We start from the raw sequence: 56158 nt of genomic DNA, 5'->3' as shown, positions 1-56158 counted from the left end.
GCCGACCTTGCGGGCCAGCCGGACCGTATGCCACAACGCCGATCCGTACTCCCGCAGGTAGCCGGCCGGCCCTCCGGTGGCCGCGCGCAACGGGTAGCGGTGGATCCGCACCCCGTCGATCACCGTCTCCGGCTCCCTGTCCCGCTTCACCCCCCGGGGACAGATGACGTGCACCTCCCAGCCCGCGTCGCGCAGCGTCGTGCACTCCTGCCACACCCGCCGGTCGAACGGCACCGACAGGTTCTCCACCAGAATCAGCGCGCGCCGGTCCGGCCGGTCACCACTGGTCGCTTCACCAAGCAAGGCCCACGTACCCCGGTTCGGCCCGGCGCGCCTCGGCGTCGGGAAGGCGGATGAGGTCGACGATCACCGGTCCGCCGCCATGGGGCAGCGCCGAAAGGACGGCCGGATCCCTGGTCCCGACCAGGCACACCTCGGCGTGCTCGAGCACCTCGTCGACGGAGTCCGCGAGCAGCTGCGCGAGGTGCGGCAGCCGGGTCTCGATGTACTCGCGGTTCGCGCCGATCAGCCGGGAGAGGCTCACGTTGGCGTCGTAGATCTTCAGGTCGTAACCCTTGCCGAAGAGCCTCTCCGCCAGCTCGACGAGCGGGCTCTCTCGGAGGTCGTCGGTGCCGGGTTTGAAGGACAGCCCGAACAGGCCCACCCGGCGCTTGCCGGTCCGCTCGACCAGCTCCACCGCGCGCTGCAGATGGTCGGAGTTGGAGGGCAGCACGTGGGCGAGGATGGGCACCGAGACGTCGGCCCGCTGCGCCGCGTGGACCAGGCTGCGCAGGTCCTTGGGCAGGCAGGAGCCACCGAAGGCGAAGCCGGGCCGCAGATAGGCGGGACTGATGTTCAGCTTGCGGTCGGCAAGGAACACGTCCATCACCTGGTGCGAGTCCACCCCGAGCGCCTGGTACACCGCGCCCAGCTCGTTCGCGAAGCCGATCTTGAGGCCGTGGAACGCGTTGTCCGCATATTTGATTGCCTCGGCCGTCGGGACCGGCACCCGGAACACCTCGCCGGGCAATCCGTCGTACAGCGCCGCTACCGCGTCGCCGCTTGCCGGGTCGAGCTCGCCGATGACGGTCTTGGGCGGGTCGAAGAAGTCCCGCACGCTCGTGCCCTCGCGCAGGAACTCCGGGTTGACCGCGACCCCGATGTCCACCCCGGCCGTGCCGCCGACGTACTTCTCCAGGATCGGTACCAGCAGGTTCAGGCAGGTGCCCGGGAGCATGGTGCTGCGGAACACGACGGTGTGCCGCCCGCCCCGTTCGGCCAGCGCGGCGCCGATCTGCTCGGTGACCCGCTCCAAGTACGTGGTGCACAGGCTGCCGTTGGGCTCCGACGGTGTGCCCACGCAGACCAGCGACACCTCACTGTCCATGATCGCCTCGCGGACATCGCCGGTGGCGCGTAGTGCTCCGGCCCGCACGACCTCGGCGATGAGCTCGCCGATCCGCTCCTCGACCACCGGGGCCTTGCCGTCGTTGACCAGGTCGACCTTCGCCTGGTTCACGTCCACCCCGATGACCTCGTGGCCAAGGCTCGCCAGGCACGCGGCCGACACGCAGCCCACGTAGCCAAGCCCGAAAACGCTGACTCTCATGACCCGTTCCTCCCCCCAGGCAGGCCCTTTTGGCCTGCGGTCCGTGCGCCGACCGGACGGCGCCCCCCGCGCATCAGTAGGCCCCCTGCCCGTAGAGCACCGCACGCAGCGTCTTCCACAAGATCACTGCATCGAGGGCGAGCGACCAGTCCTCCACGTACCGCAGGTCAAGGCGGACGGCCTCCTCCCACGGCAGGTCGCTGCGCCCGCTGATCTGCCACAGGCCGGTGAGCCCGGGCTTGACGAGCAGCCGCCGCCGGATGTCCGGGCCGTACGCAGCGGACTCCTCCGGTAACGGAGGCCGCGGACCGACGAGCGACATCGATCCGGTGAGCACGTTGAACAGCTGTGGAAGCTCGTCGATCGAGTACCGGCGCAGCACTGCTCCCACCCGGGTCACCCGCGGATCCCGGCGGAGCTTGAACAGCAGGCCGGCACCCTCGTTGAGGTCGGCCAGCTCGGCACGTGCCCTGTCAGCCCCGGCGACCATGGTGCGGAACTTGAGAATGGTGAACTCGCGGCCGTCCTTGCCGACCCTGCGCTGGCGGTAGAACGCCCCACCCCGGCTGTCCACCAGCACGAGCAGCCCGACGAACACCATCAGCGGCGCGAACAGCATCAGCAGGATCGCCGCGCCCATCCGATCGACGACATCTTTGACCGCCCGGCGACCCCCGGTGAAGGTCGGCATGCTGACCCGCAGCAGCGGGATCCCGAGCACCGCATCGACATGCAGCCGCGGGCCGGCCACCTCCATCAGCACGGGGGCCACGATCATCTCGGCATCGCTGCCTTCGAGGTTCCAGGCCAGCCGCTGCAGCCGGTTCGGTGACCAGTGCGGGTCCGGTGTGACCGCGACGACACGGTAGCCGTCGCGGCGGACGTGGCTCGCGACGTCCGCCAGTCGGCCGACGACCGGCACTCCGTCCAGTTGGTCACCGTCGAGCCCGAGACCGTCCGTCGTGCACACCGCATCCACCCGCCAGCCGAGGTGCGGGAACTTGCGGGTGCGGGTGATCAGGTCGCGCACGGTGGCCGGGCTCCCGGCAGCGAGCACCGGTATCAGGCAGCGTCCTTCCTTCCGCCGTTTGTGCAGCGAGAGGCGGAGCAGATACCGCTGGGTCATGGTGGTGAGCGCGATCGCGGGGATCGCGACGAAGATCCAGAGCTTGATGTTGCGCGAGGTGAGGGCGATCCCGCCGAGCGCCAGTACGACGGTCGCCGCGAACAGTGAACGTCCGAGCCGGCGGAATTCCTCGGCGCCCTGGCCGAGCACGGCCGGAGCCCACGACCGGCTCACCGCAAGCGCTCCCAGCACCAGCAGCTCGGTGCCGAATGCGAGAATTCCCCACTTCTCGTGCCAGTTGGCCGCGTCCCGGGCCCCGAAGAAGTTGCCGATCGCCGCCACCACCAAGGCGGTGGCCACGGTATCGCTGATGATCACGGTACGGCGGTACCGCTGCTCCCAGTCGTTCGCCGGCTGGCTGATTGCCCCGTTCGCCAGACGCTCGCGCGCCGACGGAAACGGGCCGACTAGTCCCCCTTGCCGCACAGAACCCCCCCGGTCCCCAGTGGTACGACGTGGTCGCCCAACACTGTTCCTCCCCCCGGGAGGCCCCCGCCCCCCGCACAGTTCCTCCCGTCGGGAGGCCCCCGCCCCCCCGCGCCGCGCTGTTCATCCCCCCGGGAGGCCCCCGCCCCCCGCGCCGCGCTGTTCCTCCCCCCGGGAGGCCCTCGCCCCCGCGCATGACATCCCGGCTATTTCAGCGCTACTTGAACAACCCACCCTGGCGGCAGCAGACTTGCATGTCCTGCCAGACTCTCGAGGTGCGCGGGAACCCGTCGAAACCTCGGGTGCTCCCCGCACCCAAGGCCCCCTCTCGGGCTCCAAGAATTGATCACCCCCACGTCTGGCGGCGGAGACGCAGCTGCTGGCTGTCCGCAGCGTCTGGCCAATAGATCATGATTTGTCGCCTCGTGTCCCCGCATGTGAAGCACGGTCAATCTAGACCATCGGGGCCCGCCTGAAGAGAGGGATGTGTGTAATTTGTGCTCAAGATTTGAAGCCGGATCCAGGGATCGGTGACCGTCCGCGGGTGCCTTGATGACGGACGTGCCTTGTGACCTGTGATGACGGGAATTCTCCGGGCTGCCGGCACCGGCAACCCCGAGGCCTCCTGGCACTGCCAACTAGGCCGCGCCCAGGGCCTGTCCGGCGGATCTTGTCGGTGAGCACGGGGCGGTGGATGCGGGTGTGGGCGATCGACGGCACATGGGTGCCGCGTCCCCCTTGGCACCGCACACCAAGATCCGGACCAGACGCGGACCAACTCGGTTTCACAGTGGGCGATTCTGCCCATTTCCGCAGGTCGGGAGCGAGTGAGGCCGTGTACCACAAGCAGACGAAGAAACTGCTGGGACGAACCTACGTCACGGAGGTCCCACCAGCCCCAACAGCACAGGGAAGCCGCTGCGGACTGATCGGCGAACCGGTGTGGTGGGCTACGGGATCTGGAGCGCAAAGGCGGTCACCCTCAGAGCTTCGCCCGATCAGCCGCACAGGCAGCAGTTCGACGCTGCGTAGTCAGCACCAAGTCCGCACGGGAGAGGTGAAGACGGGTGATGACGTGGGCTCTTAGTCAGCACCGAACCAGCACGGGGGCCAGCACCGTGCCGTCAAATCACCCCGGAACGCGCATCCTTGTCACCGCCTGTTCCGCCGCCCGTGAAACCCCTGGTTCGGGTTTCACGGGGTAGACGTGGAGGCCACGCTTACACTCCGGCCCCGAACTATGTTGTCCCACCACATGTGCGCCTGACCTGCAGATTCCTACGGTGTTCCGACACATACCCGTCCCCACCGCACACGAGGAAGTGGCGCACATGGCCTCCGCAGCAACCGCTCCACCGACGCCGAACAACCTCAGGCGCATCGTCGCCGCCAGCCTCATCGGCACCACCATCGAGTGGTACGACTTCTTTCTGTACGGTTCGGCCGCCGCGCTCGTCTTCAACAAGCTGTTCTTCCCGGACTCCGATCCGCTCGTCGGCACGCTGCTGTCGTTCCTGACGTATGCCGTCGGTTTCGCGGCCCGGCCGCTGGGCGCGCTGGTGTTCGGGCACTACGGGGACCGGATCGGCCGCAAGAAGCTGCTGGTGCTGAGCCTGCTGCTGATGGGCGGGGCGACCTTCGCGATCGGTCTGCTGCCCACGCACGCGACCGTCGGAGCTGCGGCGCCCGTGCTGCTGACCGCCCTGCGCCTCGTCCAGGGATTCGCCCTGGGTGGCGAGTGGGGCGGGGCCGTCCTGCTGGTGTCCGAGCACGGGGACGCGCGCCGGCGCGGGTTCTGGGCCTCGTGGCCGCAGACCGGGGCGCCTGCGGGACAGCTCCTGGCGACCGGCGTGCTGTCGTTCCTCACCGCCGTGCTGTCCGATGCCGCGTTCGGCAGCTGGGGCTGGCGGATCCCGTTCCTGCTCTCCGGCGTCCTGGTCGTCGTCGGTTTGTGGATTCGTCTGTCTGTCGATGAATCGCCGGTCTTCCAGGAGGCGTTGGAGCGCGCCGAGGCACGCAAGGCGGCCAGCGCGGACGACGCCGAGAAGCTGCCGCTCGTCTCCGTGCTGCGCAACCACTGGCGCGATGTGCTCGTGGCGATGGGCGCGCGCATGGCGGAGAACATCAGCTACTACGTGATCACCGCATTCATCCTTGTCTACGCCACCGAGGCGGCCGGCGTCTCCAAGCAGACGGCGCTGAACGCCGTGCTCATCGGCTCCGCCGTGCACTTCGCCGTGATCCCGGCCTGGGGCGCGCTCTCGGACCGCATCGGACGTCGCCCGGTCTATCTGTTCGGCGCGGCCGGAATCGGCCTGTGGATGTTCCCGTTCTTCTCGCTCGTCGACACCGCCTCCTTCGGCAACCTGGTGCTGGCCGTGACCGTGGGCCTGGTGCTGCACGGCGCGATGTACGCGCCCCAGGCGGCCTTCTTCTCGGAGATGTTCGCGACCCGGATGCGCTACTCCGGCGCTTCCATCGGCGCCCAGTTCGCGTCCGTCGCGGCCGGTGCCCCCGCACCCCTCATCGCCACCGCGTTGCTCGCCGACTACGACAGCTCGACCCCGATCGCCCTGTACGTGATCGCCGCGGTCGTGGTGACCCTGATCGCCGTGGGAGTGGCCAAGGAGACCCGCCACCGGGACCTCGCCGACGTCACGGCGGACGGCGTCGCCGGTGCGGAGAAGAAGGCCACGGCACAGGCGGCGGACGCCCGGACCGCTTGACCGCTTGACCGCCGCACCCCGAACCGACCTCCGTACGGATTCGTCCGTACGGAGGTCAGTGCCGTATCGGCGCTGCCAACTTGTGCAGGCGCAGAGCGAGTTGGATCTCCAGGGCGCGGGCCGGCCCCTGCCAGTCGTCACCGAGGAGGCGGGCGACGCGCTCCAGCCGCTGGGCGACCGTGTTCACATGGACATGGAGCTCGTCCTTGGTGCGGGCCGGGCTCATACCGCAGGCGAAGTACGCGTCGAGGGTGCGCAGCAGGTCCGTACCGCGCCGCTCGTCGTACGCCACGACCGGGCCGATGGTGCGGTCGACGAACCCGGCGACGTCCCGCTCGCCGGCCAGCAGCAGCCCGAGGAAGCCGAAGTCCTCGGCCGCGGCTCCGTCCCCGCCGCGGCCCAGGAGTCGTAGCGCGTCGAGGCAGCGGCGGCCCTCGGCGTAGGCGGCGGCCAGGGTGTCGGGGTGCGCGAGCAGACCGGAGACGGGAGCGGAGGCCCCCACCGTGACCTGTTCGTGCACGGCCGTGCCGAGTTGGCGTGCGGTGCGGCGGGCCACGTCTGTGGCGGTGTCACCGGGGGCGACGGGCAGCAGCAGTACCGTGCCGCCGTCCCGGGCCGCGGCCAGGCCCTGCCGGGTGGCGGCGACGTGGGACGCGGCGGCCCACAGCCGACGGCGGGCGGCGGCCTCCTGTTCGGCGTCAGCTGCGGGGCCGTCGAGGCGGGCCGCCAACACGGTGTGGGTGGCGTCGAGGTCGGCGTGCAGCCGTGAGGCGCGTTCGCGTAGCAGGCGCGGGTCGCGGTCGCGGGCGTCCAGCAGGTCGTCGAGCAGCTCGCCGCGCACGCGCTGCTCGGCCTCGGCGGCGGAGCGGCGGGCGAGCAGGAGCAGCGAGGTGACCATCGCGGCCCGCTCCAGGGTGCGCTGGTCGACGGGGTCGAGGCCCGGGTGGCCGCGCAGCACCAGCGCCCCGAGGAGTTCGCCGCCCGCGGCGACCGCGGCGATCCAGTCCTCCCCGTGCAGCACCGCGTGGCCCTCGGCCCGGGATGCCTCCAGCGCCTGGGGCGGCGCGGTGTCCGCCTCCGCGAACTCGACCGTGCCGTCCAGGACTTCGGAGACCGCCGCGGCCACGTCGTGGACTCCGCCGCCGCGCAGGACGAGTTCGGCGAGCCGGTCGTGGACGTCCGAGGCGCGCTCGATGACCCCGCTGCGGTCGCGGATGATCTCGTTGGCGCGCTCCAGGCCGGCCAGGGCCGAGCGGGTCTCGGTGAGCAGGTTCGCGGTGTCGATCGCGGCCGCGGCGAGCGCGGCGAAGGAGCCGAGCAGGGCGATCTGCTCCCGCTCGAAGACGCGCGCCCGCCGGTCCGCCGCGAACAGCACGCCGATCACGTGCGGACCCAGCATCAGCGGCACGCCGAGGATGGCGACGAGGCCCTCGTCGCGTACGCCGGAGTCGATGGTGAGCGTGTGCTGGAAGCGGGCGTCCTTGAAGTAGTCGTCGGTGACGTACGGCCGGGCCGTCTGGGCGACGAGTCCGCCGAGCCCCTCCCCCATGCCGAGCCGCAGCTGCTGGAAGCGGGCCGCGACCGAGCCCTCGGTCACGCGCATGTACGTGTCGCCCCGGGCCGGGTCGTTGAGGCTGAGGTAGGCGACGTCCGTGCCGAGCAGGGAGCGGGCGCGCTGCACGATCGCCTGCAGGACGGCGTCCAGGTCCCTGAGGCCGGCCAGGTCGTGCGCGGTCTCGAAGAGCGCGGAGAGCTCCGCCTCACGCCTGCGTCGTCCCTCCAGCTCCGCGCGCACGCGCAGCGCGACCTGCATGGCCTGCTCCAGTGCGGCGATCCGGGCGGCCGGGCGGCCCTCCGCGCGGGCGAGCAGCACCGGTTGTTCGTACGCCTCGGCCGGGGCGCCGCGGGCCAGCAGCGCGAGGAACGGCGCCTCGACGCCGTCGTCCGGCGTGCGGGCAGGGCCGACCGGCACCGCGGCGTCGGTGGCGGTGCGTCCGTCGGACTGCAGGTGATCGCGGGACATGCTCACAGGATTACGCATCGCCGGTCCGTCCGGTCAGGCCTGTGGAAAACTCCGGGGCCCATCGGGTCAGGCCCGCTCAGTGGGCCGTCCACCCGCCGTCGAGCACCAGTGAGGTGCCGGTGACGAAGGAGGCCTGCGGGCCGCACAGGTACGCCATGGCCTCGGCGACCTCCTCGGGTTCGATGAGCCGTTTGACGGCGCTGTCCTTGAGGAGGACCTCGGCCGGCACGCGTTCCTCGGGGATGCCGTGCGCCCGTGCCTGGTCGGCGATCTGCTTCTCGACCAGTGGGGTGCGCACATAGGCGGGACTCACACAGTTCGAGGTGACCCCATGGGGCGCGCCCTCCAGCGCGGCGGTCTTGGACAGCCCCTCCAGACCATGTTTGGCGGCCACATAGGCCGACTTATAGGCGGAGGCGCGCAGACCATGGACGGAGGACACATTGACGATGCGGCCCCATCCCTGCCCGTACATGTGCGGGAGGGCGCCCCGGATGAGCCGGAACGGGGCCTCCAGCATGACGGTGAGCACCGTGTGGAAGACGTCCGGCGGGAACTCCTCGATGGGGCGCACCAGTTGCAGTCCGGCGTTGTTGACCAGGACGTCGGTGCCCGCGGCGGCGAGTTCGGCGGCGTCCAGGTCGGTGAGGTTGAGGACGTGCGGTTCGACCGTGCCGGCCAGGTTCCGGGCCCGCTCGGCGAGCTCGTCCAGGCCCGCGGCGTCCCGGTCCACGGCTCTCACCTTGGCCCCGGCGGCGGCGAGGCGCAGCGCGCAGGCACGGCCGATGCCGCCGGCGGCGCCGGTGACGAGGGCGGTGCGGCCGCCGAGGTCGAGCGAGGGGGCGTGGGAGCCGGGCAGGGCGCTGGGCGAGGTCATGGTCCGACCCTAAGCAGCGCCCCCACCAGGCCACATGTGCTCGCACCCCATACTTCATCCAAGACTCGTGGGTTCAAACCATGTGGGTTCATCGGACAGGGCCTGCTTGAGCCGGACCAGCTGGTGCTCGTCCATCTTGGGCAGGGCGTCGACCTCGAACCAGCCGACCTGGAGGGATTCGTCGTCGTTGACGCGTGCCTCGCCACCGACGGCCCGGCAGCGGAAGGTGATGTCCATGAACTGGCAGATGTCGCCGTTGCCGTAGGTGATCTGCTTCCCGGCCCTCACCATGACGACCCGCTCGGCGACACACCGTACGGCGGACTCCTCGTACACCTCCCGCTCGGCGCAGGCGGCGGGCTGCTCTCCAGGGTCGGGGATGCCGGAGAGCAGCGCCCACTTGTGGTTGTCCGCGCGCTGTCCCAGCAACACTCTGCCCCGGTCGTCGAAGACGACGGCGCTGACGCCGGGAAGCCACAGCAACTGGTGGCCCGCCGAGGCCCGGACGGTGCGGATGAAGTCAGGAGTAGCCATGTGCTCGACCCTAACGGGCCGGTCGGATCACACCACTGGAGCGCCCGGGGCGCAGGTGGCGTGCTCGGTCACGCGTCGGCGTTGCGCCGGCCGCGCAGGCCCGCCCCGATCGCCCAGCCGAGGCCGCCCGCGGCGACCAGCACGAGGGCCATCTCGGGCAGGATCCCCAGCTCGGTGGCGGGGGTCTCGGAGGAGCGCAGCGGGATCTTCTGGACGAGGTAGGCGGGCACGAACATGCCGGTCTTCTGCGTGATCTTCCCGTCCGGCATGATCACCGCGCTGACACCGCTGGTCACCGGCACGGTCACGGTCCGGCTGTGCTCGACGGCGCGGATGCGGGACATGGCGAGCTGCTGGTAGGTCATCTCGCTGCGGTCGAAGGTCGCGTTGTTGCTCGGCACCGAGATCATCTGGGCGCCGTGGGTGACGGTGTCCCGCACGGCCCAGTCGAAGGCGGCCTCATAGCAGGTGGCGAGGCCGACCTTGGCGCCGTCGATGTCGAAGACGCCCGGCTGGGTACCCCTGCTGAAGTCCTGGCGCACCATGCTGGTCCAGTCCTTGTTGATCGCCCCGAGGAGCGGGCGCAGCGGGAGGTACTCGCCGAACGGCTGGACCTGACGCTTGTCGTACGTCTGCGTGGCTCCCTTGACCGGGTCCCACAGGATCTGCTCGTTGAGCAGCTTGCCGTCCTTCTCGACGACGCCGCCGACCGAGATGGGCACGCCGATCGCCCTGGCCGCTTCGTCGATGACCACGGCCGCGTCGGCGTTGGCGAAGGGATCGACGTCGGAGGAGTTCTCCGGCCACAGCACGAAATCGGGCTTGGGGACCTTGCCCGCCTTGACGTCGGCGGCCAGCTTCAGCGTCTCGCGCACGTGGTAGTCGAGCACGGCGCGCCGCTGCGCGTTGAACTCGAGGCCGGAGCGCGGCACATTGCCCTGGATGACGGCGACCGTCGCCGTGCCGTCCTCGGCCTTGTCGCTCACCAGCCCCCGGGCGGCAACCGCGCCCGCCACCGGGACCGCCACGCTCAGCAGGGCCGCGGCGGCAACTCCCCCGCGGAGGGCCCGGGTACGGCGGCCCTCGGCGGCGAGGCGTCCGGCCTCGTACAGCCCGAATCCGCACAGCACGACCGCGAAGCCGAGCACCGGGGTGCCGCCGACCGCGGCGAGCGGCAGGAAGACGCCGTCCGCCTGACCGAACGCGATCTTGCCCCAGGGGAAGCCATGGAAGGGCACGCGCGCGCGTACGGCCTCTCCTGCAGTCCACACCGCGGCGGCCCAGACCGGCCAGGCGGGCAGCTTCGACAGCGCGGCGACGCCCACGGCGACGAGGGCGATGAAGACCGCCTCCACCGCGACCAGCGCGAGCCAGGGCCCGGAGCCGACCTCGACACCGGTCCACACCAGCAGGGGCAGCAGAAAGCCGAGGCCGAAGAGGTAGCCCAGGCCCAGAGCCGCCTTCCACGTACGCCCGCGCAGCAGCCAGGCGAACCCGGCGAAGGCGGGCAGGGCCAGCCACCACAGGGTGCGCGGCGGGAAGCTGACGTACAGCAGCACGCCGCACAGGACGGAGGCGGCAGCCAGGACCAGGCGCCGGAGCCAGGCCGTGCGCGCGCTGGGCGCGGGCTGGGGCTCGAGTTGATCGGGCTGATCCACGGGAGGTGCGGTGACGGTCACTCGGGGAGTGTAAGGCGGGTGACCTTGCCGCCGACAGCGCGGTCCGCGGGGTGGTACCGGCACCTGCGCCGGCCCGGTGGCCACGCCGTTCCTGCGCGACTCGTCCACAAAAAGGTCATCAGCCGTTACCGTGTCCCGGAGTCCGCGCGGTGGGGCCGGTCACAACCCGCACGCGGCTTCTGCCACAGGTCGGGGGACCAGAGGGGCGACGGGGTGGGGTCGACGGGGATGGCGTCCGCGCTGGGCGCAGATACGGACAGCGACAGACGAAACGTTTCTGACGCGGCGGGCGTCGTCGTGCTCGGGGCCTGTGCCGTGTGGTCCCTCGTCACCGCGGCGGCGCACGACGGCCGCCCCGAGGGCGTCCTGCTCGCGGTGCTCGCGCTGGCCGCCGGCTATGCCTCGGGCCGGATCTCCGGTGCGCTGCTACCGGTCGCGGCGTCCGGCGCGGCAGCACTGGCCGGGCTCGGCCTCGCCGTGGCCATGCCGAAGGTGGCCCCGGGGCCCCAGTTCACCACCCCGCTCGGCCATTCGGGTGCCACCGCCGCGCTGCTGACGCTGGCAACCGGTGCCGCGTGCTGCGCCGCCTGGGCCGCCGCCGCGCCCGCGCTGCGTCTCGCCCTGCGCACGCTGGCCGCGGGGATCGTGGTGACAGCCGCCGCCGTGGGCTCGGCCACCGGATGCGCGCTGGGCGCCGCGGTCCTGCTGTGCTCGCTCGTCGCCGGCCGCATCCGCCGCCGCGGCCTCGGCATCCTCGGCATGGCGCTGACGGCAGCCCTGGTGACAGGCGTGACCTGGGCCGTCGCCGGGAACGTCCTGCCGGACGGCCTCAGCGACTCCTTCGAGGGCCGGCTGACCCCGCGCCGTGTCCAGCTGTGGCACGACGCCCTGCACCTGGCGCGCCAGGACCCGGTCCTCGGCATCGGCCCCGGCCGGTTCGGCGAGCTCAGCGCCGGCGCCCCGCAGACGCTCCTGCCCGACGGCAAGCCGCACTCCGCGCCGCTCCAGCAGGCCGCCGAACAGGGACTCGTCGGCGTGGTCCTGCTCGCGACGGCGTTCTGCTGGGTCCTGTACGCCCTGTGGCGCACGGCACGCCCCACCCCGGTCGCGCTCACCGCGGGTGCGGCCCTGACCGCGCTGGCGGCACTCGCGGCGGTCGGCAACGCGCTGAGCTTCACGACGGTGTCGGTGGGCGCGGGGCTGCTGGCCGGACTGGCCACGGCACGCCCGTTCGTGAGTGACCACCGGCGGGCCGAACCGGAGTGACGAGGCGGTCCCGGAGAGGGTCAGCGTGCGGTACCCGTCGCGGTGCTGCGCAGCCGGTCCTTGATCACGCGTACCGCCGACTCGGCGTTGTCCACAGTGATGGTGAACGTATGGCCGTCCCAGAGCCGCAGTACGACGCCCTCGCCCTTGCGCACGACGACCGCGGTGCCCTTCTCGGGACGCCAGCGGTACCCCCAGCCGCCCCAGTTGCGCGGATTGACCTGCGGCGCGAACTCGGCACCGACGACCTGGCTGAGCGGAATGCGGCGGCGCGGCACACCAATGTGGCCGCAGCGCACCTCGAGGCACTCCTCGTCGAGCTTCAGGTCCACGTGCACGAACGAGAGGGTGCCGAAGAGGACCAGCAGCCCGGCCGCGATACAGCCGACGACGGACATGACCAGCGCGACGATGCCGGACGTCCAGGCGGAGGCCACGGCGAGCTCGATGCCGAGCGCCATGCAGGCCGCACCGACGAGCGCCAGCAGCCACTGGACCCGATTGGTGGCCCGTCCGGTCCACACCTCGGCGGGCTTGGCGTTCTCGTTCTTGTCAAGGGGGTCATGGGGGTGGTCCCTCATGCTTATGAGACTACTCAGGTTTCGCTGCGCCGGTACCGCGTTGCGGAGGGTAACCGCGTTCGGTGGCCGCGAACCGCACCGCGGGTGTCCGTCCGGCGGCGGGTGGTCAGCGGGCTGGGCTGACGGCGGGCAGCAGCCTGCCCTCGGCGTAATTCAGCGCGGGAACGGGCAGCTCGCCCTCGCGCCCGCTCAGCAGCACCGTCAGGGTGCCCACGACCGGGGCCTCGGGGGCGGGCTGCTCGCCGATGCGGCGCAGTGCCTGCGCGGCCACCGCTCCGGCGGAGCCGTGCAGGACCAGCGGCGGGGCGTCGGGGCACTGCACGGCCGCGCGGATACGTTCCACCACCAGCTCGTAGTGGGTACAGCCGAGGACGACGGTCGTCACTTCATCGGGGGTCAGCTCGGCAGCCGCGGCGACAGCGGCGTCGATGGCCGCCTCGTCCGCGTGTTCCACAGCCTCGGCGAGCCCCCAGCAGGGCACCTCGGTGACGGGCACGCCGTCGGCGAACTGCTCGATGAGTCCGCGCTGGTAGGGACTGCCCGTGGTGGCGGGCGTCGCCCAGATGGCGAAGGGACCGCCGCCGGCCGCGGCCGGCTTGATCGCCGGGACCGTGCCGATCACGGGGACGCCGGGCTCCAGGCGGGCGCGCAGGGCGGGCAGGGCGTGCACGGTCGCCGTGTTGCAGCCGACGATGAGGGCGTCGGGCCGGTACGCCGCCGCGGCCTCGGCGACGGCGAGGGCCCGGCCGGTGAGGTCCTCGGGAGTGCGCGGTCCCCAGGGCATGCCGTCGGGGTCCAGGGAGAGGACGAGATCCGCGTCCGGGCGCAGGCGCCGTACCGCGGCGGTGGCCGCCAGCAGACCGATTCCGGAGTCCATGAGCGCGATCTTCACCCGGCCACGATAGACGATGGCCCTTTGGCGCACCGGCCCGGTGGGGCAGACTGCGCGGGTGAGCGCCATCGTGTGGACCGCCGCCGTATCACTCGCCGCCTGGCTGTGGCTGCTGCTGTGCCAGGGCTACTTCTGGCGCACGGACGTCCGGCTGCCACCGCGCCTGGACCCGGTCGACTGGCCGTCCGTCTGTGTCGTCGTACCGGCGCGCGACGAGGCCGCCGTCCTGCCGGAGAGCCTGCCGTCACTGCTGGCACAGGACTACCCGGGGCGGGCCGAGGTCTTCCTGATCGACGACGGCAGCACGGACGGCACCGGGGAGCTCGCCCGTGAACTGGCGGCACGGCACGGCGGGCTCCCGCTCACCGTGGACTCCCCCGGCGAGCCGCCCGCGGGCTGGGCGGGCAAGCTGTGGGCGGTGCGCCACGGCATCGCGCTGGCACGCGCGCGTGAGCCCGAGTATCTGCTCCTGACGGATGCGGACATCGCCCATGCCCCGGACAGCCTGCGGGAGCTGGTGGCCGCGGCGCGCACCGGGGGCCTCGACCTGGTGTCGCAGATGGCCCGGCTGCGGGTGGAGAGCCTGTGGGAGCGGCTCGTGGTGCCGGCCTTCGTCTATTTCTTCGCCCAGCTGTATCCGTTCCGGTGGATCGGCCGTAAGGAGGCGCGGACGGCGGCGGCGGCGGGCGGTTGTGTGCTGCTGCGCGCCGATACGGCGTACAGGGCGCGGATTCCCGATGCCATCCGGCAGGCCGTCATCGACGATGTGGCGCTCGCCCGGGCCGTGAAGGGCGGCGGGGGTCACATCTGGCTGGGGCTGGCCGAGCGGGTGGACAGCGTGCGTCCGTATCCGCGGCTGCACGACCTGTGGCGGATGGTCTCGCGCAGCGCGTACGCGCAGCTGCGGCACAGTCCGGTGCTGCTCCTCGGCACGGTCGCCGGGCTGGCGCTGGTGTACCTGGTGCCGCCCGCGGCGGTGGTGGCGGGCGCGGTCACGGGAGATCCGGCCGCCGCCGTCACCGGCGCTCTGGCGTGGCTCGTGATGACGGCGACGTACGTCCCGATGCTCCGCCACTACCACCAGCCGCTGTGGCTCGCTCCCCTGCTGCCGTTCACCGCGTTCCTGTATCTCCTCATGACGGTCGACTCGGCGGTGCAGCACTACCGGGGGCGCGGGGCGGCCTGGAAGGGACGTACGTACGCCCGTCCCGACGCCGTGCCCGACGAGGGCTGAGCGTGCGCTACTTGCGGCCGGGGGTCCAGTTCATGCCCCACCCGTAGGCCCGGTCTATCGTGCGCTGCGGACTGACCCCGCGCTCCGGGACCAGATAGCGCGCCTCCCGCTGGACGACAAGGTCCCCGCCGGTGTTGGTGATCAGGGCGAGCGCGCACACGGTCGAGGGGACCGTGCACTCGTCGAGCGAGAAGTCGACGGGGGCGCCGTGCTGGGGCTGGAGGGTGACCGTGGCGTGCAGGTCGGCGAAGGACGTTGCGCCTTCGTAGATGGTCACGAAGACGAGGATGCGCCGGAAGTCCTGCCGGTGGTCGAGGTTGACGGTGAGGTTCTCACCGCTCGCCACGGCGCCGGTGCGGTCGTCGCCGTCGAGGTGGATGTACGGCGGGCGGTGCAGCGATCCGAAGGCGTTGCCGAGGGCCTGTACGACGCCTTTGGCGCCGTCGGCGAGTTCGTAGAGGGCGCACAGGTCGAGGTCGAGGTCCCGGTAGGTCGCGGCCCGTTTGGCACCCCAGCCGGAGAACTGTTTGCGCACTTGCCAGTTGAGGTTCACACGCAGGGCTCCGGACGTTCCCCCCTGTTTGGCCAGCGAGACGGACGGGGCGGCCTTGGTGAGCGTCACTTTGCTGAGGCGGACGGGCTGCGCGGAAGGCGCCTGCGGCGGGGGCAGCGGGACCGGCGGGCCGACCGGGGGCGGCACGGTGACCGGAGGTGAGACCGGCGGCGGCGGTGAGACGGTCACGGGGGGTGAGACGGGCGGCGGGACGAGCGGCGGGGCCGCGTGCTGCGGCTCGTCGACGGTGATCCCGAAGTCCGTGGCCAGGCCCTCCAGTCCGCTGCTGTAACCCTGGCCCACGGCGCGGAACTTCCAGGCGCCCTGGCGGCGGTAGAACTCGCCGAGGACGAACGCCGTCTCCACCGTGGCGCCGGGGTTGTCGAAACGGGCGACCGAGCCGCCGTGCGCCGCGTCCTTGACCTCGACGTACAGGCCGGGGACCTGGCCGAACGACCCGCCGTCCGCCGAGGCTGCGAGGACCACCCGCTCGACGGCGCTCTCGACGCGCGCGAGATCGACGAAAAGGGTGTCGGTCACGCGCCCCTGGGAGTCCCGCTTGCCCTCGTGCCGGACCGCGCCGGAAAGATGCGCCGGCTGGTTGTAGAAGACGAAGTCGCCGTCGGAGCGAACCTTTCCCGCCACCAGGAGCAGCGCCGAAGCGTCCGCGTCCGGGACGCCCGGTCCGGAGCGCCAGCCCAATTCGACGCGCAGGGCCGTCGTCGGCACCGGCGTATTCGATCCTTTCGACATTGACATGTCCGCCCCCATCACGTGTCAGCGCGGCAGGCCGCACACCGGCCGCCGATTGCCGTCCATCCCTACCCGTCCAACCTATTGCCGGGGCGCCCGAACTCCCATGGGCGGCGCAGGAAGATCGCTGGCCAACCCCTGGTAACCCGCCGGGAACTCGCCCTTTACACGATCCGAACGCGCACCGCCGCCCCTTTTTGCCGAGTTCGCTCGGATTGGGGATCCCGCGTCACTGCCGACACGGAAAACAACCCTCTTATCGGTCTCCCCAACCAGCACATCGTGGGCTTAACTTATGTGCCATGACCTCCCCCCGCTCCACTTATGGCGGCGGCTACTACTCCGCCTCCTTCCCGGACACTCCGATCTACGACTCACTCGTGGCCGAGCGGGGCACCCCGCAGATCGCCCCGATCCGGGTCCCCTCCGCGTACGACATGCCGGTCAGCAACCTGCCCGCGCTGCCGTCGGCACTGCCTGCCCTCCCGGCGGGTCCGTCCCACCACGCTCCCTCCTACGGCTACCCGCAGGTCCCGCAGCCCGCTCCGCTGCAGCAGGCGCCCACCGCCTACATCCCGCAGCAGGCCGCCGCCCCGCGCGGCTACGCCGCTCCGCAGCAGATGCAGCAGCCCCAGCGGCCGATGCCTCAGGGCACCGGCTACGAGGCGATGCGCCCCGCGGCTCCCCGGCCCGCTCCGGCTCCCTACCAGGACCCGTACAACAACCAGCAGTACCGCGGCTACTGAGCGGCCTCCCCTGATGTCGGTGCCACCTGGCACGATGACGTCATGGGGAATGCCGTACTGCAGTCGATCCACGTCCATCCGGTCAAGGCGTTCCGTGGTGTCTCGCCGCGGGAAGCCGTGGTGGAGCCCTGGGGGCTGGCCGGAGACCGGCGCTGGGTGCTGATCGACGACGGGGGAAAGGTCGTCACACAGCGTGAACAGCCACGCCTCGCGCTGGCCGCCGCCGAGCTCGTGCCCGGCGGCGGCATCCGGCTGTCCACACCCGGGCGGGATCCCGTGACGGTGCCGGTTCCGGAACCGTCGTGCACAGTGACGGTGAACATCTTCGGCACCAAGGTGGAGGCGGTTCCCGCCCCGGATGCGGCGCACGCCTGGTGCGGTGACCATCTCGGTCTCGACGTCCGCCTCGTCCACATGGACGACCCTGCCACCCGCCGCCCGGTCGATCCGGACTACGCGCTGCCCGGCGAGACGGTGAACTTCGCCGACGGCTACCCGCTGCTCGTCGCCACGACCGCGTCCTTGGACTCCCTGAACTCGCTGCTGGCCCAGGGCGATCACGCCGCCGAGGGCCCGCTGCCCATGAACCGCTTCCGGCCGAACGTGGTCGTGGCCGGCACGGACGCCTGGGCCGAGGACGACTGGTCCCGCATCTCGATCGGCGACGTCGAGTTCCGGGTCGCCAAGATGTGCGGGCGATGCGTCGTGACCACGACCGACCAGGCCACCGCCGAGCGCGGCAAGGAGCCCCTGCGCACGCTGGCGCGGCACCGCAGGTTCGGCAGCCAACTGGTCTTCGGCCAGAACCTGGTGCCCCGGTCCACCGGCACGATCCGGGTGGGCGACCCGGTGCGCGTCCTCGAGTAGCGCTTCGGTCCGTGACCGCGTCCTGTGCGCCGGGGAGGGAACTTCCGTGAGCGGGGGAACCGGACGTGAGGGCCCGGTCGTTGGGATGTCGTGCGGAGTTCATGAGAGGACCCGGTCAGAGGTGCGGAGGTGATTTCGCTCTCTCTTCGGCCCGACTCCCGCGTGAACGGCACGGCCCGGGGATATCACGGATCCGGAAGGGGGGTGTGGGACGGTGCGAGCAATCGGCGGTCTGTGGCGCTGGCGGCGCAACCCCCTGCGCCGTACGACCGATCTGGCCGAGTCCTGGGTCGCACTCGTGGCGCTGCTGCTGATCGTGGTGGTCGCGCCCGTGATCGGCTCGCTCGTCGGTTCCGCGGCGCAGGACTTCTTCCAACGGTCCGTGCGCGAACAGCGGCACACCCGTCACCTCGTCACGGCGACGGTGGTGCGCAAGCTGGACGGCGGCGTGCTGGACCCGGACCCCGACTCGACCGCCTCGCACGACACCCGCAGCCGCGTCCTCGCCGACTGGACCACTCCGGACGGCACCCGGCAGCACGGCCCGGTACTGACCAACCTCAAGTCCCCGCACCAGGGCGACCACTTCAGACTCTGGACGGACCCGCACGGCCGCATGGTCAGCCGCCCGCTGGACTCCGAGACGGCGACGACGCACGCCGTGCTCGCCGGATTCGGCGTGGCGGCACTGACGGCCGGCCTGGTCGAAGGCACCAGACGGATGATCGTCTGGCGCATGGTCCGCCGCCGGTACGCCCGTTGGGACCAGGCCTGGGACAAGGCGGGCCCGGACTGGGGCAAGGCAGGCACCGGCAGCTGACGGCCTTACGGCTCTGGTCAACCCACCGCCCGCGCGCACGCTACGGTGGACCGGCCGAGGGCATTCGGCATCGACCCGCGTACCACGAGGTGGGGGCACAGCAGCGCCATGGCACAGGGCACGGTCCAGGTGACGCACACCGGTACATCGCGGTGGCGGCGCCGCACGGGTGAGTACGCGTCGCTGGCCGCCGCTCTGGAGGCCGCGGCCGACGGCGACGTCCTCACCGTCGCTCCCGGTACCTACCGGGAGAACCTCGTCGTCCAGCGGGCGGTGACCCTGCGCGGCCCCGAGGGCTCGCCCGGCTCGGTGCGCATCGCACCCGTGGACGGGGTGCCGCTGACCGTGCGTGCCTCCGCGGTGGTGCAGGACCTGCATGTGGAGGGCCAGGACGCGGCCGCGCCCGCACTGCTCGTCGAAGAGGGCGCGCCGGAGCTGACGGACCTGCGCGTCGTCACCCGGTCCGCCGCAGGCATAGAGGTGCGCGGCGGCGCACGCCCGACCGTGCGGCGCTGCACCGTGGACAACCCTGCCGGCATCGGCATCGCCGTAATCGACGGCGGCGGTGGGGTGTTCGAGGACTGCGAGGTCATGGCGGCTGGCCAGTCGGGTGTCGCCGTGCGCGGCGGCGGGCATCCGCGTCTGAACCGCTGCCGGGTGCATCACGCCTCGGGCGCGGGTCTGATGGTGACGGGCGAGAACTCCGCGCTGGAAGCGGTGGGTTGCGAGGTCTACGAGGTGCGGGGCTCCGGCGCCCAGGTCACCGCGCGGGCCACGGCGCATCTCACCGACTGCGATGTGCACCGTACGACCGCGGACGGCGTCACGCTCGACACGGACGCCGTGGTCACCCTGGCCGACTGCCGCATCCACGACATCCCGGAGAACGCGGTCGATCTGCGGTCCCGTTCGGTGCTCACGCTGACCCGGACGACGGTGCGTCAGTTCGGGCGCAACGGCCTGTCGGTGTGGGACCCGGGGACCCGGGTGGACGCCAACCAGTGCGAGATCTTCGACAGCACCGGTGACTATCCGGCGGTGTGGGTGAGCGACGGCGCCACCGCGGTGCTCGACTCCTGCCGGGTGCACGACGTGCCGGACGCGCTGTTCGTGCTGGACCGCGGCTCCCGCGCGGACGTCGTCGACAGTGATCTGTCCCAGGTGCGCAACACCGCCGTGTCGGTCAGCGACGGCGCCACGGCACAGCTCGACGACTGCCGGATCCGGGACGCGGCCACGGGTGCCTGGTTCCGCGACCACGGCAGCGGCGGCACGCTCAACAACTGCACGGTGGACGGCACCCAGACCGGCGTGATCGTCACCAAGGGCGCCGACCCCACGATCGAGCGCTGCACCGTGCAGTCCCCCGCGGAGGCGGGCTTCTATGTGTCGGCGGGCGGCCGGGGCAGCTTCCTGGACTGCCGGGTGACGGGCAGCGGCGGCTACGGCTTCCATGTGATCGACGGCTGCCGTACGACGCTGAAGAAGTGCCGTACGGAGCGGTGCGCGCGCGGGGGTTACGAGTTCGCGGACGGCGGCGCGGATTCCGAATCCGGCACGGGGCCGATCGTGGAGGACTGCACCAGCGACGAGAGCGGTGGTGTCCGGCCGGCCGCGGCACGGGAGACGGCCGTGCAGGCGACGCCCCCCGCGGGCGGGCTGCTGGGCGCGATCCCCGGGCAGCGCAGCACCGAGCAGGAACCGATCGTCACCGCCGCCGTGCCGGAGAAGCCCGTACGGACCTCGACGGCCGTGCTGGGTGAACTCGACGCGCTGGTCGGCCTGGAGAGCGTCAAGCGCGAGGTCCGTGCGCTGACCGACATGATCGAGGTGGGCCGGCGCCGTCAGCAGGCGGGTCTGAAGGCGGCGTCGGTCAAGCGGCATCTGGTCTTCACGGGCTCGCCCGGCACCGGCAAGACGACGGTCGCCCGGCTCTACGGCGAGATCCTCGCCTCCCTCGGGGTCCTTGAGAAGGGGCATCTCGTCGAGGTCTCCCGGGTCGACCTGGTCGGCGAGCACATCGGCTCCACCGCGATCCGCACCCAGGAGGCCTTCGAACGGGCGCGTGGCGGTGTGCTGTTCATCGACGAAGCGTATGCGCTCTCGCCGGAGGACGCCGGGCGCGACTTCGGCAAGGAGGCCATCGACACGCTGGTGAAGCTGATGGAGGACCAGCGGGACGCGGTGGTGGTGATCGTCGCGGGCTACACGGCCGAGATGGAGCGCTTCCTGTCCATCAACCCGGGTGTGGCGTCCCGCTTCTCACGGACCATCACCTTCGGCGACTACGCCCCGGACGAACTGCTGCGGATCGTGGAACAGCAGGCCGACGAGCACGAGTACCGGCTGGCGCCGGGCGCGTCCGAGGCGCTGCTGAAGTACTTCACGGCGATCCCCAAGGGCCCCGCCTTCGGCAACGGCCGCACCGCCCGGCAGACCTTCGAGGCGATGGTGGAGCGGCACGCCGGCCGGGTCGCCCAGGTCACCGAGCCGACCACGGACGATCTGACCCTGCTGTTCCCGGAGGACCTGCCGGACCTGCCCTGACCCGACTGCCCGGGTCTAGGACGCCGGTTCCGGCCGCTGCCCCGGCACCTCCGGGCGCAGTCGCTCCAGCAGGTGCTCGCGTTCCCGGGCGAAGACCGGGTCCGCCTGGTAGTCGGAGTGGCCCAGGATCGGTGCGGGCAGCGGATGCCGGGCGGTGCGGCCGTAGGCGAGGGGATCCTTGAGGGGCTCGTGGTCCACTTCCGGGCCGCAGTCGCCGGGGAGGCGGACCGGGCCGCCGATCGGGTCGGTCAGGCGGTACAGATTGCGCCAGCACGCGACCTCGCGGTGCAGGGAGCTGAGCGCGACGGGTCCGAAGTGGGCCGGGAACCAGCGGCCGTACAGGCGCTCCAGCGGCGAGCCGTAGGTGAGCAGGGCGACCCGCCCCCGCACGGAGGGTTTCAGCTGCCAGGCCGCCGCCGCGGCGAGCACGCTGCCCTGGGAGTGCCCGGAGATCACCAGACGGCCGCCGGTGCGCCGCGTCCAGGTGGCCATACGCCAGGTCAGGTCGGGCACCGCGCGTTCTGCGTAGCAGGGCGGGGCGAAGGGGTGGGCGGCGCGCGGCCAGAAGGTGCCGACGTCCCAGAGGATGCCGATGGTGCGCCGCGCGGAGGCGTCCTTGTAGGCGCGCCGGCCCCAGGTGACGAACAGGATGAAGCCGAGGCCCACCAGCCAGGAACCGAGCGCCTGGGCGGTCTGGGCGGCGCCGTGTACGACGGGGTACGTGTCCTTGGCCGCGTCGTCGGGGGTCCTGCCGCTGGTCAGGCCGCCGACCAGCGCTCCGGCGCCCAGGAGCAGCGTGGCTGCGGAGACGACGGCGACGAGGAGCGGAGCTCGGTCGGTGAGGGCGGCCATCGCCCGAGTGCGTGCGATACGACGGGTGCGTGCCGGGTCCTCGGGCTCCTTCGGGTGGTCGCGTTCCACCGTGGTCCGCTCGGCTCGGCTGAGCTGCCAGGTGCGCCAGGACAGCCAGCCGATCAGGGCCAGCACCGCCACGAGGAGGGGCGGGATCACGGAGGCCTGCCAGGTCAGCAGCACGGGCGGTCCGTCGATGGAGGCACGGGTGCCGTCCAGCCAGTCGGCGACGCGCTGGGCGACGCCGCCCGACATCACGCCGCCCAGCGCGCAGGCGAGCAGGGCGACGGACGGGCCGCCGAAACCGTGCATCGCCGCGCGCGGGTCGCGGTGGGTGCCGTGCAGGAGGTGGGCGACCACACCGAGCGCGACGACCAGCGCGCCCTGGGCCAGCGCGAGGGTGCCGAAGGCGGTGTCCCCCGGCAGCCGGCCGGCCGAGTGCCAGCCGGGCCGCGACCAACCGGCGTACACGAGGGTGAGCAGGAGCAGAACGAGGGAGGCGAGCGGCAGTTGCCGTAGGAGTTGCTCGTCGAGCTGCTCGTCGAGACGGTTCTCGGTGCGGCCCCGGCGGCACACCACCCACACCACGAAGGCCGCCGCGGCGAGCAGCGCCCCGGCCACCAGCCAGCCCAGGACGTCGAGTACGGCCGACCCGCCCGGCCGCCGGTCGAAGTGCGCGGCCGGTGTCACGACCGCCGCCGCGACCGTGAGCAGGCCCGCCGCGGTGTGGGCGGCACGCAGCCGGGCCACCAGGCGGCGCCCGTACCAGAAGCCGGGCCGGCCCAGCGAGGTGCGGACGGTGTCGTCGTCCGGCTCGGACCCGTCGGTCATCGGCGGCTGGGACTCGTACGCGCTCCACGTGCGGTGGGAGAGGTACCAGAGCAGTCCGGTGAGCGCGGCCGGCACCAGCGCGGCCAGGGCGAGCCGGCGTCCGGGCATGCTCCACCAACCGTCGTCGGACACGGCGGGCGAGAGGAAGCCGAGCCAGGAGTGCCGCCGGGCGCAGGCTTCGACGCCGGCGCACTGCCAGGCCGCGAGGTCCAGCGCGACCTCGCAGGCCGCCGCGACGAGCAGCACCGTCAGGGTGAGTCCGGCGAGCCGCACGAGGAGGCCGTACAGGCGCACCGCGCGGCTCTGGTCGCGTGCCGAGGGGCGCATCCAGTGCGCCAGGTTGACCACCATGAAGGGCAGCAGCAACAGCCACAGGGCGCGTGCGGCGTTGCCGGAGGTGAGGTTGCACCAGACGTACGCCTCGGGGACCGGCCGGCCCCGGTAGTCCTGCGGCCTGTCCTCCGCGTCGACGTCCTCGGAGCGCCGGTAGACGGCGGCAGTGTCGTCGCCGGAGATCCGCACGGCGCGCGGATCGTCGAGCATCTCCTCGGGTGTGGTGCCGCCGACTCCGTGGACCAGAAGTTCCAGGTCGGTCTCCCCCTGCTGGGGCGGGGCGGTACGGCTCCCGGTCCCGCTGTCGGCAGCCGGTTCCTGCGCTCGTTCCACTGTTTTGCACTTCCCCCGTGACGCTCTGCGTGACTTGTTCGTGCGCGCATCAGGATCTCCGCTCGGGGCGGGGCGTACACCTCTCGTCACCGAATCTCCCCGTTCCGTGTGACAAACAGTGGGACGGGTGTTGTCCGAATGACATGTGCGCGTCGGTACGGGTGGTGGCGCAACCGGGACCAACCCGTGCGAAGATGGGACGCCCGCGCACCGGAGACGGGCGGAATGTCCTGGTCGGAGCCGGTGCGACGGGCGTGTCGGACGGCTGTGAGGCGAAAGGACCGGAGCGTACGTGAGTGAGAATCAGAACCTCCTCGCGGAGCAGCGCCGCGCCCTGATCGTGGACGAGGTCCGGCGCCGTGGCGGTGTCCGGGTCAACGAACTGACGCGCAAGCTCGGTGTGTCGGACATGACCGTGCGCCGTGATCTGGACGCGCTGGCCCGCCAGGGGGTCCTGGAGAAGGTGCACGGCGGTGCGGTGCCGGTGGTCGAGGCGAGCACGCACGAACCGGGCTTCGAGGCCAAGTCGGGGCTGGAGCTGAGCGCCAAGGAAGACATCGCGCGGGCCGCCGCCCAGTTGGTGACGCCGGGGACGGCGATCGCCCTGTCGGGTGGTACGACGACCTTCGCGCTGGCGCACCAGCTCCTGGAGGTGCCGGATCTGACGGTGGTCACCAACTCGGTGCGGGTCGCGGACGTCTTCCACGCGGCGCAGCGCACCTCGGGGCAGCGGCAGGGCGCGGCGACGGTGGTGCTGACCGGCGGGGTGCGCACGCCGTCCGACTCGCTGGTGGGGCCGGTGGCCGACCGGGCGATCGCGGTGCTCCACTTCGACCTGCTGTTCCTCGGCGTGCACGGCATATCGGTCGAGGCGGGGCTGTCGACGCCGAACCTCGCGGAGGCCGAGACCAACCGGCGGCTGGTGCAGTCGGCGCGGCGGGTCGTGGTGGTGGCCGACCACACCAAGTGGGGGACAGTGGGCCTGAGTTCGTTCGCGACGCTGGAGCAGATCGACACGCTGGTCACCGACGCGGGGATGCCGGAGGAGGCACGGGAGGAGATCTCCGAGCACCTCCGGCTGGTGGTGGCGGGCGAGGGTGCAGACATCTGACGGAACGCTGGCTAGGGTGCCCGGGTCAACCGCCCGGGGTCTCACGAGAGGGTTCGCGTCCATGGCTCAGCGTCTGCGTCCAGTGGGGATCGACTTCGTCGAGACGGCACCCGTACGCCTCGTGTTCGCGCGTGAGATCGGCGCCGCTCCGGACGCCGTGTACCGCGCGCTCGCCGAGGGCACTTCCGACTGGCCGAAGTGGTTCTCGGCGCTGACGTCCGCCCGGGAGAGCGACGGACGGCGCGAGATCAGACTCAGGGGCGGCGCCCGCTTCGAGGAGACGGTCATCGTCGCGAAGGCACCCGACGGGTACGCCTACCGCATCGACGTGACGAACCTGCCGGGCCCCCGCGCCTGGATCGAGGAGTGGCGGCTCACCCCGGCCGGCACGGGCACCCGGGTGCAGATGACGTTCGCCCTCGACGGAACGGGCCCCTTCCTCGCGGCGGTCCGCCTGGCCCGCGCGGGCGTCGGCGGCTCGGTCCGCGGCGCGATCGCGGCGTTGGACCGGCGTCTGGCGGGAAAGGTGAGCTGAGCCGGCGGTCAGTCGGGCCAGGTGCCCGTCTCCAAGAGGGAGTTGATCGCCCTCGTGTACGGCGTGATGTCCAGGCCATGTTCCTCGAGCCAGGTGTCCGAATAGTACTTGTCGAGGTAGCGGTCCCCTGGGTCGCAGAGGAGGGTGACCACGCTGCCTGTGCGGCCCTCCGCGGCCATCTCGGAGACGATCTTGAGGGCGCTCCACAGGCCGGTGCCCGTCGAGCCGCCCGCCTTGCGGCCGATGGCCCGCTCCAGGGCCCGTACGGCGGCGACGCTGGCCGCGTCCGGGACCTTCATCATCCGGTCGATCGCGCCGGGCACGAAGCTCGGTTCCATGCGCGGGCGGCCGATGCCCTCGATGCGGGAGCCGCAGTCGCAGGTGACGTCCGGATCGCCGGTGGTCCAGCCCTCGAAGAAGCACGAGTTCTCGGGGTCGGCGACGCAGATGCGGGTGTCGTACTGCATGTAGTGGACGTAGCGCGCGAGGGTCGCGGAAGTGCCGCCGGTGCCCGCCGTGGCGACGATCCAAGCGGGCTCCGGGAACCGCTCCAACTCCAGCTGGCGGAAGATCGATTCGGCGATGTTGTTGTTGCCACGCCAGTCCGTGGCCCGTTCGGCGTAGGTGAACTGGTCCATGTAGTGGCCGCCGGTCTCCGCCGCGAGGCGGGCCGACTCCTCGTACATCCTCCGAGAGTCGTCCACGAAATGGCACTGCCCGCCGTGGAATTCGATCAGCCGGCACTTCTCGGCACTCGTCGTGCGCGGCATGACGGCGATGAACGGGACGCCGATGAGCTTGGCGAAGTACGCCTCGGAGACGGCCGTCGAACCGCTGGATGCCTCGATCACCGGGCGGCCGGGACGGATCCAGCCGTTGCAGAGGCCGTAGAGGAAGAGGGAGCGGGCGAGCCGGTGTTTGAGGCTGCCGGTCGGGTGCGTGGACTCGTCCTTCAAGTACAGGTCGATGCCCCACCGCTCGGGCAGCGGGAAGCGCAGCAGGTGGGTGTCGGCCGAGCGGTTGGCGTCGGCCTGGACCTTGCGGACGGCCTCTTTCAGCCAGCTCCGGTAGGCGGCGTCGCTGTGGTCGACGTCGAGGGTGGCGCCCGTCCGGATCTGTGGGGTGGTGCTCACGGCGGTGCTCCTTACGCTTGGCGCCGACGTCGCTCCGCGCGGTCGACGCCTCGATCATAAGCACCTTCCGTACGCCTTCCCACCTGCATAAACACACCTTTGAGCCAACCAAAGACACCCCTGGGGAGCCAGGTCACGACGGGTCAGGGGGCGCATTGCGGCGCGCGCTCCCGGGCGCGTCCGGGAGACGTACCGTGCGTACTGGTGCTCCACGCGCACTACGGGCACACTGCACCGGGCGGGACGAACATCCCGAACGCGGACGCACACTGGATCACGACACCAGCCGGACGGCACCGGAGCACGGCCCACGTGAGGTCCCGTTCCGGCGGCCGACGTGCACAAGGGGGCGGGGAAGGATGGCGGAGCCCGAGTTCACGGCCACGGGCGTGCGGATCGGGAAGCGGCTGCGTTCGCTCACCCGAGCCGGACAGGTCCGGATCAGCGACGGCAGGCTGGAGTTGCTGACCAGCTACGGCAGTGAGATCGACAGCGCGCCGGTCCAGGCGGTGCGCGCGTCGAAGCCCTGGTTCGCCCCGGACGACCGGGCCCTGGCCGACCTCAACGGCAACCGGTATCTGCTGACGCTGGGCGACCACGATCCCGCTCCGGGCGAGCCGGGTCCGCCCGCGGCACGCCGGTTCATCGAGGCGGTGCGCAGGGCGGCGCGGCGCGGCGGCTGAATCACGGCGAGTTGCGGGGCGATGTGTCCTGCGTCACTCTGGTCTCACGTCACTCTGGGTTTACCGGCGATAACGCTGCGAACCAGCCCGCCGGGCACGACAGCAGGCGGCCGCCCGGACGAGGGCATCCTGCTGGATCCGTACTCCGTGTTCTTCCGGACCTCACGTCGGGGAGTCGCAGCCGTGATCAGTCACCCAAGCAGACACTGCACGGTGGAGCTCCAAGCTCTGCCGTCGCGGATCGGCCAGGTCCGCAGAATCGTATCTGCGCAGTTGCGCTACTGGCATCTGGAGCCGTTGATTGACCGCGCCGCGCTCGGTGTGACGGAGTTGCTGACCAATGTCCACCGGCACGCCCAGCCCGACAAGTCGTGCACCGTCGAGATGGAGCTGCTGACCGACCGGCTCACGGTCTCGGTGCACGACCACGATCCGCGCCTGCCCGTGCTGGAGGAGGCGGAAGCGCTGGACACCACCGGGCGCGGCCTGGCGATGGTGGCCGCGGTGAGCGAGAGCTGGGGTGCACGGCCGGACGGCGATCAGGGCAAGGTCGTGTGGTTCATTCTGCCCGCCCCCGCGCAGGCGAAGCCGCAGCCCGCCCGGCCCCCGCGCGCAGTCGCCGTGGAACAGACCGCGCCGCCCGCGCACGCAGCGGCCGTGGAGCAGCCCGCACCCCGGTTCACGGAGGCCGAACCGGTGGCCTGTGCCCCGGCCGTGGAACACGCTCCCGCCCGGTCGGCCGTTGCCGGCTGACCGGGCGGTGACCCCCGTCCCCCTTCTGCTCACGTCACTCGGCGGCAATGGCCCGCAGGACGTCCAGGCGGGCCGCCCGCCGGGCCGGGCGCAGGCCCGCGAGGGCACCGGCCGCGAGCCCGACCAGCGCGACCACCACGAGCCGCAGCGGCGGGATCGCGAAGGCGAACGCGCTGTCACTGGCGCCGTCCGAGGCATTCACCAGGACCCAGCCGAGAAAGGCGCCGAGGGCGAGCCCGCCGACCGTGCCGAAGGTCGCGACCAGGACCGACTCCCAGCGGACCATGGCCCGCAGTTGGGGCCGGGTCTGGCCGACCGCCCGCAACAGGCCGAGTTCCCTGGTGCGTTCGTGTACGGCCAGCGTCAGTGTGTTGGCGATGCCGAGCAGGGCGATGAGCACCGCGAGGGCGAGCAGCGCGTAGACGAGCGTGAGCATCATGTCGATGCCGCCGGCCGAGGACTGCGCGTACTCGTCACGGGTCTGCACCTGCGGATTGCCGTACTGGTCGGCCACCTTCTGCACCGCCGCCTTGCCCGCGTCCGTGCTCACGCCGTCCTTGAAGGAGACGGCGACCAGGGTGTCGGAGTCCTGGGTGCGGTGCGGCGTCCAGGCGGCGCGGGTGATGACGTAGTCGCCGGCGAGTTCGGACTGGCCGTAGACGGCGCGGACGGTGAAGTTCTGCTTCTTGCCGTCGGTGAAGGTGAGCCGGGCGGTGTCGCCGGGCGCGAGGCCCTGACGGTCGGCCTCCGTCCGGGTGACGGCGATGCCGTCGGTGCCGAGGTCGCGCAGGGAGCCGCTGACCGTGCCGAGGTCGAAGGTGCGGGCCAGCGCGGCCGGGTCGGTGACGGTCAGCGCCCGTCCCTTGCCGTCGACCTCGGCGACCCCGCGGCCGAGTCCGACGGCGGTCTGAACCTCGGGCAGCCGCTGCACGGCGGGGGCCAGCCGGGGGCTGAGTCCGCTGCCGCCCGCGCCGAACGAGGGGGTGCTGATCGCGACGTCGCCCGCGAAGGACCGTGACACGGTCTGGTCCATGGTGGCCTTCAGCGAGGCGCCGAACACCGTGAAGAGGGAGACCACGGCCACGCCGATCATCAGGGCGCTCGCGGTGGCGGCCGTCCGCTTCGGGCTGCGCAGGGCGTTGCGCCGGGCGAGGGAGCCCGTCACACCGCGCAGCCGGTCGAGGGGGCTGCCGAGGAGGCGTACGGCCGTGGTGGACGCGACGGGGCCGAGGACCACGAAGGCGACCAGCGCCAGCAGTGCACCGAGTCCCGCCAGCCATACGGACGGTGAGACCAGGACCCCGACGAGCGCCACCGTGACGGCGACGACGGCGAGGCCCGTTCCGGTCACCGCACGGAGGCGGGAGGCGCCCGAGGCGTCGACGGCCGTCTCGCGCAGCGCGGCCAGCGGGGCGGTGCGTCCGGCCCGTACGGCGGGCAGCAGCGCGGAGCCCAGGCAGACCACGAAGCCGACCGCGAGCGGCAGGACCAGCGACAGGGTCTTGATGACCAAGTCGCCTTCGGGGAAGGGGAATCCGATGGCCGGGAACAGGGCCTGGAGCCCGGCCGCGATCCCGATGCCGCCGGCAAGTCCGGCGATTGACGCGGTGACGGCGACAACGCTCGCCTCGACGAGGGTCGACGCGGTCACCTGACGGCGGGAGGCGCCGAGAGCGCGCAACAGCGCGTTCTCGCGGGTGCGTTGGGCCACCACGATGGCGAAGGTGTTGTGGATGGAGAAGGTCGCCACCAGCAGGGCGACACCGGAGAACACGAGCAGGAACGTCGTGAAGATCGTCAGGAACTGGCTGGAGATCATGTCAGTGTTCTCCTGCGCCGACTCCTGACCCGTGATGGCTTCATCTCCCCTGGGCAGGACGGGAGTCAGCCGGTCGACGAGTGCGCGCTGGCTCACCCCGGGATCCGCCCGCACCTGGATGCTCGCGGCCTCGCCCGGCCGGGCGGTGAGGTACTTCTCGGCGTCGGCCTGTGTCATGCCGGTGAAGGTCACCTGGGCCATCCCGTCCGCGCCACCGAAGGTCGCGAGGCCGACGACGGTCACCTTGACGGGGTCGGGCGTGCGCAGGGTCGTCGTGTCACCGAGCTTCAGGCCGCCCCTCTTCGCGGCGCCGCGGTTGACGACGACCTCGCCGGACTTCACAGGGGCGCGGCCCTCGGCGAGCCGGTAGGGGTTGAGCTCCGGGTCGGCGATCCAGTTGCCGGCGAGGGTGGGCGGGCCCTGGCCGCCGACGGGTTGGCCGTCGGCGCCGACGAGTTGGCCCGCGCCCTGGATGCTGGGGACGGCGGCCGCGACGCCGGGGACCCGCTCGATCGCCCGCACCAGGTCCGTGTCGACCGGCCGGCGCACGCCCTGCGCCTCGCCGGGCGTGGTGATGGCGTCGGCGCTGCGCACGACGGCGTCCGTGCCGCTGGTCGCCTCGCCGAACATCGAGCCGAAGCTCGCGCGCAGCGTGTCGCCCATGACCAGGGTCCCGGTGAGGAACGCGACGCCGAGGAACACCGCGAAGAACGTCCCGGCGAAGCGGCGCTTGTGGGCGCGCAGCGAGGAGAGACTCAGGCGCAGGGAGGCGTTCATGACCGCACCTCGAAGGCCTTCAAACGGTCCAGGACCAGCTCCGCCGTCGGGGACTCCATACGGTCCACCAGTCGGCCGTCGGCGAGGAAGACGACCTCGTCGGCATGGGCGGCGGCGACCGGGTCGTGGGTGACCATGACGACCGTGCGGTCCATCTGCCGTACGGCACGGCCGAGGAGGCCGAGGACCTCCTGGCCGGAGCGGGAGTCGAGGTTGCCGGTCGGTTCGTCGGCGAAGACGACGTCCGGGCGGCCGGCGAACGCCCGCGCCACGGCGACGCGTTGCTGCTGGCCGCCGGAGAGTTCGGACGGGCGGTGGTGCAGCCGGTCGCGCAGCCCGACGACGTCGACGAGCGCGTCGATCCACTCCGGGTCTCCCCCGCCGCCGGCCAGGTCCAGCGGCAGGGTGATGTTCTCCGCGACGTTCAGCGTCGGGACCAGGTTGAACGCCTGGAAGACGAAGCCGATACGGTCGCGGCGCAGCAGGGTGAGGCGCCGGTCGTCGAGGGAGCCCAGTTCGGTGTCGCCGATGTAGGCGGCGCCCGAGGTGAGCGTGTCGAGGCCGGCCGCGCAGTGCATCAGGGTGGACTTGCCGGAGCCCGAGGGCCCCATGATCGCGGTGAAGTGTCCGGCGGGGAAGTCCACGTCCACGCCGTCCAGGGCGCGTACGGCGGTGTCGCCGGTGCCGTACACCTTGACGGCGCCGACGACGCGTGCGGCGGTGCGTACGGAGGTCGCCTCGGTGGCCGTGGTCATGCCGCACCGCCCTTGCCGGTCCGGCCGAACTGCTCGTCCAGGACGGAGAGCCGGCGCCAGTACTCGTCCTCGTCGATCTCCCCTGTGGCGAAGCGCCGGCCGAGGATCGCGATCGGTGAGTCGCCCGACGGACGTGCCGTGTCGACCGGCCGCCACGGGCCGCCGACGCGACCGCGCCAGACCGTGCGGCGCAGGAGGGTGACGGCGCCGAACACGACGGCCGCCCAGATCAGCGGGAAGAACAGGATCCATGGGCCGGGGCCGCCGTCCCAGTTCGCCAGGGTGTGCATCTCGGGTCATCTCCCTGTGCCGCAGCGTGTTGTGGTGATGGTTCGAGACTGGCTGGTGAGGGGGTCCGCGTCGTCGTACGGCCAGCGGCAGTGGGCGTACCTCCCGGGGAGTACGCGGGTGCCCCGCGGGTCCTCCCGGGGGTGTCCGCCGAACGATGGAATCTGTACCTACTGGTATGTACAGTTGGCGCATGAGCACCTCGGACCGACTGATCGAGTCCACCCGCGAGCTGCTGTGGGAGCGCGGGTACGTGGGCACGAGTCCCAAGGCCATCCTGGAGCGCGCGGGGGCCGGCCAGGGCAGCATGTACCACCACTTCAAGGGGAAGCCGGACCTGGCGCTGGCGGCGATCCGGCGGTCGGCCCAGGAGCTGCGGGCTACCGCGGAGGGAGTACTCGGCGGGCCCGGTACGCCGTACGAGCGCATCGAGGCGTATCTGCTGCGCGAGCGTGACGTGTTGCGCGGGTGCCCGATCGGGCGACTGACGATGGACCCGGAGGTGATCGCCGACGACGCGCTGCGGGCACCGGTCGAGGAGACGCTCGACTGGATCCGGACACGGCTCGCCGGAATCGTCGAAGAGGGCAAGGAGCAGGAGCAGTTCGCGTCCTCGCTGGACTCCGACGAGATCGCCGCGACCGTCCTCGCGACCGTGCAGGGCGGTTACGTCTTGGCCCGCGCCTCGGGGTCCCCGGCGGTCTTCGACGCGGGCGTGCGGGGCCTGCTCGCGCTGCTCTCTCAGGAGGTCGACCCCGCTGTACAGGAAGGCTGGACGCCATGCAGTACGAGCTGCCCCTAGCCGCGTGGACACCCCTGCATAGGGCCTATCAGGGCCTCTGACCTGCACAAACACCAAAGCCCCCACCACATCGGCGCGAGTGGAGGGGACTGTCAGGAGCGAACAGGACCGGGGTTGCCTACCTCACGGTCCCGTTGCCCCACCGCGAGCCAGACGCACACGCACCCGGTCCGCGGGTCTAGGGGGCTGGTACGACGCGGAAGTTCGTCATGGAGACGGTGCGGAACCGGTCGTGCCCCAGGGACGTCTTGGCGTGTTCCGCGGCCCATGCCTGTGGGTCGACGTCTTCGCCCACGTAGAGGTGCTCGATGCACGACACGCACTCGACGAATGAGCCCTCCGGGAGCGCCTTCAGTTGGTCCCACGTCTCCACGATGGGGAACGGATTAGTCGTCACTGCTTCCGCCCCTTCTTCCAGTCGTGAGGGTGCCGGTTGATCTCGACGGCCAAGTCTGTTGCGTGCGACGGGTCGTATGCCGGGGAGCCTGCTTCCATTGACTGTCGCCACTGTTTGGCCAATGCGTTACAGACGTCGCATCCCGGGGCCGGCGTAGGCGGCTCCCTCCTGAGTGGATCCGACAGGTTGACCGGCTTTCTCGGCGTTGTCTTGAGTCCCATTCCTGCACCTCCGCCACGGGCTCTGTACGTCGACCGTAGGCGTGCACGAGATGAGAATTCCACGATGTTCTATGAGGTTCTACGCGGCTTCAGTCGAGGGAGTCAATTGCCGACGAGATGAGCCCCCGAGCGGCAGCGCCGAAGACTGCCAACTCCGCCATTTCCTCGAAGGTGCGGGCATACATCGCAAGTTCGCCAGGGGCCGTGACTGTGATTGCGGCCGTCAGCAACTCGACGGCCACGCGGTCATCGTCGAACATCGTGAACGTCTCCAGCGTCCACATGGCCCGCTCACGTCCCGCGGGGATGATGCCGACGGACACGGCCGGCAGCGCCATGACGGAGAGGAGATAGCCCAGTTGGCCCGCCATGACGGCAGGGTCGCCCACGACGTGACGGAGCACGGACTCCTCCAGGAGCAGCACGAACCTGTGGTCGCCCTCGCGGATGATGTGCGACCGGTCGACGCGGACGGCTGCCGCTTCGTCGACGTCCTCCGGCGTCCCGTGGACGCGGGCGATGTTCGCCAGGAGTGCGGCGGCGTACTCGTAGGTCTGGACGAAGCCTGGGATCACGCTGGAGCTGTAGACGCGGAACGTCCGCGTGCGCTCGTACAGCGGGATGCGGGATTCCTGGAGCCGTCGCAGGCCAGTTCGTTGCACACGGCGCCACTCAACGTACATCGAGTCGGCCGTACGGTTGGCCGCGAGGAGATCCGGGATCTTGTCTTCCGCCCCGCACGCGGCACACCATGCCCGGATGTCCTCGTCGGATGGAGGCGTCGTGGCGCTCTGGAGGCGCGACACCTTCGACGGCTGCCACCCTGCGCGCGCAGCGACCTCCCTACCCGTCAATCCGGCGTCTCGTCGGATCTCTCGGAGCCTCTCCGCGATGGCTCGACGGGCCTCGTCGAGGGCTGCGGACGGGTAGGGAGGTCGTTGCATCGGTGTGCGGCGCTCAGATCCTGTAGTCGTCGTGCGGGATGGCCCGGGACCATACCGCCTCGAACGCCTCCGCGTGGCGCTTCACGACGTCGGGGGCGTCCTCCAAGACGTCCTCGACGAACCGTCCGTCACCTGCGAAGAGACTGAAGCGGATCAACCGGTCATCGAAGATCCAAAGGTCGTTGCCAGGAAGCAGGAGATCCGACGCCAGGCGGCGCGGAAGCCATCGGACGTCTTCGCCGGCCGCGATGTTCTGCGGTGTGCAGGCGTGCTCGTAGCGGATGTACTCGCTTGCGGGCTCCGAGATGACACGGGCACGACGCATGACGACGCCCCGGGCCACGGCGTCGGATACGGCGTCGTGGAAGCTGTTCCACCACGACGCGCGGTCGTCGAGGTTGTACGTCCGCCCTTGGCGCCAGGCGGTGAAGTCCTCGTCTTCCTCGGCGACCCCGTAGACGTCGTGCGTCTCCAGATGAACCGCGGAGCGATGGCAGCCGGCGAGCAGCTCAGTGAACGGCGGTACCTTCTGCGGCATCGCACGCCTCCCTGATCTGCTGGACCATGCGGGCAGGCAGCCGTATGACCGCCTCTGTGTCGGGAATGGTCCCCGTCGCCAGGCACTGCGCCTGAAGAGCCTCGTCCGCCTTCCAGCCCTGGAACACGAACTCTTGCTTCTCCTCGTCGAGCCACACCGTGGGGCAGTGGTCGCCGTTCGTCTCGGGGTCCTTCCCGAACGATCGTAGAGCCATGACGATCTCCCTTGTCACGTGAGTTCCGCAATGTTCTACGAACATCACGCCGACGGGTGCGGACGTCAAGAGGGCCTAGTAGTCGGGTCGCCGGGGGGATTCTCACCCCCGGGCGACCCGACTGCTAACCCGCAACCAAACACAAATCAACGGACCAAACGCTCAGTTACGATGTGGGGTCGCCAGCCATGGGGACGGCCAGGTTGGCGGCGGAGAGCAGCGCGCGGCCGGAGACGACGTAGTCCGCGCCGGCTTGGAGACATGCGCCGAGGTTGACGGCGTTGATACCGCCGTCGACGCCGGCCGGAAGTGCGGGGCGGGTCTGTCCGGCCTTGGCCGCCAGCGCCGGGTCAGCGGCGCCGGTGCTGCCGGGTTCGATCAGCATGATCAGGAGTCCGTCGAGCATCTCGAAGCACGGCCGGACTGCGGCGAGTTCCGTTGCTGGTGCGACCGCGAGCCAGGCGGCGGCACCCGAGGCGCGGATCCGTTCGGCGGTGTCGGCCACGGCCGCGTAGTCCGAGCAGGACTCGAACGGGAAGGTGACGCGGTCGACCTTCTGGGCACAGATCTCGTCGATCAGGCCGTCGAGTTCAGGTGCGATGACATGGATGTCGAGCGGCCCGATCCGGCGCTCGGCGAGCGTGTGCACCAGGGAGAGGTCGACGCCTCGATGCGTACGGTCGTCCATGATGACGTCGGCGTGAATCCACAGGCCGGCGCGTTCCAGCCGCTGGGCGGCGGCAAGCCGGTCCGCCTCGGCGACAGCGTAGATGCTGCCGGCGAGGGTTGCCCCGGGGTGGCGGGCGATCTCGGCGAGGATCTCCGGGTTCAGCTCCCGGTCCTGCGGCGTCACGCTGTCGTCCCTGCGGGCCCGACGCTGTCGGCGTCGAACGCGTCCCAACCTGCCAGCACCGTGTAGGCCGCTTCCCGCGCGCTTCGCGAGCCGGGGCGGGGAATGGCAACCGGCCGGGTCGCCGGCGCCCACTCGCGCAGGACGTCGCGTACCGCCCGGCCCGACGCGATGGCCGCCGCCTGCACGCAGGCGCCGCGCGCCGACGCCTCCGGGGCGTCGGCGACGAGTACCTCACGGCTCGTGAGATCGGCCAGGAGTTGGGTGTAGGCGGCGGAGCGCGCACCGCCGCCAGTAGCGATGAGGCGTCCGCCGGTGGCGACCCCGGCGGCGTTGAGGTGTCGCTCGCCGGAGACAAGGCCGAGGATGACGCCTTCGAAGGCGGCCCGTGCGATGTCCTCGCGGCTCGTCGCGGAGGTCAGTCCGGCGAGGATGCCCTGGGCGCCGGGGCGGTTGGGCTTGCGTTCGCCGTCGAGGTAGGCGACGAGGACCGGTCCTGCGGTGCCGGTGGCGGCGAGTGCCAGTTCGGCGAGGCCTTGGTGGTCGACACCGAGGATGCGGGCGAAGGTGTCGGTGACGCGTGCGGCGTTCAGTGTCGAGACGAGGGGGAGGTAGCCGTCGGTCATGTCGGCGACGCCGTCGACGATGCCGTTGAGATCGAACACGGGGGTCTCGCTGGTGGTGAAGACGACGCCCGAGGTGCCGAACGTGTACACCACGTCGCCGGGGGCGATCCCGAGGCCGAGGGCGGCCGCGTGCTGGTCTCCGCCGCCGGGGCCCACCAGGGTGCCGGCCGGCAGGCCGAGTTCCGCACGGGCTGTATCTGCGACCGTTCCGACGGCCGTCGAGGCGTCCATGACCTCGGGCATGGCGTCCGCCCAGTCCCGGTCGGCATCGATATGGGCCAGAAGTTCGGGGAGGTATCGGGATTGCGCGGCGCTGTAGTAGCCGGTCCCCGATGCCTCGGAGCGATCGGTGGCGTATTGGCCCGAGAGTTTCCAGGTCAGCCAGTCGTGCGGCAGCAGGACGCGGTGCAGTTCCCGATAGTTGGCCGGTTCGTTCTCGGCGAGCCAGGCGATCTTACTGAGGGTGAAGGCGGCGGTCGGCAGGGATCCGACGGCGCGGATCCATTCCGGCGCTCCGATCAGCCGCTTCAGCCGTTCGAGCTGTGGTGCGGAGGTAGTGTCGTTCCACAGCTTCGCCGGCCGTACGACCTGATCAGCGGCGTCCAGGGCGACCAGGCCGTGGCACTGGCCGTCGACCGCGATCGCGACGATGTCTCCCGTGGACACACCCGCGTCGTTCCTGGCGGCCGCGAGCGCGGCTTTGAGCGCTGTCCACCAGGCGGCGGGGTCCTGTTCGCTTCTGGGTGGGAACGCGGGTGGGTGTGGTGCGCTTCCCGAGCCGAGCAGCGAGCCGTCGTGCAGGTCGCGGATCTCGACCTTGCAGGACTGGGTCGAGGAGTCAACTCCAGCGACGACGGGCATGGTGGTTCTCCTAGGCGAAGTGCGATCGCGGTCCCCTCGAGTACGGGCACGCGGTGGCGTCAATGTGTCCGGGGCCCGGCGGGACTCGCCGGGCCCGCCCGGTCAACAGCACTTGTAGACGAACGGCGCGACCTTGGGGTCGTTGATGTTCTGCTGGGTGATGGCGGGCAGAGCGGTGATCTTGGACTTGTCCGCAGTCTCGCCCTGCCGAGGGCAACCGCATGCTGCACACACAGGACACCCATGTCGTACCGGTTCCGCGAGGTGATCGCGTCGATGGTCTCCCCGGCAGGCAGGACCTGCACCTGGATGGGCTGGGCATCGAAAGCGACGATCTTCACCTTGCAGCGCGAGCCGTCGTTGCGCACACCGGCCCGATCTCGGTCAGCACCGTGTTGACACGCCTCCCATCGCGGAAGTTCTTCCCGTGGCGGCCCTCGACCTGGTGCTTGGCGCAGCCCGGGTGCCCGGAGCCACCGCAGCAGCCCGGCGCCGCAGTCGACTGACGAATCAGCTGGTCGTCCGTGGCCACCGCCACGGCAGCCTCGCGGCTTTTCCTCGGCCACAACTGGGGCGGGAGCGATGTCAGTCAACTGGTTCCTTCTCTTGGGGAGTTACACCGTTCACCACACCCTCCCGCGCGTCCGGTGGCCGGTGGCTGCTGGGCCAGGCGAGCTGGCGCAGGTCTCCCGGTGTGACGGTATCCCGGGGGTACTTGATGCCGTCGCACAAGCCGTCCTTGAAGACGCACACCGCGTCCGCGAGCTCGATCAGCTCTTCTTCCTCGGTGGATACCACGATCACGGCCACATCCCCGTCGGCGGCCATCGCACGGATCAGAGCATGGATCTCGGCCTTAGCACCGACGTCGACACCCTTGGTCGGTTCATCGAGCAGAAGCAGTCTGGGCTGCTGTAGGGCAGCCCGGGCGAACAGCACCTTCTGCTGGTTTCCGCCGGACAGACGCGTGATCGGCTGCTCGGTGTCACCGCGGACGGCGACCTTTTTGAGAGCGTCGCGCGTCGCTTGGGTGATCCGCCTGCGCTGGAGCCGCCCGGCACGGCTGAACCTGTGCAGCACGGGCAGCGAAATGTTCTCCTTCGCGCTCATCCCAGGAATGAAACCGTCGGCCTTGCGTTCCTCCGAGAGAAAGGCGATCCCGGACCTGATTGCCTTGGCCGGGCTCTTGGGCCGGTACGGAGAGCCCGTCAGGGTCAGCGAGCCGACCGGCGGGCGCTCAGCTCCGTACAGAGTGCGCAGGAAGCGTGACCGCCCCGAGCCGACCAGCCCGTACAGGCCCAGTACTTCACCGGCCCGGACCTGAAGTGTCACGTCCTTGAGCCGGTCGGTGGACACGTGTACGGCGTTCAGCACGACATCGGATCCCTGCCCCTCACGGTCTGTCCGGTGTTCGGGCGGACTGGCCTCCGACCCGCTCGCTGGCGTCACATACGCGGACGAGGACGCGGACTCGCCGACGATGGCGTGGACCACATCGTCATGACTCACCGTTTCCGCCGAACCGCTCAGCACGACACGGCCGTTGGCCAGCCCGATGATGCGGTCGGCGACAGCGAAGACTTCGTCGAGCTTGTGGTCCACCAGCAGAATCCCCATGTTCCGCTCACGCGAGATGCGCTTGACCGTGGCCAGCAGATGATCGATCTGCTGCGCCTCGAGGGCGGTCGTCGGTTCGTCGAGGAGGAGATACCGCGCGTTGCGGTTGAGCGCGGCGACCACCTCGACCATCTGCCGCTGGGCGACGGACAGTTCGCCCGCGCGGTCGGTGGGAGAGGCCGTGACACCGTACTCCCGACACAGTTCGGCGGTGCGCCGGTTCATCTCCGCCTGCGCGAGACGGCCGCGCCGGCTGGTCTCGTGGCCGAGGAAGACGTTTTGTGCAACGGTGAGTTGGTCCACCAGCCGAAGTTCCTGGTACACGCAGGCCACACCGGCGGCGAGTGAGTCCGCAGGAGTGGAGAAGTGCTGGGGCACGCCGTCGAGGAGTACGGAGCCCTCGTCCGGGCTCTCGGCGCCCGCGAGCATTTTCAGCAGTGTGGACTTGCCCGCGCCGTTGTGACCGACGAGCGCCAGCACCTGACCGGGGATGAGCGTGACCGTCACCCCGTCGAGGGCGCGCGTCTGTCCATAGCGCTTGCTGATCGAGTTGACAGCCAAGTACTCCACAGCGGTTTCAGTCACGCTTGTACACCTCTCTCCGTGTCTGCTGTCGCGATCGTCCGGGTCAGCCGACTTCGCCCGGTCCCGGGGTGCCGCTCGTGAAGATCTTCAACGGCTGGAGGATCTGCGCCGGCACCTTGGCCCCGCCGACGTACTTCTTGACGTTCTCCACGACGATCCGCGCGTAGTCGGCCGGTTCCTGGGCGGCGCACGCCTTGTAGGTGGCGTTCAAAGCCGTGTCGGCGGCGCAGAATCCGTAGAGCGCGACCTTGCCGGTCTTGCCGAGTTGGCTGATCGCCTGCAGCGCGCCGACCGTTCCGGGGCCGGTGTCGGCGAAGATCACGTTGATGTCGGGGTTGCCCTGCAGCATGTCGGTGGTGACCTGAAGGCTGACGTTGGGGTCGACCTTGCTGTTGACGGTCGGACCGACCTTCGCGTTGGCGTTGGACTTGAGCGCGTCCTTGAAGCCGCTGTCGCGCTGGTTGGTGGGGATCTGATCGGGGTCTCCCACGATCCCGGCGTTGATCTTGGCCTTCGCTCCCATATCCTTGAGGAGCTGGGCGCCCATCGCCTTGCCGCCCTCGGTCTGGTCGGCGCCGACGTACTGCACCATGCTGGCGTTCTGGGTCTTGAGGTCGTCGGGCGAGACAATGACGTTGACCGAGAACACCGGAATCTTCGCCTGATTCAGCGCCGCGACACTGGCAGCACCCGGCCCGGAGTTCACCGCGTTCAGGGCGACCGCGCAGACCCCCTGCTGGATGAAACTGTTGATCTGCGAGAGCTGAGTCGAGTCACTGTCGTTGGCTATGGCAATCTTGACGTCGAACCCGTTCTTGGCGCCAGTGTCGAGGAAGCTTTGGCGCATGGCGACGTAGTACGGGTTCACCGTGTTCGGCAGGGCGACGCCCAGCACCGGCTTGCCCGTCGTGCAGCTGCTGGGCAAGGCGCTGTCGGCGCCCGTCGCCGTGGTGCCGCTTGTGGCCTGGTTGCTGCAAGCAGCCGCCAGTAGTGCGAGGGAGAACGCTGCCGCCGCCGCAGTCAGCCCTCTGGTTCTGTGCAACATACTCTCTCTCCTTGATTAGGACGTTCGGCTTGATTAGGACGTTCGGCGCCGCTCGCCTGACGTGGGTTGAGAACTGTGTCGGCCGCCGGTCATCGGGCAGGGACGCGGGCCGAGGCCGGAGCTAGGGTCGGCAAGGCGCTAGACCGCCGTGGGCTCCTTCTGGGGCGCTTGCCGGGACGTGCTGGTGAGCGCGCCGAGGAGAGATCTGCCGCTGAGGCCTCGCCGGTAGGTGTCGAACGAGACGCCCAGCAGGATGATCAAGCCGATCACCAGCGACTGCCAGTAGCTGCTGACGTTCAGCACATTCATGCCGTTGCTGACCGAGGCGATCAGGACGGCGCCGATCATGGCGCCGGCCACCGTGCCCGTTCCACCGAACAGGCTCACTCCGCCGACCACCGCCGCAGCAATGGAGAAGAAGAGCTCGTTGCCCAGTCCGGTGGCCGGGAACCCGACCATCAGGCGCGAGGTGGCGATGAGCCCTGCGATCCCCCCGCACACGCCGCTGACGGCGTAAGCCAGGATGGTGACCACCCGGATGTCCACGCCGGCCAGCCGGGCCGCCGCCTTGTTGCCGCCGGAGGCGTAGACGTGCACGCCCAGCCGCGTCCGGGTCAGGAACCAGCCGGCCGCAACGGCCGCGACCAGCAGCATGATCACGGGCAGAGGGACTCCCACGACGCGGCCCTGGCCGATCCAGGAGAAGCCGGCCTGGCGCACTGAGATGGAGTTGGCGCCGGTGATGATGAGGGGAACAGCGGTCGCAACGCCCTGGGTGGAGAAGGTGACGATGAAGGGGGGCACCTTCACGTAGTGGATCACCAGGCCGTTGATCACCCCGAGCACGAGCCCCGCTCCGACCGCCAGCAGGGAGGCCGCCAGCCAGGGAAGGCCGTCCCGCATGAGGACCGCGGCCAGCACGCCCGTCATGGCCACGTTGGCTCCGGTCGACAGGTCAATGCCGCCGGTCAGCAGCACGAAGGTCTGACCGAGAGCGAGAAACGCGATCACCGCGCCGTTCAGGAGCAGCGTCAGACCGTTGTGCACGGTGCCGAACGACGGCGACAGGATGCTCAGTACGGCGAGCACGACCAACAGGACCAGGAAGATTCCCGTCTCGTCGGGCAGTCGGAACTTTCTCATGGGAGTCTCCATGGTTCGTGGTTCATCGGCTCAGTCGCGAAGTCAGCTCCCGGTACAGACGGCATGGGTCAGTCCCTGCCACTCAGCGCGGAGGCGTCCAGTGGTGCCAGTTCTTCGGGGGTGTCAGTGAGCTGCCCCACGGTGCCGGCCGGGTGCGCGGACAGCACCTGGGACCAGGAGTAACCGCTCAGCCGCATCAGGGTGACCGCCAAGGCATCGCCCCAGGCCGATACGGCGAGGGTGCTGCCCATGGCGATCACGCCCCCCGGGTCCGCGTGACCGGCGGGGGCTATCTGCACGCTCACGTCCGCGAGCCGGCCGAGCGTCGAATCCGCGCGAGCTGTCAGCGACAGGACACGAGCGCCACGCTCCTGCGCCCGGCGGGCGAACTCGTTGAGTTCGGCCGAACCGCCGCCCTTCGAGATGGCGATCACCACGTCCGACCCGGACACCGCGCCCAAGGATCCGTGCAGTGCGTCCATGGGGTGGAGGAAGACAGCCGGCGTGCCGCAGACGGACAGGAGGTGCGCCATTCGGCGCGCCACCGTTCCCGACGTCCCCGAGCCGGCCACGACCACCTTGCCCTGGCATCCGAGCAGCAGCGAGAGAGCCGACAGGAAGGACTCGTCAAGTTGTTCGGCGATGCCTGCGGTGGCGGCACCTTCCCGGCGGATCACCTCCCGGGCGCCCTCAAGGATCTGGTCCTCAGCAAGGGAACTCACGACGACATACCTCCGGGGATGGCGCGGGATCGGGCACACGGCGCGAGTGCTCGTTCGGGGAACTTCATCGGCCCACTCCTGCCGCGACGGCACTTACATGTTCACGCCGTAAAGGCCGCGTTACGACTCTGAGGCGCGGGGTGGAGATATCAGACCTCCAGCCCGCCCATGCGTCAAGTAGGGTGCCCATATGGGCGGGCGCCGACGTAGTAAGCGCCGCTGAATCATTCGCGAAGGAGAATCCGATGGGTCCAGCCGAACTCCAACGAGCCACCACGGTCGCCCGCAGATACTTCGTGGAGGGCAAGGCGAAGACCGAGATCGCCGACGAACTCGGCATCTCGCGCTACAAGGTGGCCCGCATCCTCGACGAGTGCCGCGAGCAGGGCATCGTGCGGATCGAGATCGGCGTGCCCACCGCCGTGGACAGTGAGCTGTCGGAACAGTTGCGCGCCGCGTTCGGGCTCCAGCACGCGCTGGTCGTCAAGGTGACCGCACCGGATGTCGCCACCCTGCGCCGCGAGCTGGGCACCGCCGCCGCCGAACTGCTCACCGAGATCGTGACCGAGGACGACGTCCTCGGGGTGAGCTGGGGGCGAACGCTCGACGCGATGGCGCGCGCACTGAACGCCCTGGCGCCGTGCAGCATCGTACAGATGACGGGCGTGACCGGCGCGGTCGGCGCCAACAGCGCCGATCTGGTACGCCAGTTGGCAGCCGTCTCGCGCGGGCCCGCCTATCCGATCTACGCGCCGCTCATGGTCTCCGACGAGAGAACGGCCAACGCGCTCTACTCTCAGCCGGGCATCGCCGCCGCCACCTCGCGGTTCCCCTCCATCACCAAGGCCGCCGTGGCGATCGGCAGTTGGGACCCTGAAGGTTCGCAGTTCCATGCGGCGCTGCCCCCCGCGATGCTCGCCTCACTGCGCCGCGAGGACATCGCGGCGGAGGTCTGCTCGATACTGCTCACAGAAGACGGCACTCCGCTGGACGGAGACATCAGCAGACTGACGATCAGCATCGGCGCCGATCAGCTACGGCAGATCCCGGAGGTCATCGCGGTGGCCGGAGGGGCGTCCAAGGCACGGGCCATCCACAGCGTGCTCCGTGGCGGACTGGCCCATTCCGTGGTGACCGACGAAAGCGCGGCACGACTGCTCATTGATTCACATACGCAAATCACAAAATGACAGACGTGCTGCGTTCATGCAGTCCAGGAGACCCAGTGCCTGGAATGCGACCAGAACGCCGGCTGCCGGGCCAGGAGTTGGCCGACGCCGGTGCCGCGCGTGCCGAGTCGGCGGCGTTCCGCGCGGTGGGCGGGGCGGCCGTCGTGCAATGGACGCCGTACGGGATGGGCCCGCGGGCAGCGGATCTCCCGGAGCTGTCCCGTGCGGCGGGAGTGCACATCGTGTGTGCGACGGGACTGCACCAAGCCGCGCACTACGAACCGGAGTTGCTCGACGAGCTGCGCGGCCGGCCCGCCGAGGTGTTCGTCTCCGAACTGACCGAGGGCATCGGCACGTCAGGGGTACGGGCCGGGTTCGTCAAGGTCGCGGGCGGCTTCCACGGGCTCGAGGCGCACGCGCGCTGGACGATGACGGCGGCGGCGGAAGCCCACCATGCGACCGGGGCGACCATCGCCGTCCACCTGGAGCTGGCCACGGGCGCGCTGGACGTACTGGATCTGCTGTGCGGGGAGTTGGAGGTCCCGCCGGCCCGGGTGATCCTCGGGCACCTCAACCGATTCGCGGACCCGGTGACGCACCGTCAGGCCGCCGAGTCGGGCTGCTGGCTGGCCTTCGACGGACCGTCACTCACCCACCACGCCACGGACCGGCACATGCCGACCGCGGTACGAATCCTGGCCGAATCCGGGTTCGGCCACCAACTCCTGCTCGGCGGGGACACCGTGGTCGCCGGGGCCCGGTCGACGGACGGCGGGCCCGGGATGCCGTATCTGCTGCGGCGGGTACGGCCGCGGCTTGAGGCGGAGCTGGACGTGTCGGTGGTCGAGCGCGTCCTCACGGAGAATCCCGGGCGGGCGTTCGGTGTCGAGTGGCGCTGAGGGCGTCGTCAGCGGAGTGCAGCCAGCGGATCGTCGAGTACCGGCTGCCAGGCCAGTTCCGCCGCGCCGACCAGGCTGTCGTGGTCGAGGGTGCAGGGGAGGATGGGGACTCCGCCGCTCTGGCCCCACAGGCTGCGGTCGGCCACCACCGCGCGGAGGCGGTCGGGGTCGGCGTCCAGGAGGGTTCGATGGAGGCCGCCGAGGATGATGCGGTCGGGGTTGAGGATGTTGACCAGGCCGGCGAGGCCGAGGCCGAGGCGGTCGATCAGGGCCTCCGCCGCCGTGCGGACCGTCGGGTCGGTGTAGTGGTTGCGGACGAGGTCGTTGGCCTGCTGGAGGAGGGAGACCTCCGGGCCCGGATCGCGGCCCGCCTCGATGAGCAGGGCCAGGGGGTCCGCCTCGACGTCCAGGCAGCCCCGGCTGCCGCAGTGGCAGGGGCGGCCCTCGGGGTTCACCGTGAGGTGCCCGACCTCCAGCGCGAGGCCCGAACTGCCCGTGTGCAGGCGCCCGTCGAGGACCAGCGCGCCGCCGACCCCCCGGTGCCCGGTGGCCACGCACAGCAGGTCGCGCGCGCCTCGTCCCGCGCCGTGCCGGTGCTCCGCGAGCGCCGCCAGGTTGACGTCGTTGCCCGCGAACGCCGGCCCCGTGATCCCGGCCGCCCGCACGCACTCGGCGAAGATCCGGCGCACCGGTGCGCCCACCGGCCAGGCGAGGTGGAGGGGGTTGAGGGCCAGGCCGTCGGGCTCGGCGACCGCCGACGGCACGGCAAGGCCCGCGCCCACGCAGCGGCGGCCGGTCGTGCGGAGCAGTTCCGCGCCCGCCTCGACGACCGAGCCCAGCACCTTGGCGGGGTCTGCCTCGACGGTCTCGCAGCCGGGCGCGGTCGCCACGATGCGGCCGCCCAGGCCGACCAGCGCCGCCCGGAAGCCGTCCGCGTGCACCTGCGCGGCGAGCGCGACCGGACCGTCCTCGGCGACCTCGAGGCGGTGCGAGGGGCGGCCCTGGGACCCGGCCGCCGCACCGGGCCGGGCGTCGACCCGGATCAGGCCCAGCGCCTCCAGTTCGGCGGCCACGGCGCCCGCCGTCGCCCGGGTCACGCCCAGTTCGGCCGTGAGCACGGCCCGGGTCGGCGCGCGCCCCGTGTGCACGAGCTCCAACGCGGGACCGAGCGCACCGCGCCCCCGGTCCAGCCGCGCTCTCGAGGTGGTTCCTTCCCCCGCCGCCCGGGGATCCGCCTTGCCGCTCATGAGGGGGAGTCTCCCATGATCCGCAGCCTGTTCGGCCGGCACAGCAACCTAGAAGCCACTCACGCGCAGGGTGACGTTCAGCCGCCCCGCCAGTCCCAGCACCGGTGGGGCGGTGCCCGGACGCACCCGCGGCACCCCGTGGTACGCGAGCCGGGACGGCCCGCCGAAGACGAACAGGTCCCCGCCGCGCAGTTCGACGTCCGTGTACGGCTTGTTCCGCGTCTCGGTGTTGCCGAAGCGGAAGACGCAGGTGTCGCCGAGGCTCAGCGAGACCACCGGGGCGTCGGACCGCTCGTCGCTGTCGCGGTGCATGCCCATGCGGGCGTCGCCGTCGTAGAAGTTGATCAGTGCGATGTCGTACGCCGCCCCGGCCGCCGCCTCCGGGCCGAGCGCGTCGGTCGCGGCCCTGCGGCCGAGGTCGCCCAACCAGGACGGGAAGGGCTTCACGGGCGTCCCGTCGCCGTCCACGACGGTGCGGGCGTAGGCGTACGGATACCAGTGCCAGCCGAGGCACACCTGGCGCGCGGTCATGGTGCCGCCGCCAGGGGTGCGGACCGTGCGCAGGCCCGCGGGCGGGCGTGCCCACTCCCGGCAGGCCGCGAGCAGTTCGCGCTGCGCGTCGGCGTCCAGCCAGTCGGGTATGTGGACCGCGCCGGGCGCGACTTCGATGCGCTCCCTGGGAAACAGCTCCGTCTCCATGTCCTCCATCCTGCCCGAAGGGCCGACCGACCGGCCCTGAGCTGGGGCTCCGCTAGCCTGGACGCACGATGAGCGACCGTATGACGACTGCGTGGGGCGAGTTCGAGCTGTCCCGCTTCCCCGAGGATCCACGCGACCGGCTGCGTGCCTGGGACGCCTCCGACGCGTATCTGCTGCGGCACCTGGCCGAAGAGCGGATCTCCCTGTCCGGCACGGTCGTGGTCGTCTCGGACCGCTGGGGTGCGCTGGTCACGGCGCTGGCGGAGCACCGGCCGGTGCAGATCACCGACTCCTTCCTCGGCCGGGAGGCGACCCGGGCGAACCTCGCGCGGGCCGGCGTCGAGCCCGGTGCCGTACGTCTGCTCACCACGCAGGATCCGCCGCCGGAGCGCGTCGACGTGCTCCTCGTGCGGGTGCCGAAGAGCCTGGCGCTCCTCGAGGACCAGCTGCTGCGGCTGGCGCCCGCCGTGCACGCGGGCACGGTCGTCGTCGGCACCGGGATGGTGAAGGAGATCCACACCTCGACGCTCGAGCTGTTCGAGCGGATCCTCGGCCCGACCCGGACTTCGCTCGCCCGGCAGAAGGCCCGGCTGATCTTCTGCACCCCTGAGCCTTCGGCCGCGCGTCCCGCCAATCCGTGGCCGTACACCTACGACCTGCCCGACGGCATCGGCCCAGTCTCGGGGCACACGGTCGTCAACCACGCGGGCGTCTTCTGCGCCGACCGGCTCGACATCGGCACCCGGTTCTTCCTCCAGCATCTGCCCGAGAGCCGGGGCGTACGGCGGGTGGTGGACCTGGGGTGCGGCAACGGCGTCGTCGGTACGGCGGTGGCGCTGGCCAACCCCGAGGCCGAGGTGCTGTTCGTGGACGAGTCGTACCAGGCGGTGGCCTCGGCGGAGGCGACGTACAAGGCGAACGGGGTGCCGGGGCACGCGGAGTTCCGGGTCGGCGACGGGCTGGCCGGGGTGGCGGCGGGCAGCGTGGACGTCGTGCTCAACAATCCGCCGTTCCACTCCCATCAGGCGACCAGTGACGCCACCGCGTGGCGGATGTTCACCGGGGCGAAGCGCGCGCTGCGGCCGGGCGGCGAGCTGTGGGTGATCGGCAACCGGCACCTGGGCTACCACGTGACGCTGCGGCGGCTGTTCGGCAACAGCGAACTGGTGGCGAGCGACCCGAAGTTCGTGGTGCTGAAGGCGGTCAAGAAGTAGCTTCGGCGCGCAACGCCCTGGGGGAGGCGCCGAGTTCGCTGCGGCACGCCTTGTTGAAGGCCTGGAGGTCGGGGATGCCGACGGACGCGGCGACGGCGGGGATGGACAGCGTCGAGGCGCGCGGCAGGTGGTGGGCCCGGTCGAGTCTGCGGCGGCGGATGTAGCCGACCACGGTGTCGCCGGTGGCGGCGCGGAAGAGCCGGGTCAGGTGGTTGTGCGAGACACCGGCCGCGCGGGCGACGTCGGGCACAGTGAGCGGCCCGGCCAGTTGGGCCTCGACGTGGGTGAGGGCGGCGGCGACCGCGGGGTGCGGGCCGGGGCGCCGGGCGGCGGGGGTCAGGTGGGCGATGCGCCACAGCGCGGTCCAGATCTCGGCGCGGGTGCGTTCGGGTTCGCGCGGGGCGGCGGCGACCGCCTGTCGCAACAGGGCCCTGAGGAGGGGCAGTTCGGGTCCGGTGTCCTGGACGACGGGGACGGCGCGGGCGGAGCCTGAGGCCGGGATGCGCAGGTGGGCGTAGAGGTGTTCGGAGCGGCCCCGGTAGTGGAAGCGGACGGTCGTGCCGGGCGGGACGAGGCTCACCCGGCCCGGACGGACGGTGTGCGGGGTGGTGCCGACGACGAGTTCGGCGTCGTAGGCGTACAGGTGCAGTTGCCACAGCTCGGGCAGCCGGAAGTCGTCGGTGGGGCTCGCCACGCCGTGCACGCCCACCCCGGCTTGGGCCACGACGGGCGGTTCGCCGAGGTGGAGGCGCGTGTGGTGCAGGGGCGGGAAGCTATCAGGGGCGGGGGCGGCCGAGGACGTGGATGATTCGCGTCACCTCGCGGGCCATCGCCTCCCGGCCGACGCTGAGGTATTTGCGCGAGTCGACGGCCTCGGGGTGGGCGGCGAGGAAGTCCCGGATCGCGGCGGTCATCGCCACGTTGAGGGCGGTGCCTACGTTGACCTTGGCGATGCCGCCCGCGACCGCCGCGACCAGTCCGTCGTCCGGTACTCCGGAGGAGCCGTGCAGGACGAGGGGCACGGGCACGGCCGCCGAGAGCCGTTTGAGGAGATCGTGGTCGAGGGCGGCGGTGCGGGTGGTCATGGCGTGGACGCTGCCTATGGCGACGGCGAGGGCGTCCACGCCGGTGTCGGCGACGAAGGAGCGGGCCTGGTCCGGGCCGGTGCGAGCACCGGGGGCGTGGGCGTCCAGCGGCGGCTGCCCCTGTTTGCCTCCGACCTCCCCCAACTCGGCCTCGATCCAAAGGCCTTGGGAATGCGCCCAGCCGGCGGCGGTCCGGGTCGCGGCGAGGTTGTCGGCGTACGGCAGGCGGGCCGCGTCGTACATCACGGAGCCGAATCCGGCTCCGGGTGCCTGGCGCAGCAGCTCGTCGCTCTGGACGTGATCGAGGTGCAACGCGACCGGCACGCCTGCGCGTTCGGCGGCGGCGACGGTGGCGCGGGCCAGTGGGAGGAGCCGTCCGTAGCGGAACTTGACGGCGTTCTCGCTGACTTGGAGGACCACGGGTGCGTCCGCCGCTTCGGCGCCGGCGATGACGGCCTCGACGTGTTCCAGGGTGATGACGTTGAACGCGGCGACGGCGCGGTGCTCCGCGGCGGCGCGGGTGACCAGCTCGCCGGTGGCTGCGAGGGGCACGGTCTCTCCTTTCCTGGAGCGCGGGTCACGGGTCAGGGGGCGAGGATCACCGAGCGGGTGAGGTGGCGCGGCTGGTCGGGGTCGAGGCCGCGGCGGGCGGCGACGGCCACGGCGAGCCGCTGGGCGCGGACGAGTTCGGCGAGCGGATCGAGCGAGCCCCCGATCCACAACCCGCCTGTGGCACGCACCTGTTCGGCGAGACCTTCGGGTGCCTCGCCGAACATCCAGGTGGCCGTGCCCCGGGTAGTGATGCTGATGGGGCCGTGCCGGTATTCCATCGCCGGGTAGGCCTCGGTCCAGGACAGCGAGGCCTCGCGCATCTTCAGCCCGGCCTCGTTGGCGAGCCCTAAGGTCCAGCCGCGGCCGAGGAAGGTGAACTGGGTGCACTCGACGAGCCCCGCGGGCAGCGGGGTCGACAGCGCGGCGCGGGCGTCGGTGACGACGGTGTCGGTGTGCAGGCCGAGGGCGGCACGGAACAGGGTGAGGGCGGTGGTCGCGAACCGGGTTTGCACGACGGAGCGTTCGTCGGCGAAGTCCAGCACCACGACCTCGTCGGCAGCACCGAGCACGGGTGTGTCCGGGTCGGCGGTGACGGCGGTCGTCCGGGTGCCGCCCTTCAACCGGCCGAGCAGATCGAGCACTTCGGTGGTGGTGCCGGATCGGGTGAGGGCCACGACACGGTCGTACGAGCGGCCGTACGGGAACTCCGACGCGGCGAAGGCGTCCGCCTCCCCCTGCCCCGCACCCTCGCGCAGGGCGGCGGCCGCCTGCGCCATGAAGTACGAGGTGCCGCACCCGACGATCGCCACCCGCTCCCCCGGCGCCCACAGCGCCCCGCCGTGCCGCGCCGCCAGTTCGGCCGCCCGGATCCAGCACTCGGGCTGACTGTTCAGCTCTTCCTCGACATGGGTCATGCCGCACCCTCCCTGCTGATTTTTTCTGCAAAATATAGCGAGTTTTCAAACACAATCAAGCATTCGACCAGAGGCGGGGTGCGCTAGGGTCGCGGAAAGTTCGAGGAACGGAGGGGCGGATGTCACGCGACGCCCGCTGGAAGGCGCTGCTGGAGCTGCTCGTGGAGCGCGGCCGGCTGGACGTCGAGGAGGCGGCGGCCGAGTTGTCGGTCTCGTCCGCGACGATCCGCCGGGACTTCGACCAGCTCGCCGAACAGCAGATGCTGGTGCGCACCCGGGGCGGTGCGGTGGTGCACGGCGTCTCCTACGAGCTGCCGCTGCGCTACAAGACGGCGCGCCGCGCCTCCGAGAAGCAGCGCATCGCCAAGGCGGTCGCCGAACTCATCGCGCCCGGCGAGGCGGTGGGCCTGACCGGCGGCACGACCACCACGGAGGTGGCCCGTGCGCTGGCGGTGCGCGCCGATCTCGCGTCCGGGTCACCGGCGTTGACCGTCGTCACCAACGCGCTCAACATCGCCAATGAGCTCGCCGTACGGCCGCAGTTCAAGATCGTGGTGACGGGCGGGGTCGCGCGCCCGCAGTCGTACGAACTCATCGGGCCGCTCGCGGACGGTGTGCTCGGGCAGATCACAATCGACGTGGCGGTGCTCGGGGTGGTCGCCTTCGACGTGACGCACGGCGCGGCGGCGCACGACGAGGCCGAGGCAGCGATCAACCGGCTGCTGTGCGAACAAGCCGAAAGAGTGATCGTCGCAGCCGACTCCAGCAAGCTGGGACAGCGGGCGTTCGCCCGGATCTGCGCCGCCGAGATGGTGGACACGCTCGTGACGGACACGGCGGCGCCGCAGGAGACCGTGCGCCGTTTCGAGGAGGCGGGGATCCGGGTCGTCGCCGTGTGACCACCCGGCTCGCGGTGTCAGAACCAGCCGGGGTCGGCCCGCACGAACCCCGCGCCCCGCTGGTCGTTGCAGCCGACCTCGGGCCGGTCGGCCGGATCGGGCCAGGCCTGCGGGGCCTGAAGGGCGACGCTGACCAGCGTCATCAGGAGGTCGACGTCGCTCGCGGCGTCGAGACGTATCGTCACCCACTGCGAGCCCGGCACGATGCGGATCGCGCCCGCGCCCCTGAGGTCATGGGCGAACCGCCGGATGGCGCGGTCCGTCAGATGCAGGTCGACATCCCGCTCCGAGTGGAAGTGGGCGATCTCGACCTGCGCGGAACTGAGCGCGTGTCCCAGACCGCAGCTGGGAGCGGCCCTTCTCAGGTCGGGCCAGGTCGCCAGTTGCTCGAGCGCCCGAGAGGCTAACGTCATGCGCCCATCATGGCGTGCTCACCCTCCCGCAACCACCACGTGAGCAAGCGTTAACCAAGCTGGATCGGCGATATGTCCGAACACGCACGCCACCCCCGTGTCATTCTCCGATTTGTGATTTATTGTTCAACTACGAACGGTGCCACACGGAGGTCGCACCATGAAGGAGCTCGGACCGGCCGACACGGTCGGGATTCTGCGCCAGCCGGGGGTGCGGGCGCGCTACAGCAGCTCGGGCCTGGGCTGGGAGCGGCTGTATCTGTCCGCGCAGGCGGAGGAGCCGTACCGGGCCGCCTTCGAACCGGCGGCCACCCATCTGCTGATCCTGCACCTCAGCGGGCCCGTCACCGTGCGCCGGGGACGGGGCGCGGTGACGCGGTCACGGACCGTTCCGGCCGGCGGGTTCTTCCTCCAGCCCGCCGGGCGCACCCTCTCGGTGGAGCTCGGCGGCAAGCTGGACACGATCCACGCCTATCTCACCGACGACGCACTGCGCGACGCGAACGACGGGCGGCCCGTGGAACTGTCCGAGGAGCTGGGAGCCACCGATCCGCTCGCCGAGCAGCTGCTGCTCTCGCTGGACGGCGCCGTGCGTTCCTGGGAGCCGACCGCCCGGACCTACACCGACCAGCTGACCTCGATGCTCGCCGCGCAGCTCGTCCGCCGGCACCGGGCAGGCGCCGCCGCGCCCACGCCGGCCCCGTGCGGGCTCTCCGAGCGGCAGCTCGCCGCCGTACGGGACCTCATGGAGGCGCGGCTCGCCGAGCCGTTGCCGATCGCGGACCTGGCCGAGGCGGCGTCGCTGAGCGGCAGCCAGTTCACCCGGCAGTTCCGGGTGAGCACGGGGCAGTCGCCGCACCAGTTCCTGCTGAAGCTGCGGCTGGAGCGGGCGTGCCGGCTGCTGCGGTCGGGCTCCACGCCGATCGCCGAGGTGGCCGTCGAGTGCGGCTTCTCCCACCAGGAGCACCTCACCCGCGTGATGCGCGCCCGGCTCGGCACGACGCCGGCCGCGCTGCGCCGCTCCGGCTGAGAACACCGGTCTCAGCGTTCCAGCACCAGCGCCAGGCCCTGCCCCACACCGATGCACAGGGCCGCGAGGCCGGTGCCCGTGCCCGCCGCCGCCAGCTGGTGCGCGACCGCTCCGGTGATGCGGGCGCCCGACGCACCCAGCGGGTGTCCGATGGCGATGGCGCCGCCCCGCGGATTGACCACGGCCGGGTCCAGCTCCGGGAGTGCGGCCAGACAGGCCAGCGCCTGTGCCGCGTACGCCTCGTTCAGCTCGATCGTGTGCAGGTCGGAGGCGGCGACGGCCGCCTTGTCGAGGGCCTTGCGGATGGCGTCCACCGGGCCGAGCCCGAAGTACTGAGGCTCGATGCCCGTCACCGCCGCCGCCCGCACCCGGGCCAACGGTTCACGGCCGATCGCCGCGAGCCCCTCCTCGTCGGCGAGCAGCAGCGCGGCCGCACCGTCGTTGAGCGGTGAGGCGTTGCCCGCGGTGACGGTGCCGTCCGGGAGGAAGGCCGGCTTCAGGGCGGCGAGCGCCTCCAGGGAGGTGTTGTCGCGGATGCCCTCGTCGCGCGGCAGGTCCACGCCTTCGACGGCGACTGTCTCGGCGTCGTAGGAGCCGTCCCGCCAGGCCTGGGCGGCGCTCCGGTGGCTGGCGAGCGCGAACGCGTCCTGCGCCTCCCGCGTGATGCCGTACTTGGCGCCGACCAGTTCCGCGCTCTCGCCGAGCGGAATCGTCCACTCCCGCGGCATCCTCGGGTTGACCAGCCGCCAGCCGAGCGTGGTTGAGTACAACTGCTGGTCGCGGGCCGGGAAGGCGCGTTCCGGCTTCGGCAGGACCCAGGGCGCGCGGCTCATGGACTCGACGCCGCCGGCGATCGCGACGGACGCGTCCCCGAGGGCGACGGCACGGGCCGCCTGGATGACGGCTTCCATGCCGGAGCCGCACAACCGGTTGACCGTGGCGCCGGGCACGCTCACCGGGAGTCCGGCGAGCAGGACGGCCATCCGGGCCACGTCGCGGTTCTCCTCGCCCGCGCCGTTGGCGTTGCCGAACAGCACGTCGTCGATGCGCGCCGGATCCAGGCCGGGGCTGCGGTCGAGGAGGGCGCGCAGCACACCGGCGGCGAGGTCGTCGGGGCGTACGCCGGACAGGGCGCCGCCGTACCGGCCAAAGGGGGTGCGGACGGCGTCGACGACGTACACGTCACGCGGTCGTTCGATCATCAGGACTCCAGGTGGGGCTGGCGGAGGACGGGAAGAGGCGTGCTGGCGGCCACCTGATCAGGCGTCACACCTGGTGCTGTTTCAACGAGGTGGAGGCCGTGCGGGGTGATGTCGAGCACGCACAGGTCCGTGATGATGCGGTCCACACAGGCGCGGCCGGTGAGCGGCAGCGTGCACTCCGACACGATCTTGGGACTGCCGTCCTTCGCGGTGTGGTCCATCAGCACGACGACCCGACGGGCGCCGTGCACGAGGTCCATCGCACCGCCCATGCCCTTGATCATCCGGCCGGGCACCGCCCAGTTGGCCAGGTCACCGCGGGCCGACACCTGGAGCGCGCCGAGGATCGCGGTGTCGATGTGGCCGCCGCGGATCATGCCGAAGGAGAGCGACGAGTCGAAGAAGGACGCCCCGGGCCGCACGGTCACCGTCTCCTTGCCCGCATTGATGAGGTCGGCGTCGACCTCGTCGGGGGTCGGGTAGGGGCCGACGCCGAGCAGTCCGTTCTCCGAGTGCAGGACGACACCGACGCCCGGCGGCAGGAAGTCGGCCACCCGGGTGGGCAGTCCGATACCGAGGTTGACGTAGTCGCCGTCCCGCAGCTCGCTCGCGGCGCGGGTCGCCATCTCGTCCCGGGTCCAGCTCATCGCTCGCGCACCGTTCTCTTCTCGATTCCCTTGTCGGCCGCCTGCTGAGGCGTCAGCTCCACGACGCGCTGCACGAACACGCCCGGCAGATGGACCTCGTCGGGGTCCAGGTCCCCCGGCTCGACGAGCTCCTCGACCTCGGCAACGGTGATCCGGCCCGCCATCGCGGCCAACGGATTGAAGTTGCGGGCCGCGTGGTGGAAGACGAGGTTGCCGTGCCGGTCCCCGCGGGCGGCCCTGACCAGGGCGTAGTCGGTGGTGATGGCGTGTTCCAGGATGTGGTCGACGCCGTCGAAGGCACGTACCTCCTTGGGCGGCGAGGCCACTGCCACCGACCCGTCGGCGGCATAGCGCCACGGCAGACCGCCCTCGGCGACCTGGGTGCCGACACCGGCCGGGGTGTAGAAGGCCGGGATGCCGCTGCCGCCGGCCCGCAACCGCTCGGCGAGGGTGCCCTGCGGGGTCAGTTCGACCTCCAGCTCACCCGCGAGGTACTGGCGCGCGAACTCCTTGTTGTCGCCGATGTACGAGCCCGTGACCCTGGCGATACGGCCCGCGGCCAGCAGGACGCCGAGGCCGCGGCCGTCGACGCCGCAATTGTTCGACACGACGGTGAGGCCGCTCGCCCCGGCCGCGTACAGGGCGCCGATGAGTACCTCGGGGACGCCGCTCAGGCCGAAGCCGCCGACGGCGAACGACTGGCCGTCCCGCACGTCCGCCAGGGCCTCTTCGGCGGTGGCCACCTGCTTGTCCATGCTCATCGCCCCAGGAGCCGGCGGAGCGCTTCGAGCAGATCGTCGCGTGCCGATGTCTCGGTGTCGGGTGCGGTGGCGCGCCGCCAGGCGACATGGCCGTCCGGGCGCACCAGGAGCACGCCGTCCTCGCCGATCTCGCTGACGCGGTCCCATTCGCCGTACGCGTCAAGGGAGTTGTCGTCGCCGACGCGCACGAACCGCAGCGGTATGCCGAGTTCGTCGCGGGACGCGTGTGCCGCCGCCTCCCAGGCGTCGCCGGACAGGCCGGTCAGCACGGTGAAGACGCCGTGGCCGACGACGTCGAGTGTGGAGACGCGTTCGCCCTGGGCGTCGACCAGCCACGCGTGCGGGAGCTTGGCGCCGGGCCTGGTCGTCGGGCGGTGCACCAACTCCTGGTCCTGGTCCCAGACTTCGGCCGCACTTCCGTCGGGGAGGACGGCTCCGGACTCGTAGCGTTGGTTCATCTCGACGCCGTGCGCGTTGAACTCGTAGTTCTTGAGCTGGATCGCCTCCTCCAGGAGGCGGCGCTTCTTGGCGCCCTCGGGGGTGCGGGCCCGTAGCGCCGCGAGCCCTTCGGCGATGGCGTTCTCGTTGCTGCCGGCGCCGACGCCGAGCACGTCGAAGATCGGGCCGAACTGGTCGCGGCTCAGGTTGGCGCGGTCGACGATCTGCCGTCCGACGGGGGCGCGTTCGGCCGTGTAGCTGTCGAGGAGTGCGGGTCCGGCCTCACCGCGCACGACCATGGCCAGCTTCCAGGCGAGGTTGAACGCGTCCTGGATCGAGGTGTTGGAGCCGAGCCCGTTGGACGGCGGATGACGGTGCACGGCGTCGCCGGCACAGAACACCCGGCCGGACGAATAGGCCTTGGCGTAGGTGTGGTTGACGGTCCACAGCGAGGTCGATGTGATCTCCACCGGCAGCTCGGGGTCGCCGATGAGGTCGCGCACGATCTGCCGTGCCGTCTCCTCGTCCACGTCCGGCGGCGGCTGCTCGATCTCGTACCCCCACACCAGCAGCCATTCGTTCCACGGGCGGACCATGCGGACCAGGCCCATGCCGATGCCGCCGGTCTCCGCGCCGGGCTGCAGCACCCAGTACAGGACGCTGGGGCGGTGGGCGCAGTACCGGGTGAGGTCGGCCTTGAAGACGATGTTCATGCTGCCGGCCTTGGCCATACGGCCGTCGAAGGGCAGGCCGAGCTGTTCGGCGACCGCGCTGCGTCCGCCGTCGGCGCCGATGAGGTAGCGGGCGCGTACGGTGAACTCGTCGCCGCGGACCCGGTCGCGCAGCCGTGCCGTGACGCCGTCCTCGTCCTGGGTGAAGTCGAGGAACTCGGTGTCGAAGCGGACCTTGGCGCCGCGGGCCGCCGCGTTGCTCACCAGGATCGGCTCCAGATAGGTCTGCGG

The 56158-nt window shown here is 71.1% G+C and carries 53 protein-coding genes (2 of these 53 running past the window's edge); 17 read left to right on the top strand and 36 right to left on the bottom strand.

From position 1 onward, the window contains the following. The 3 genes from ACFYXB_RS17350 to ACFYXB_RS17340 form a co-directional block, all read right to left on the bottom strand. Positions 1-303, bottom strand: partial view of a glycosyltransferase family 4 protein gene (locus ACFYXB_RS17350; RefSeq protein WP_389582863.1) — the start only. 963 nt of this gene lie to the left of the window's left edge; 303 of the gene's 1266 nt are visible here — the first part of the coding sequence; its start codon is at positions 301-303; the stop codon falls past the left edge of the window. Beyond that, positions 293-1609 (bottom strand): nucleotide sugar dehydrogenase, encoded by a 1317-nt coding sequence (locus ACFYXB_RS17345; RefSeq protein WP_389582860.1) that lies wholly within the window; start codon positions 1607-1609, stop codon positions 293-295. Before ACFYXB_RS17345 ends, ACFYXB_RS17350 begins: the two co-directional genes overlap by 11 nt. A 73-nt stretch (positions 1610-1682) precedes the next feature. Then, on the bottom strand, positions 1683-3161 hold the full coding sequence (locus tag ACFYXB_RS17340; RefSeq protein WP_389582857.1) for a sugar transferase: 1479 nt from the start codon (positions 3159-3161) through the stop codon (positions 1683-1685). Positions 3162-4492: 1331 nt separating this feature from the next. On the opposite strand from ACFYXB_RS17340, the gene ACFYXB_RS17335 reads away from it, so the two are divergent. Continuing rightward, positions 4493-5887 (top strand): MFS transporter, encoded by a 1395-nt coding sequence (locus ACFYXB_RS17335; RefSeq protein ID WP_389582854.1) that lies wholly within the window; start codon positions 4493-4495, stop codon positions 5885-5887. 55 nt (positions 5888-5942) lie between these two features. On the opposite strand, the gene ACFYXB_RS17330 is transcribed toward ACFYXB_RS17335, so the two are convergent. The 4 genes from ACFYXB_RS17330 to lnt all read right to left on the bottom strand — a co-directional run bounded on the left by ACFYXB_RS17330 (position 5943) and on the right by lnt (position 11000). Further along, the gene (locus tag ACFYXB_RS17330) at positions 5943-7910 is read right to left on the bottom strand and encodes a helix-turn-helix domain-containing protein (protein ID WP_389582852.1); all 1968 of its coding nucleotides are present in this window, start codon (positions 7908-7910) and stop codon (positions 5943-5945) included. A 76-nt stretch (positions 7911-7986) separates the two neighbouring features. Further along, positions 7987-8787 (bottom strand): 3-hydroxybutyrate dehydrogenase, encoded by an 801-nt coding sequence (locus tag ACFYXB_RS17325; protein ID WP_389582850.1) that lies wholly within the window; start codon positions 8785-8787, stop codon positions 7987-7989. 54 nt (positions 8788-8841) lie between these two features. Then, on the bottom strand, positions 8842-9321 hold the full coding sequence (locus ACFYXB_RS17320) for an NUDIX domain-containing protein (protein ID WP_351358773.1): 480 nt from the start codon (positions 9319-9321) through the stop codon (positions 8842-8844). Between the two features lie 68 nt (positions 9322-9389). After that, complete coding sequence (lnt, locus tag ACFYXB_RS17315) at positions 9390-11000, bottom strand: apolipoprotein N-acyltransferase (protein WP_389582846.1); 1611 nt, start codon at positions 10998-11000, stop codon at positions 9390-9392. A 228-nt stretch (positions 11001-11228) separates the two neighbouring features. Between lnt and ACFYXB_RS17310 the strand changes: the two genes are divergently transcribed. After that, complete coding sequence (locus tag ACFYXB_RS17310) at positions 11229-12266, top strand: O-antigen ligase family protein (protein ID WP_389583177.1); 1038 nt, start codon at positions 11229-11231, stop codon at positions 12264-12266. 20 nt (positions 12267-12286) lie between these two features. On the opposite strand, the gene ACFYXB_RS17305 is transcribed toward ACFYXB_RS17310, so the two are convergent. Both ACFYXB_RS17305 and ACFYXB_RS17300 read right to left on the bottom strand, forming a co-directional pair. Next, positions 12287-12847 (bottom strand): hypothetical protein, encoded by a 561-nt coding sequence (locus tag ACFYXB_RS17305; protein ID WP_389582843.1) that lies wholly within the window; start codon positions 12845-12847, stop codon positions 12287-12289. Between the two features lie 106 nt (positions 12848-12953). Next, on the bottom strand, positions 12954-13739 hold the full coding sequence (locus tag ACFYXB_RS17300) for a glutamate racemase (protein WP_389582841.1): 786 nt from the start codon (positions 13737-13739) through the stop codon (positions 12954-12956). A 16-nt stretch (positions 13740-13755) separates the two neighbouring features. Between ACFYXB_RS17300 and ACFYXB_RS17295 the strand changes: the two genes are divergently transcribed. Next, positions 13756-14973 (top strand): glycosyltransferase, encoded by a 1218-nt coding sequence (locus tag ACFYXB_RS17295; RefSeq protein ID WP_389582838.1) that lies wholly within the window; start codon positions 13756-13758, stop codon positions 14971-14973. Between the two features lie 7 nt (positions 14974-14980). Here ACFYXB_RS17295 and ACFYXB_RS17290 read toward each other — a convergent pair whose 3' ends face one another. Beyond that, positions 14981-16279 carry a TerD family protein gene (locus ACFYXB_RS17290; protein ID WP_389582835.1) on the bottom strand — a complete coding sequence of 433 codons (1299 nt, stop codon included), beginning with the start codon at positions 16277-16279 and terminating at the stop codon, positions 14981-14983. A gap of 302 nt (positions 16280-16581) precedes the next feature. Between ACFYXB_RS17290 and ACFYXB_RS17285 the strand changes: the two genes are divergently transcribed. The 4 genes from ACFYXB_RS17285 (at position 16582) to ACFYXB_RS17270 (ending at position 21259) form a co-directional block, all read left to right on the top strand. Then, the gene (locus ACFYXB_RS17285) at positions 16582-17025 is read left to right on the top strand and encodes a DUF6643 family protein (protein WP_389582832.1); all 444 of its coding nucleotides are present in this window, start codon (positions 16582-16584) and stop codon (positions 17023-17025) included. A 42-nt stretch (positions 17026-17067) separates the two neighbouring features. Next, positions 17068-17892: an MOSC domain-containing protein gene (locus ACFYXB_RS17280; RefSeq protein WP_389582830.1), complete on the top strand. Its 825-nt coding sequence runs from the start codon at positions 17068-17070 to the stop codon at positions 17890-17892. 214 nt (positions 17893-18106) lie between these two features. Then, positions 18107-18712, top strand: a complete 606-nt coding sequence (locus tag ACFYXB_RS17275) for a hypothetical protein (protein ID WP_389582827.1) — start codon at positions 18107-18109, stop codon at positions 18710-18712. Between the two features lie 108 nt (positions 18713-18820). Next, positions 18821-21259 (top strand): right-handed parallel beta-helix repeat-containing protein, encoded by a 2439-nt coding sequence (locus tag ACFYXB_RS17270; protein ID WP_389582825.1) that lies wholly within the window; start codon positions 18821-18823, stop codon positions 21257-21259. A 15-nt stretch (positions 21260-21274) separates the two neighbouring features. On the opposite strand, the gene ACFYXB_RS17265 is transcribed toward ACFYXB_RS17270, so the two are convergent. Next, positions 21275-23608 (bottom strand): hypothetical protein, encoded by a 2334-nt coding sequence (locus ACFYXB_RS17265; RefSeq protein ID WP_389582822.1) that lies wholly within the window; start codon positions 23606-23608, stop codon positions 21275-21277. Between the two features lie 292 nt (positions 23609-23900). On the opposite strand from ACFYXB_RS17265, the gene ACFYXB_RS17260 reads away from it, so the two are divergent. Further along, complete coding sequence (locus ACFYXB_RS17260; protein ID WP_351358740.1) at positions 23901-24719, top strand: DeoR/GlpR family DNA-binding transcription regulator; 819 nt, start codon at positions 23901-23903, stop codon at positions 24717-24719. A 61-nt stretch (positions 24720-24780) separates the two neighbouring features. Further along, on the top strand, positions 24781-25254 hold the full coding sequence (locus tag ACFYXB_RS17255; protein ID WP_389582819.1) for an SRPBCC family protein: 474 nt from the start codon (positions 24781-24783) through the stop codon (positions 25252-25254). 8 nt (positions 25255-25262) lie between these two features. On the opposite strand, the gene ACFYXB_RS17250 is transcribed toward ACFYXB_RS17255, so the two are convergent. Further along, positions 25263-26387 carry a PLP-dependent cysteine synthase family protein gene (locus tag ACFYXB_RS17250; protein WP_389582817.1) on the bottom strand — a complete coding sequence of 375 codons (1125 nt, stop codon included), beginning with the start codon at positions 26385-26387 and terminating at the stop codon, positions 25263-25265. 359 nt (positions 26388-26746) lie between these two features. On the opposite strand from ACFYXB_RS17250, the gene ACFYXB_RS17245 reads away from it, so the two are divergent. Together ACFYXB_RS17245 and ACFYXB_RS17240 are read left to right on the top strand one after the other, a co-directional pair. Beyond that, a complete protein-coding gene (locus ACFYXB_RS17245) occupies positions 26747-27070 on the top strand; it encodes a hypothetical protein (protein WP_351358730.1) in 324 nt (107 codons plus the stop codon). Positions 27071-27253: 183 nt separating this feature from the next. Then, the gene (locus ACFYXB_RS17240; protein WP_389582814.1) at positions 27254-27823 is read left to right on the top strand and encodes an ATP-binding protein; all 570 of its coding nucleotides are present in this window, start codon (positions 27254-27256) and stop codon (positions 27821-27823) included. Positions 27824-27857: 34 nt separating this feature from the next. Here the strand turns inward: ACFYXB_RS17240 and ACFYXB_RS17235 are convergent, their stop codons facing one another. The 3 genes from ACFYXB_RS17235 to ACFYXB_RS17225 are packed head-to-tail and all read right to left on the bottom strand — an operon-like array spanning position 27858 to position 31464. Further along, the gene (locus tag ACFYXB_RS17235; RefSeq protein WP_389582811.1) at positions 27858-30419 is read right to left on the bottom strand and encodes an ABC transporter permease; all 2562 of its coding nucleotides are present in this window, start codon (positions 30417-30419) and stop codon (positions 27858-27860) included. Continuing rightward, entirely contained in the window at positions 30416-31174 is a 759-nt protein-coding gene (locus tag ACFYXB_RS17230) for an ABC transporter ATP-binding protein (protein ID WP_389582808.1), read from the bottom strand. The genes ACFYXB_RS17235 and ACFYXB_RS17230 overlap by 4 nt, the downstream gene beginning before the upstream one ends. After that, positions 31171-31464, bottom strand: coding sequence for an SHOCT domain-containing protein (locus tag ACFYXB_RS17225; protein WP_351358718.1), 294 nt, complete (start codon positions 31462-31464; stop codon positions 31171-31173). The genes ACFYXB_RS17230 and ACFYXB_RS17225 overlap by 4 nt, the downstream gene beginning before the upstream one ends. A gap of 176 nt (positions 31465-31640) precedes the next feature. On the opposite strand from ACFYXB_RS17225, the gene ACFYXB_RS17220 reads away from it, so the two are divergent. Continuing rightward, entirely contained in the window at positions 31641-32264 is a 624-nt protein-coding gene (locus tag ACFYXB_RS17220) for a TetR/AcrR family transcriptional regulator (RefSeq protein ID WP_389582805.1), read from the top strand. 178 nt (positions 32265-32442) lie between these two features. Here ACFYXB_RS17220 and ACFYXB_RS17215 read toward each other — a convergent pair whose 3' ends face one another. The 11 genes from ACFYXB_RS17215 to ACFYXB_RS17165 form a co-directional block, all read right to left on the bottom strand. Further along, positions 32443-32661 (bottom strand): hypothetical protein, encoded by a 219-nt coding sequence (locus ACFYXB_RS17215; protein ID WP_389582803.1) that lies wholly within the window; start codon positions 32659-32661, stop codon positions 32443-32445. Positions 32662-32971: 310 nt separating this feature from the next. Then, positions 32972-33826 (bottom strand): helix-turn-helix domain-containing protein, encoded by an 855-nt coding sequence (locus ACFYXB_RS17210; RefSeq protein ID WP_389582800.1) that lies wholly within the window; start codon positions 33824-33826, stop codon positions 32972-32974. A 13-nt stretch (positions 33827-33839) separates the two neighbouring features. Beyond that, positions 33840-34364 carry a DUF6879 family protein gene (locus ACFYXB_RS17205; RefSeq protein WP_389582798.1) on the bottom strand — a complete coding sequence of 175 codons (525 nt, stop codon included), beginning with the start codon at positions 34362-34364 and terminating at the stop codon, positions 33840-33842. Further along, the gene (locus ACFYXB_RS17200; protein ID WP_389582796.1) at positions 34336-34578 is read right to left on the bottom strand and encodes a hypothetical protein; all 243 of its coding nucleotides are present in this window, start codon (positions 34576-34578) and stop codon (positions 34336-34338) included. Before ACFYXB_RS17200 ends, ACFYXB_RS17205 begins: the two co-directional genes overlap by 29 nt. Before the next feature lie 166 nt (positions 34579-34744). Next, the gene (locus ACFYXB_RS17195) at positions 34745-35431 is read right to left on the bottom strand and encodes a hypothetical protein (RefSeq protein ID WP_389582793.1); all 687 of its coding nucleotides are present in this window, start codon (positions 35429-35431) and stop codon (positions 34745-34747) included. Then, positions 35428-36915 (bottom strand): xylulokinase, encoded by a 1488-nt coding sequence (gene xylB / locus ACFYXB_RS17190; protein WP_389582790.1) that lies wholly within the window; start codon positions 36913-36915, stop codon positions 35428-35430. Before xylB ends, ACFYXB_RS17195 begins: the two co-directional genes overlap by 4 nt. Positions 36916-37017: 102 nt before the next feature. Next, on the bottom strand, positions 37018-37149 hold the full coding sequence (locus ACFYXB_RS17185; RefSeq protein WP_389582788.1) for a hypothetical protein: 132 nt from the start codon (positions 37147-37149) through the stop codon (positions 37018-37020). 351 nt (positions 37150-37500) lie between these two features. Then, positions 37501-39117 carry a sugar ABC transporter ATP-binding protein gene (locus ACFYXB_RS17180; protein WP_389582785.1) on the bottom strand — a complete coding sequence of 539 codons (1617 nt, stop codon included), beginning with the start codon at positions 39115-39117 and terminating at the stop codon, positions 37501-37503. Positions 39118-39160: 43 nt separating this feature from the next. After that, positions 39161-40012, bottom strand: coding sequence for a substrate-binding domain-containing protein (locus ACFYXB_RS17175; RefSeq protein WP_389582782.1), 852 nt, complete (start codon positions 40010-40012; stop codon positions 39161-39163). Positions 40013-40300: 288 nt separating this feature from the next. Then, positions 40301-41305, bottom strand: coding sequence for an ABC transporter permease (locus ACFYXB_RS17170; protein WP_389582779.1), 1005 nt, complete (start codon positions 41303-41305; stop codon positions 40301-40303). A gap of 68 nt (positions 41306-41373) precedes the next feature. Next, complete coding sequence (locus ACFYXB_RS17165) at positions 41374-42027, bottom strand: SIS domain-containing protein (protein WP_389582776.1); 654 nt, start codon at positions 42025-42027, stop codon at positions 41374-41376. A 245-nt stretch (positions 42028-42272) separates the two neighbouring features. On the opposite strand from ACFYXB_RS17165, the gene ACFYXB_RS17160 reads away from it, so the two are divergent. Together ACFYXB_RS17160 and ACFYXB_RS17155 are read left to right on the top strand one after the other, a co-directional pair. After that, a complete protein-coding gene (locus ACFYXB_RS17160) occupies positions 42273-43217 on the top strand; it encodes a sugar-binding transcriptional regulator (RefSeq protein WP_389582773.1) in 945 nt (314 codons plus the stop codon). Positions 43218-43261: 44 nt separating this feature from the next. Continuing rightward, on the top strand, positions 43262-44095 hold the full coding sequence (locus ACFYXB_RS17155) for a phosphotriesterase (protein ID WP_389582770.1): 834 nt from the start codon (positions 43262-43264) through the stop codon (positions 44093-44095). 8 nt (positions 44096-44103) lie between these two features. Here ACFYXB_RS17155 and ACFYXB_RS17150 read toward each other — a convergent pair whose 3' ends face one another. Beyond that, the gene (locus ACFYXB_RS17150) at positions 44104-45342 is read right to left on the bottom strand and encodes an ROK family protein (protein ID WP_389582768.1); all 1239 of its coding nucleotides are present in this window, start codon (positions 45340-45342) and stop codon (positions 44104-44106) included. Between the two features lie 48 nt (positions 45343-45390). Next, entirely contained in the window at positions 45391-46041 is a 651-nt protein-coding gene (locus ACFYXB_RS17145) for an alpha-ketoglutarate-dependent dioxygenase AlkB family protein (protein WP_389582766.1), read from the bottom strand. A gap of 80 nt (positions 46042-46121) precedes the next feature. Here ACFYXB_RS17145 and ACFYXB_RS17140 point away from each other — a divergent pair, with 80 nt between their 5' ends. Further along, a complete protein-coding gene (locus ACFYXB_RS17140) occupies positions 46122-47255 on the top strand; it encodes a methyltransferase (RefSeq protein ID WP_389582763.1) in 1134 nt (377 codons plus the stop codon). On the opposite strand, the gene ACFYXB_RS17135 is transcribed toward ACFYXB_RS17140, so the two are convergent. From ACFYXB_RS17135 to ACFYXB_RS17125, 3 genes are read right to left on the bottom strand one after another with little or no spacing between them, the layout of a single operon-like run. Then, a complete protein-coding gene (locus ACFYXB_RS17135; protein WP_389582760.1) occupies positions 47245-47979 on the bottom strand; it encodes a helix-turn-helix domain-containing protein in 735 nt (244 codons plus the stop codon). The genes ACFYXB_RS17140 and ACFYXB_RS17135 overlap by 11 nt on opposite strands. A 52-nt stretch (positions 47980-48031) precedes the next feature. Then, a complete protein-coding gene (locus ACFYXB_RS17130) occupies positions 48032-48892 on the bottom strand; it encodes a ketose-bisphosphate aldolase (RefSeq protein WP_389582757.1) in 861 nt (286 codons plus the stop codon). Between the two features lie 32 nt (positions 48893-48924). Then, positions 48925-49806: an SIS domain-containing protein gene (locus tag ACFYXB_RS17125; RefSeq protein WP_389582755.1), complete on the bottom strand. Its 882-nt coding sequence runs from the start codon at positions 49804-49806 to the stop codon at positions 48925-48927. 119 nt (positions 49807-49925) lie between these two features. On the opposite strand from ACFYXB_RS17125, the gene ACFYXB_RS17120 reads away from it, so the two are divergent. Next, on the top strand, positions 49926-50705 hold the full coding sequence (locus tag ACFYXB_RS17120) for a DeoR/GlpR family DNA-binding transcription regulator (RefSeq protein ID WP_389582752.1): 780 nt from the start codon (positions 49926-49928) through the stop codon (positions 50703-50705). Positions 50706-50722: 17 nt separating this feature from the next. Here ACFYXB_RS17120 and ACFYXB_RS17115 read toward each other — a convergent pair whose 3' ends face one another. Beyond that, positions 50723-51118, bottom strand: a complete 396-nt coding sequence (locus ACFYXB_RS17115; protein ID WP_389582749.1) for a luciferase family protein — start codon at positions 51116-51118, stop codon at positions 50723-50725. Positions 51119-51278: 160 nt separating this feature from the next. Here ACFYXB_RS17115 and ACFYXB_RS17110 point away from each other — a divergent pair, with 160 nt between their 5' ends. Then, complete coding sequence (locus ACFYXB_RS17110; protein ID WP_389582746.1) at positions 51279-52148, top strand: helix-turn-helix domain-containing protein; 870 nt, start codon at positions 51279-51281, stop codon at positions 52146-52148. A gap of 11 nt (positions 52149-52159) precedes the next feature. Here the strand turns inward: ACFYXB_RS17110 and ACFYXB_RS17105 are convergent, their stop codons facing one another. The 4 genes in view from ACFYXB_RS17105 to ACFYXB_RS17090 are tightly spaced (at most 2 nt apart) and all read right to left on the bottom strand, a layout consistent with a single transcriptional unit that may run on beyond the window. Further along, positions 52160-53350 carry an acetyl-CoA C-acyltransferase gene (locus ACFYXB_RS17105; RefSeq protein WP_351358865.1) on the bottom strand — a complete coding sequence of 397 codons (1191 nt, stop codon included), beginning with the start codon at positions 53348-53350 and terminating at the stop codon, positions 52160-52162. Then, positions 53350-53997, bottom strand: coding sequence for a CoA transferase subunit B (locus tag ACFYXB_RS17100; protein WP_389582743.1), 648 nt, complete (start codon positions 53995-53997; stop codon positions 53350-53352). The genes ACFYXB_RS17105 and ACFYXB_RS17100 overlap by 1 nt, the downstream gene beginning before the upstream one ends. Continuing rightward, positions 53994-54752: a CoA transferase subunit A gene (locus ACFYXB_RS17095; protein WP_389582740.1), complete on the bottom strand. Its 759-nt coding sequence runs from the start codon at positions 54750-54752 to the stop codon at positions 53994-53996. Before ACFYXB_RS17095 ends, ACFYXB_RS17100 begins: the two co-directional genes overlap by 4 nt. A gap of 2 nt (positions 54753-54754) precedes the next feature. After that, positions 54755-56158 carry the 3' portion of an FAD-dependent oxidoreductase gene (locus tag ACFYXB_RS17090; protein ID WP_389582737.1) on the bottom strand. Its footprint extends 369 nt past the window's final position, so the window shows 1404 of its 1773 coding nt (coding positions 370-1773); the start codon falls outside the window, past its right edge; its stop codon occupies positions 54755-54757.

The sequence above is a fragment of the Streptomyces sp. NPDC002619 genome (assembly GCF_042889305.1).
In the GTDB taxonomy this organism is placed as follows: Bacteria; Actinomycetota; Actinomycetes; order Streptomycetales; family Streptomycetaceae; genus Streptomyces.
Note: the sequence above shows the minus strand (reverse complement) of the source record. Positions and strands in the feature narration are given on the sequence as shown.

Coding starts and splice junctions, on each gene's coding strand:
- ACFYXB_RS17155 (WP_389582770.1), top strand. CDS start 43,262: ATGCGACCAGAACGCCGGCTGCCGGGCCAGGAGTTGGCCGACGCCGGT.
- ACFYXB_RS17115 (WP_389582749.1), bottom strand. CDS start 51,118: ATGACGTTAGCCTCTCGGGCGCTCGAGCAACTGGCGACCTGGCCCGAC.
- ACFYXB_RS17160 (WP_389582773.1), top strand. CDS start 42,273: ATGGGTCCAGCCGAACTCCAACGAGCCACCACGGTCGCCCGCAGATAC.
- ACFYXB_RS17120 (WP_389582752.1), top strand. CDS start 49,926: ATGTCACGCGACGCCCGCTGGAAGGCGCTGCTGGAGCTGCTCGTGGAG.
- ACFYXB_RS17150 (WP_389582768.1), bottom strand. CDS start 45,342: ATGAGCGGCAAGGCGGATCCCCGGGCGGCGGGGGAAGGAACCACCTCG.
- ACFYXB_RS17335 (WP_389582854.1), top strand. CDS start 4,493: ATGGCCTCCGCAGCAACCGCTCCACCGACGCCGAACAACCTCAGGCGC.
- ACFYXB_RS17285 (WP_389582832.1), top strand. CDS start 16,582: ATGACCTCCCCCCGCTCCACTTATGGCGGCGGCTACTACTCCGCCTCC.
- ACFYXB_RS17305 (WP_389582843.1), bottom strand. CDS start 12,847: ATGAGGGACCACCCCCATGACCCCCTTGACAAGAACGAGAACGCCAAG.
- ACFYXB_RS17280 (WP_389582830.1), top strand. CDS start 17,068: ATGGGGAATGCCGTACTGCAGTCGATCCACGTCCATCCGGTCAAGGCG.
- ACFYXB_RS17170 (WP_389582779.1), bottom strand. CDS start 41,305: ATGAGAAAGTTCCGACTGCCCGACGAGACGGGAATCTTCCTGGTCCTG.
- ACFYXB_RS17330 (WP_389582852.1), bottom strand. CDS start 7,910: ATGTCCCGCGATCACCTGCAGTCCGACGGACGCACCGCCACCGACGCC.
- ACFYXB_RS17255 (WP_389582819.1), top strand. CDS start 24,781: ATGGCTCAGCGTCTGCGTCCAGTGGGGATCGACTTCGTCGAGACGGCA.
- ACFYXB_RS17200 (WP_389582796.1), bottom strand. CDS start 34,578: ATGGCTCTACGATCGTTCGGGAAGGACCCCGAGACGAACGGCGACCAC.
- ACFYXB_RS17210 (WP_389582800.1), bottom strand. CDS start 33,826: ATGCAACGACCTCCCTACCCGTCCGCAGCCCTCGACGAGGCCCGTCGA.
- ACFYXB_RS17270 (WP_389582825.1), top strand. CDS start 18,821: ATGGCACAGGGCACGGTCCAGGTGACGCACACCGGTACATCGCGGTGG.
- xylB (WP_389582790.1), bottom strand. CDS start 36,915: ATGCCCGTCGTCGCTGGAGTTGACTCCTCGACCCAGTCCTGCAAGGTC.
- ACFYXB_RS17310 (WP_389583177.1), top strand. CDS start 11,229: ATGGCGTCCGCGCTGGGCGCAGATACGGACAGCGACAGACGAAACGTT.
- ACFYXB_RS17145 (WP_389582766.1), bottom strand. CDS start 46,041: ATGGAGACGGAGCTGTTTCCCAGGGAGCGCATCGAAGTCGCGCCCGGC.
- ACFYXB_RS17140 (WP_389582763.1), top strand. CDS start 46,122: ATGACGACTGCGTGGGGCGAGTTCGAGCTGTCCCGCTTCCCCGAGGAT.
- ACFYXB_RS17125 (WP_389582755.1), bottom strand. CDS start 49,806: ATGACCCATGTCGAGGAAGAGCTGAACAGTCAGCCCGAGTGCTGGATC.
- ACFYXB_RS17220 (WP_389582805.1), top strand. CDS start 31,641: ATGTACAGTTGGCGCATGAGCACCTCGGACCGACTGATCGAGTCCACC.
- ACFYXB_RS17235 (WP_389582811.1), bottom strand. CDS start 30,419: ATGAACGCCTCCCTGCGCCTGAGTCTCTCCTCGCTGCGCGCCCACAAG.
- ACFYXB_RS17205 (WP_389582798.1), bottom strand. CDS start 34,364: ATGCCGCAGAAGGTACCGCCGTTCACTGAGCTGCTCGCCGGCTGCCAT.
- ACFYXB_RS17345 (WP_389582860.1), bottom strand. CDS start 1,609: ATGAGAGTCAGCGTTTTCGGGCTTGGCTACGTGGGCTGCGTGTCGGCC.
- ACFYXB_RS17290 (WP_389582835.1), bottom strand. CDS start 16,279: ATGTCGAAAGGATCGAATACGCCGGTGCCGACGACGGCCCTGCGCGTC.
- ACFYXB_RS17110 (WP_389582746.1), top strand. CDS start 51,279: ATGAAGGAGCTCGGACCGGCCGACACGGTCGGGATTCTGCGCCAGCCG.
- ACFYXB_RS17245 (WP_351358730.1), top strand. CDS start 26,747: ATGGCGGAGCCCGAGTTCACGGCCACGGGCGTGCGGATCGGGAAGCGG.
- ACFYXB_RS17105 (WP_351358865.1), bottom strand. CDS start 53,350: ATGATCGAACGACCGCGTGACGTGTACGTCGTCGACGCCGTCCGCACC.
- ACFYXB_RS17320 (WP_351358773.1), bottom strand. CDS start 9,321: ATGGCTACTCCTGACTTCATCCGCACCGTCCGGGCCTCGGCGGGCCAC.
- ACFYXB_RS17230 (WP_389582808.1), bottom strand. CDS start 31,174: ATGACCACGGCCACCGAGGCGACCTCCGTACGCACCGCCGCACGCGTC.
- ACFYXB_RS17100 (WP_389582743.1), bottom strand. CDS start 53,997: ATGAGCTGGACCCGGGACGAGATGGCGACCCGCGCCGCGAGCGAGCTG.
- ACFYXB_RS17095 (WP_389582740.1), bottom strand. CDS start 54,752: ATGGACAAGCAGGTGGCCACCGCCGAAGAGGCCCTGGCGGACGTGCGG.
- ACFYXB_RS17325 (WP_389582850.1), bottom strand. CDS start 8,787: ATGACCTCGCCCAGCGCCCTGCCCGGCTCCCACGCCCCCTCGCTCGAC.
- ACFYXB_RS17295 (WP_389582838.1), top strand. CDS start 13,756: ATGGCCCTTTGGCGCACCGGCCCGGTGGGGCAGACTGCGCGGGTGAGC.
- ACFYXB_RS17225 (WP_351358718.1), bottom strand. CDS start 31,464: ATGCACACCCTGGCGAACTGGGACGGCGGCCCCGGCCCATGGATCCTG.